Annotated in this window: 50 protein-coding genes and 1 pseudogene (1 of these 51 running past the window's edge); 21 read left to right on the plus strand and 30 right to left on the minus strand. The window is 61.0% G+C overall.

What is annotated here, in order from left to right; genetic code table 11:
- The 9 genes from QY76_RS09160 to QY76_RS09200 all read right to left on the minus strand — a co-directional run.
- Positions 1-90, minus strand: the 5' portion of a protein-coding gene (locus QY76_RS09160; protein ID WP_034162510.1) for an arginine ABC transporter substrate-binding protein. Its footprint begins 645 nt before the window's first position; only the first 90 of its 735 coding nucleotides appear in the window; the start codon lies at positions 88-90; its stop codon lies off the left edge, out of view.
- A gap of 234 nt (positions 91-324) precedes the next feature.
- Complete coding sequence (artM, locus tag QY76_RS09165) at positions 325-993, minus strand: arginine ABC transporter permease ArtM (RefSeq protein ID WP_012849063.1); 669 nt, start codon at positions 991-993, stop codon at positions 325-327.
- A complete protein-coding gene (artQ, locus tag QY76_RS09170) occupies positions 993-1709 on the minus strand; it encodes an arginine ABC transporter permease ArtQ (RefSeq protein ID WP_034162509.1) in 717 nt (238 codons plus the stop codon). The genes artM and artQ overlap by 1 nt, the downstream gene beginning before the upstream one ends.
- A gap of 93 nt (positions 1710-1802) precedes the next feature.
- Complete coding sequence (gene artJ / locus QY76_RS09175; protein ID WP_034162508.1) at positions 1803-2534, minus strand: arginine ABC transporter substrate-binding protein; 732 nt, start codon at positions 2532-2534, stop codon at positions 1803-1805.
- A 38-nt stretch (positions 2535-2572) separates the two neighbouring features.
- A complete protein-coding gene (artP, locus tag QY76_RS09180) occupies positions 2573-3301 on the minus strand; it encodes an arginine ABC transporter ATP-binding protein ArtP (protein WP_095666571.1) in 729 nt (242 codons plus the stop codon).
- A 200-nt stretch (positions 3302-3501) separates the two neighbouring features.
- On the minus strand, positions 3502-4545 hold the full coding sequence (locus tag QY76_RS09185; RefSeq protein WP_034162506.1) for a fimbrial protein: 1044 nt from the start codon (positions 4543-4545) through the stop codon (positions 3502-3504).
- An 18-nt stretch (positions 4546-4563) separates the two neighbouring features.
- Complete coding sequence (locus QY76_RS09190) at positions 4564-7017, minus strand: fimbrial biogenesis outer membrane usher protein (RefSeq protein WP_045424403.1); 2454 nt, start codon at positions 7015-7017, stop codon at positions 4564-4566.
- 20 nt (positions 7018-7037) lie between these two features.
- Positions 7038-7730, minus strand: coding sequence for a molecular chaperone (locus QY76_RS09195; protein WP_045424406.1), 693 nt, complete (start codon positions 7728-7730; stop codon positions 7038-7040).
- A 49-nt stretch (positions 7731-7779) separates the two neighbouring features.
- The gene (locus QY76_RS09200; protein ID WP_045424409.1) at positions 7780-8301 is read right to left on the minus strand and encodes a fimbrial protein; all 522 of its coding nucleotides are present in this window, start codon (positions 8299-8301) and stop codon (positions 7780-7782) included.
- Between the two features lie 579 nt (positions 8302-8880).
- Here QY76_RS09200 and QY76_RS09205 point away from each other — a divergent pair.
- Both QY76_RS09205 and QY76_RS09210 read left to right on the plus strand, forming a co-directional pair.
- Positions 8881-9504 carry a LuxR C-terminal-related transcriptional regulator gene (locus QY76_RS09205; protein ID WP_045424412.1) on the plus strand — a complete coding sequence of 208 codons (624 nt, stop codon included), beginning with the start codon at positions 8881-8883 and terminating at the stop codon, positions 9502-9504.
- Positions 9505-9587: 83 nt separating this feature from the next.
- On the plus strand, positions 9588-10421 hold the full coding sequence (locus QY76_RS09210) for an N-acetylmuramoyl-L-alanine amidase (RefSeq protein WP_045424415.1): 834 nt from the start codon (positions 9588-9590) through the stop codon (positions 10419-10421).
- Between the two features lie 5 nt (positions 10422-10426).
- Here the strand turns inward: QY76_RS09210 and QY76_RS09215 are convergent, their stop codons facing one another.
- From QY76_RS09215 to ltaE, 3 genes are all read right to left on the minus strand, one after another.
- Entirely contained in the window at positions 10427-11437 is a 1011-nt protein-coding gene (locus QY76_RS09215; protein ID WP_034162500.1) for an NAD(P)-dependent oxidoreductase, read from the minus strand.
- A gap of 232 nt (positions 11438-11669) precedes the next feature.
- Positions 11670-13160, minus strand: a complete 1491-nt coding sequence (locus QY76_RS09220) for a DUF2867 domain-containing protein (protein ID WP_045424418.1) — start codon at positions 13158-13160, stop codon at positions 11670-11672.
- Positions 13161-13183: 23 nt separating this feature from the next.
- On the minus strand, positions 13184-14236 hold the full coding sequence (ltaE, locus tag QY76_RS09225) for a low-specificity L-threonine aldolase (RefSeq protein ID WP_034162498.1): 1053 nt from the start codon (positions 14234-14236) through the stop codon (positions 13184-13186).
- 813 nt (positions 14237-15049) lie between these two features.
- Here ltaE and QY76_RS19580 point away from each other — a divergent pair.
- From QY76_RS19580 to QY76_RS19255, 3 genes are all read left to right on the plus strand, one after another.
- Positions 15050-15178, plus strand: coding sequence for a hypothetical protein (locus QY76_RS19580; RefSeq protein ID WP_255640293.1), 129 nt, complete (start codon positions 15050-15052; stop codon positions 15176-15178).
- A 100-nt stretch (positions 15179-15278) separates the two neighbouring features.
- Positions 15279-15725, plus strand: a complete 447-nt coding sequence (locus tag QY76_RS19250; RefSeq protein ID WP_235439368.1) for an alpha/beta hydrolase — start codon at positions 15279-15281, stop codon at positions 15723-15725.
- A 4-nt stretch (positions 15726-15729) separates the two neighbouring features.
- Complete coding sequence (locus QY76_RS19255; RefSeq protein WP_225865089.1) at positions 15730-15909, plus strand: hypothetical protein; 180 nt, start codon at positions 15730-15732, stop codon at positions 15907-15909.
- 478 nt (positions 15910-16387) lie between these two features.
- Here QY76_RS19255 and hcr read toward each other — a convergent pair whose 3' ends face one another.
- The 3 genes from hcr to QY76_RS09245 all read right to left on the minus strand — a co-directional run bounded on the left by hcr (position 16388) and on the right by QY76_RS09245 (position 20276).
- Entirely contained in the window at positions 16388-17389 is a 1002-nt protein-coding gene (gene hcr / locus QY76_RS09235) for an NADH oxidoreductase (RefSeq protein WP_045424421.1), read from the minus strand.
- Positions 17390-17457: 68 nt separating this feature from the next.
- Positions 17458-19113, minus strand: coding sequence for a hydroxylamine reductase (gene hcp / locus QY76_RS09240; RefSeq protein WP_049648789.1), 1656 nt, complete (start codon positions 19111-19113; stop codon positions 17458-17460).
- A 263-nt stretch (positions 19114-19376) separates the two neighbouring features.
- Entirely contained in the window at positions 19377-20276 is a 900-nt protein-coding gene (locus tag QY76_RS09245) for a lysine exporter LysO family protein (protein ID WP_034162495.1), read from the minus strand.
- Positions 20277-20498: 222 nt separating this feature from the next.
- On the opposite strand from QY76_RS09245, the gene QY76_RS09250 reads away from it, so the two are divergent.
- Both QY76_RS09250 and QY76_RS09255 read left to right on the plus strand, forming a co-directional pair.
- The gene (locus tag QY76_RS09250; protein WP_034162494.1) at positions 20499-22169 is read left to right on the plus strand and encodes an ATP-dependent endonuclease; all 1671 of its coding nucleotides are present in this window, start codon (positions 20499-20501) and stop codon (positions 22167-22169) included.
- 19 nt (positions 22170-22188) lie between these two features.
- Complete coding sequence (locus tag QY76_RS09255) at positions 22189-22848, plus strand: A24 family peptidase (protein ID WP_045424427.1); 660 nt, start codon at positions 22189-22191, stop codon at positions 22846-22848.
- A gap of 15 nt (positions 22849-22863) precedes the next feature.
- Here the strand turns inward: QY76_RS09255 and QY76_RS09260 are convergent, their stop codons facing one another.
- A complete protein-coding gene (locus tag QY76_RS09260) occupies positions 22864-23820 on the minus strand; it encodes a VirK/YbjX family protein (protein ID WP_045424430.1) in 957 nt (318 codons plus the stop codon).
- A gap of 173 nt (positions 23821-23993) precedes the next feature.
- On the minus strand, positions 23994-24215 hold the full coding sequence (gene cspD, locus QY76_RS09265) for a cold shock domain-containing protein CspD (RefSeq protein ID WP_034162491.1): 222 nt from the start codon (positions 24213-24215) through the stop codon (positions 23994-23996).
- 445 nt (positions 24216-24660) lie between these two features.
- Between cspD and clpS the strand changes: the two genes are divergently transcribed.
- Entirely contained in the window at positions 24661-24981 is a 321-nt protein-coding gene (gene clpS / locus QY76_RS09270; protein ID WP_045424434.1) for an ATP-dependent Clp protease adapter ClpS, read from the plus strand.
- Between the two features lie 24 nt (positions 24982-25005).
- Positions 25006-27300, plus strand: a complete 2295-nt coding sequence (gene clpA / locus QY76_RS09275) for an ATP-dependent Clp protease ATP-binding subunit ClpA (RefSeq protein WP_034162489.1) — start codon at positions 25006-25008, stop codon at positions 27298-27300.
- Positions 27301-27449: 149 nt separating this feature from the next.
- Here clpA and infA read toward each other — a convergent pair whose 3' ends face one another.
- The 5 genes and pseudogenes from infA to trxB all read right to left on the minus strand — a co-directional run bounded on the left by infA (position 27450) and on the right by trxB (position 33318).
- The gene (infA, locus tag QY76_RS09280; RefSeq protein ID WP_002211347.1) at positions 27450-27668 is read right to left on the minus strand and encodes a translation initiation factor IF-1; all 219 of its coding nucleotides are present in this window, start codon (positions 27666-27668) and stop codon (positions 27450-27452) included.
- A gap of 174 nt (positions 27669-27842) precedes the next feature.
- Positions 27843-28586, minus strand: coding sequence for a leucyl/phenylalanyl-tRNA--protein transferase (gene aat / locus QY76_RS09285; protein ID WP_034162488.1), 744 nt, complete (start codon positions 28584-28586; stop codon positions 27843-27845).
- A gap of 24 nt (positions 28587-28610) precedes the next feature.
- Positions 28611-30337: pseudogene (gene cydC / locus QY76_RS09290) on the minus strand (cysteine/glutathione ABC transporter ATP-binding protein/permease CydC).
- A gap of 2 nt (positions 30338-30339) precedes the next feature.
- Complete coding sequence (gene cydD / locus QY76_RS09295) at positions 30340-32121, minus strand: cysteine/glutathione ABC transporter permease/ATP-binding protein CydD (RefSeq protein ID WP_045424445.1); 1782 nt, start codon at positions 32119-32121, stop codon at positions 30340-30342.
- A 225-nt stretch (positions 32122-32346) separates the two neighbouring features.
- On the minus strand, positions 32347-33318 hold the full coding sequence (gene trxB, locus QY76_RS09300; protein WP_034162485.1) for a thioredoxin-disulfide reductase: 972 nt from the start codon (positions 33316-33318) through the stop codon (positions 32347-32349).
- A 605-nt stretch (positions 33319-33923) separates the two neighbouring features.
- On the opposite strand from trxB, the gene lrp reads away from it, so the two are divergent.
- The 11 genes from lrp to QY76_RS09355 all read left to right on the plus strand — a co-directional run bounded on the left by lrp (position 33924) and on the right by QY76_RS09355 (position 48829).
- The gene (gene lrp, locus QY76_RS09305; protein ID WP_008812989.1) at positions 33924-34418 is read left to right on the plus strand and encodes a leucine-responsive transcriptional regulator Lrp; all 495 of its coding nucleotides are present in this window, start codon (positions 33924-33926) and stop codon (positions 34416-34418) included.
- A 153-nt stretch (positions 34419-34571) separates the two neighbouring features.
- Complete coding sequence (locus QY76_RS09310; protein ID WP_045424462.1) at positions 34572-38399, plus strand: DNA translocase FtsK; 3828 nt, start codon at positions 34572-34574, stop codon at positions 38397-38399.
- 142 nt (positions 38400-38541) lie between these two features.
- The gene (lolA, locus tag QY76_RS09315; protein ID WP_034162483.1) at positions 38542-39156 is read left to right on the plus strand and encodes an outer membrane lipoprotein chaperone LolA; all 615 of its coding nucleotides are present in this window, start codon (positions 38542-38544) and stop codon (positions 39154-39156) included.
- 16 nt (positions 39157-39172) lie between these two features.
- Entirely contained in the window at positions 39173-40516 is a 1344-nt protein-coding gene (locus QY76_RS09320; RefSeq protein ID WP_034162482.1) for a replication-associated recombination protein A, read from the plus strand.
- A 120-nt stretch (positions 40517-40636) separates the two neighbouring features.
- Positions 40637-41929: a serine--tRNA ligase gene (gene serS, locus QY76_RS09325; RefSeq protein ID WP_045424466.1), complete on the plus strand. Its 1293-nt coding sequence runs from the start codon at positions 40637-40639 to the stop codon at positions 41927-41929.
- 460 nt (positions 41930-42389) lie between these two features.
- On the plus strand, positions 42390-44837 hold the full coding sequence (dmsA, locus tag QY76_RS09330; protein WP_034162480.1) for a dimethylsulfoxide reductase subunit A: 2448 nt from the start codon (positions 42390-42392) through the stop codon (positions 44835-44837).
- Positions 44838-44847: 10 nt separating this feature from the next.
- On the plus strand, positions 44848-45465 hold the full coding sequence (locus QY76_RS09335) for a DMSO/selenate family reductase complex B subunit (RefSeq protein WP_012849025.1): 618 nt from the start codon (positions 44848-44850) through the stop codon (positions 45463-45465).
- A gap of 1 nt (position 45466) precedes the next feature.
- Complete coding sequence (locus QY76_RS09340; RefSeq protein WP_034162479.1) at positions 45467-46327, plus strand: DmsC/YnfH family molybdoenzyme membrane anchor subunit; 861 nt, start codon at positions 45467-45469, stop codon at positions 46325-46327.
- A 56-nt stretch (positions 46328-46383) separates the two neighbouring features.
- Positions 46384-46998 (plus strand): Tat proofreading chaperone DmsD, encoded by a 615-nt coding sequence (gene dmsD, locus QY76_RS09345; protein WP_045424470.1) that lies wholly within the window; start codon positions 46384-46386, stop codon positions 46996-46998.
- Positions 46998-47570, plus strand: a complete 573-nt coding sequence (locus QY76_RS09350) for a 4Fe-4S dicluster domain-containing protein (protein WP_034162477.1) — start codon at positions 46998-47000, stop codon at positions 47568-47570. Before dmsD ends, QY76_RS09350 begins: the two co-directional genes overlap by 1 nt.
- A gap of 113 nt (positions 47571-47683) precedes the next feature.
- On the plus strand, positions 47684-48829 hold the full coding sequence (locus QY76_RS09355) for an MFS transporter (RefSeq protein ID WP_049648790.1): 1146 nt from the start codon (positions 47684-47686) through the stop codon (positions 48827-48829).
- Between the two features lie 77 nt (positions 48830-48906).
- On the opposite strand, the gene QY76_RS09360 is transcribed toward QY76_RS09355, so the two are convergent.
- From QY76_RS09360 to QY76_RS09380, 5 genes are all read right to left on the minus strand, one after another.
- Complete coding sequence (locus QY76_RS09360) at positions 48907-49359, minus strand: PTS sugar transporter subunit IIA (protein WP_045424491.1); 453 nt, start codon at positions 49357-49359, stop codon at positions 48907-48909.
- 416 nt (positions 49360-49775) lie between these two features.
- A complete protein-coding gene (locus QY76_RS09365) occupies positions 49776-50045 on the minus strand; it encodes a YdgH/BhsA/McbA-like domain containing protein (RefSeq protein WP_012849020.1) in 270 nt (89 codons plus the stop codon).
- Positions 50046-50103: 58 nt separating this feature from the next.
- Positions 50104-50832 carry a cytochrome c biogenesis CcdA family protein gene (locus tag QY76_RS09370; protein ID WP_034162475.1) on the minus strand — a complete coding sequence of 243 codons (729 nt, stop codon included), beginning with the start codon at positions 50830-50832 and terminating at the stop codon, positions 50104-50106.
- 9 nt (positions 50833-50841) lie between these two features.
- Positions 50842-51219 carry a thioredoxin family protein gene (locus QY76_RS09375; RefSeq protein ID WP_045424494.1) on the minus strand — a complete coding sequence of 126 codons (378 nt, stop codon included), beginning with the start codon at positions 51217-51219 and terminating at the stop codon, positions 50842-50844.
- Positions 51219-51683 carry a DUF417 family protein gene (locus tag QY76_RS09380; protein ID WP_034162473.1) on the minus strand — a complete coding sequence of 155 codons (465 nt, stop codon included), beginning with the start codon at positions 51681-51683 and terminating at the stop codon, positions 51219-51221. The genes QY76_RS09375 and QY76_RS09380 overlap by 1 nt, the downstream gene beginning before the upstream one ends.
- A 108-nt stretch (positions 51684-51791) precedes the next feature.
- Here QY76_RS09380 and QY76_RS09385 point away from each other — a divergent pair, with 108 nt between their 5' ends.
- On the plus strand, positions 51792-52403 hold the full coding sequence (locus QY76_RS09385) for a TetR/AcrR family transcriptional regulator (protein ID WP_034162472.1): 612 nt from the start codon (positions 51792-51794) through the stop codon (positions 52401-52403).
- A gap of 49 nt (positions 52404-52452) precedes the next feature.
- Here QY76_RS09385 and pflA read toward each other — a convergent pair whose 3' ends face one another.
- The 3 genes from pflA to focA all read right to left on the minus strand — a co-directional run bounded on the left by pflA (position 52453) and on the right by focA (position 56660).
- Positions 52453-53193: a pyruvate formate lyase 1-activating protein gene (pflA, locus tag QY76_RS09390; RefSeq protein ID WP_034162471.1), complete on the minus strand. Its 741-nt coding sequence runs from the start codon at positions 53191-53193 to the stop codon at positions 52453-52455.
- 262 nt (positions 53194-53455) lie between these two features.
- Complete coding sequence (pflB, locus tag QY76_RS09395) at positions 53456-55738, minus strand: formate C-acetyltransferase (protein ID WP_034162470.1); 2283 nt, start codon at positions 55736-55738, stop codon at positions 53456-53458.
- A gap of 64 nt (positions 55739-55802) precedes the next feature.
- Positions 55803-56660: a formate transporter FocA gene (focA, locus tag QY76_RS09400; protein ID WP_034162469.1), complete on the minus strand. Its 858-nt coding sequence runs from the start codon at positions 56658-56660 to the stop codon at positions 55803-55805.
- Positions 56661-56703 lie beyond the last annotated feature (43 nt).

The following is a 56703-nucleotide window of genomic DNA, read 5'->3' on the forward strand; positions in this document are numbered from 1 at the left end:
GGTGGCCGATGAGGCGAAGCGGATATTCTCTGCCGCCTGGGCGCTGAAACTGCAGGCGACAACGATGGCGCAGGCCAGTAACTTCTTCATGCTTAACTCCTGTACAAGGCTAATCCCGATGGGGAGAGGGCGTCTGTCGATCCCTCTCTGCCTGGGACGCGTGCCGGGAACGATCGGCGCGGCGGCGCAGGCGAGGGGCTGGAGTTGAATGTGCCATTTAGTGAATTGTTATGCAATAGATATGGATAAATATATTTTTTCCATGTTTCTTATCAGGCGTAAAAAAAGGCCGGTAATAACCGACCTTTCAAAGTGTTGAGTCGTTTAACTGCGCTGCTCAAACGCCAGCGCTCGGCGCTCAATCATGCGCATCATCAGCGTCAATAGACCGTTGACGCACAGGTAGACCAGGCCGGCGGCGCCGAAGACCATCACGTCGTAGGTGCGGCCATACAGCTGCTGGGCATAGCCCATCACCTCCATCAGCGTGATGGTGTAGGCCAGCGACGTGCTCTTAAAGATCAGCACCACCTCGTTGGAGTAAGAGGAGAGCGCGCGCTTAAAGGCGTAGGGCAGCAGAATCCGCAGGGTTTGGGCCTTGGACATGCCCAGCGCCGCGCAGGATTGCCACTGGCCGTTGGGAATGGCGCGCATCGCGCCGTAAAACAGCTGAGTGCTGTAGGCGGCGCTGTTGAGCGCTAGCGCCAGCATGGCGCACAGCCAGGGCTGCGATAGGGCGCTCCACAGCCAGGGCGTGTCGCGGATCCAGGCAAACTGCCCGGGGCCGTAGTAGATCAGGAAAATCTGGACCAGCAGCGGCGTACCGGTAAACAGGGTGATGTAACCCTGTACCAGCGGCGTCAGGATCAGCGGCCGCAGGGTCAGGATCACGGTAAAGCACAGCGCCAGCGCCAGGGCGACCAGCAGGGAGACCACGGTGAGTGACAGGCTGGTATGTAGCCCCTGCAGCAGATCCGGAATATAGCTCAACATCATGCGGCACTCCGTTCAAAGCGGGTAGTACGCAGCTCAATACGCTTGAGAATGTATTGGCTGAACAGGGTGATCACCAGATAGATCGCCGCCGCGATGCAGTACCAGGTGAAGGGCTCCTGGGTTCGGGTGGCGATGCTCTTGGTCTGCAGCATCAGATCGTTGACGCTGATCAGCGAAACCAGCGCGGTATCCTTGAGCAGCACCAGCCACTGGTTACCCAGCCCCGGCAGGGCGTGGCGCCACATCTGCGGCATCACCAGGCGGAAGAAAATATGAGTTTTACTCAGCCCCAGCGCCATTCCAGCCTCGCGCTGTCCCTGCGGTACGGCCTTCAGCGCGCCGCGCAGGGTTTGAGAGCCATAGGCGGCGTAGAGCAGCGCCAGCGCCAGCACGCCGCACAGGAACGGGCTGACTTCGAAGTTCTCGATATTCAGCTGCAGCCGCAGCGTGGTAAAGCCCAGGTTCAGAGCGATGCCGTCGGAGAGCCACAGCAGCATCTGGGACGAGCCGAAGTAGATAAACAGCACCACCAGGATCTCCGGCAGTCCGCGCAGCAGGGTAACCCAGGCGGTGCCCAGCAGCGCCAGCGGACGGCAGCGGACAGACTCCCAGACGGCGAACAGCATGGCGAGCACCAGGCCGAGCAGCAGGGAGCAGAGGGCCAGACCGACAGTGATGCCGGCGGCATGTAATAAGGGGGTCAATTCAATCATGGCCTGATGCCTATCCCATCAGGCGGCTTGCGCCGCCTGGCTGATCCTAACCATAACGCCTACGGAGATAGGCACTACTGGCGTTTTCGGTGGTTACTTCTGAAACCACTTGTCATAGATAGCCTGATATTGGCCATCCTGTTTGAGCTGGTTCAGCGCCGCGTTGAACTGTTCTAGCAGCGGGGCGTTGCCCTTGCGCACGGCGATCCCTAGCCCGGTACCGAAATAGTCTGCATCGGTGACCTTCGTACCGACCGGCGCCAGATTGGGGTTTTGCTTCATCCACTCATTGACCACCGCCGTATCGCCGAACACTGCATCGATCCGGCCATTCTTCAGGTCGAGGATGGCGTTCTGGTAGCTGTCATAGGGCACCGGCGTCAGCTCGGGGTGTTTATCCATCAGGTATTTTTGATGGGTGGTGCCGTTCTGGATCCCGACCCGCTTGCCCTTCAGCGCGGCCACGTTGTCCACCTTGCCTTTTTCGGCGATGAACAGCGCGGAGTTGTCATAGTAGGGCTGGGAGAAGTCGACCTGCTTCTGCCGCTCCGGCGTGATGTCCATCCCGGAGATCACCGCATCGACGCGCTTGAACTTCAGGCTGGGGATCAGGCTGTCGAAGGACTGGTTGCTGAAGGTACAGGTGGCCTTCATCTGCTGACAGATGGCGTTGGCCAGATCGACGTCAAAGCCCTGCATTTTATTCTGCGCATCCATAAATTCGAACGGCGGATACGAGGCTTCGGCGGCAAAACGGATGGTTTGCGCCGCCGTGGCAGAGACGCTGATACCGGCTAACATCGCAGCAATTATGATTTTTTTCATCGCAGACTCCAACGGATTACGCTTGGCCTCGCGGGCCGTTAATGGGACAGATATCCGGCAAACTCACTGGTCTGCGGATCACTAAAGTGGCTGGCATCGCCCTGTTCAATAATGCGACCCTGCTCCATATACACGACGCGGCTGGCGGTTTTGCGCGCGACCTCCACTTCGTGGGTGACGATCACCTGGGTGATCCCGGTCTCCGACAGCTCATGGATGATGCTGACGATCTGGGCGGTGATCTCTGGGTCGAGGGCGGCGGTCGGTTCGTCGAACAGCAGCACCTGCGGCTCCATCATCAGCGCGCGGGCAATGGCGACGCGCTGCTGCTGACCGCCGGAGAGGTGCAGCGGGTAGCGCGCCACGAATTCGCTCAGGCGCAGGCGCTGCAGTAGCTTTTCGGCCCGCGCCAGCGCCGCCGCTTTCGACAGTCCCAGCACCCGGCAGGGCGCCTCGATCAGATTTTGCATCACCGTCAGGTGTGGCCACAGGTTGTACTGCTGAAACACCATGCCGACGTTGCGGCGCAGATCGCGGATAGCCTTCTCACCCGGCGGCTGGCGAAAGTCAAACTGGTGGCCAGCGATACTCAGGGCGCCGGAGCGCGGCATCTCCAGCAGGTTTAACACCCGCAGCAGGGAGCTCTTTCCCGCGCCGCTCGGCCCAAGCAGCACCAGCGTCTCGCCGGCCGGGCATGCCAGGGTTATGTCAAACAGCGCCTGGTGTGCGCCGTAGTAGCAGTTAATGCCGTCGATTTGAATACTCATGCGCTTAATCTGAATAGCCATTGATAAGGCAAAGAGTAACTTCATCAGAATAACTATGCAATATTGGTGGGTTAAAATTTAAGAATATGCACTCTGACCGCTCAGAAAGAGTACGATATCGGGTTATGGCACGCCGGCTGGCACAGGGTAAACGGGTGTGCTAAGGCGGCGCGGGCGGCCAGAGGCCGCCCGACCGTCGCTTAGTCGTAGTCGATGTTGATGGTGACGTTGGCCTCTAACTGCCCGGGCCGCACCGGGCCGCGGTCATGGACGTAGTAACCGGCGTGGATAGGGATACGGAATCCCCGATCGGGCAGCGTTGTCCCGCGGGGGATCAGTCGGATGACGCTGGGCTGTGCCGCCGCGCCGCCCAGTGTGATGGGGCGCTGCTGCTCGTCGTACAGAATAAAGCCGACGCCGCCAGGCCCCGAGTGCGGCAGCACGACGCGGGGATTCTCCGGCAGCAGCGCGTCGCTGCTCAGGGTCACCCGCAGGGTGCGGTTAGTCTGCGCCTCGCTGCCATCCCCGCTCAGCTGGTCGCATTGGGCGACCAGGGTGTGGTCGGCGATCGGGCTGGCGATCGCGCCGCTCTGCGTCAGGTCGCTGATGGAGACGGGCGGCAGCGTGAGCAGGGTGTCGGTAAACTGGCAGGTGGTCGCGCGGTAGTCCAGCGTCAAATTAAGATTCACCAGGTACAGATCGTTTTCCGAGGCGGGCCATTTCCCGGTTAAGAGAAACCTGAGGAGACGCAGGATAAATTCCCCCAGAGAACCGGATGACCCGTTGCTGGCGCTGATCACCATCGCGGACTCCAACAGATACTGCCCTTCTGGGGCGAGCCGCGTGGTCTGGGTGGGGGCGACCGGCCTGGCGGTGACGGTGAGCTGATCGAGAAACTGCGCCGCCGTATAGCTCCCCTCCTGTAGTCTAATGGTCGCCTGGGCGGGCGCCTGGACGGTGATCTCGATAAAGACGTTGTCATAGAACTTGATCACGACGCCCCGCTCGTAGGGCGTGCCGAGATGCACCTCGTTTTGCTCACTGCCATAGGCGGAGCATAGGGTTTGCTTGCTGAACAGCGGCAGCGGTACCGCCACCTGCTGCCCGCCGGGAAACATATTCTGATTACTCATCAGCACCTGCCCCTGCTGGCTCTCTGTACCCGGGCTCTCCAGCTTGCACCAGGAGAGCGCCGGGCCGCTGAGCAGCAGCAGCGCGGTAAAAAAATAACGGCAATATTTCATGATTCAACCTCATCAGACTCAGCGGCACAGGTGGGTTTGACTGCTCAGCGTGGCGGCTGAGAGGGTTATGGTGCAGCGGGTGTTCGCCTGTGGATCCAGCGGCACCGTTACCTGCGCCGGCAGGGTGTCGCTGCGCAGGGAGATCATGCCGCCCTGACCGACCAGACCCACCGTCTCACCGTCGTGGCCGCTGACTGGATAGCCGAAGCCGAGCGGCGTACCGTCGGCGCGGCGCGCTTTAAAGTAGAAGCGTTGGCGCGTGTCGGTCTCAAAGCGCGCCAGCACGACGGCCCCCTCATAGGGCACTCGCTTCTGCATGTTCCCCTTCAGCTCCACCGTATCGTCCTGCGGTGACGGCGTCAGACGCAGGCTGTTTTCGCGGTAGGGGGTCAGGGCGGCGTAGAGCGCCTGGCCTGCGCCGTTGGTGGCGTGGTAGCCATAGCCGTTGACGCTGGCGTCGCGCAGCCCCGGAGCATCGACGATTGCCATGGTGTCCGTCAGGGCGTTGCTGAACAGCACGCCGCCGCGATAGGCCACCACGCCGCCGCTGATGCCGGCGCTGGTCTGACGGTAATCCTGCGACTGGCTGTAGCTGGCGCTCAGGGTCGCCGAGCGGGCCCGATAGCTGAGGTTGGTGCCCAGCGCGGTGAGGCGATCCTGGCGTTGGTTATTGAGGCTAACGCTGTAGCTAAACTGCTGCCACTCGCCGGCGTAACCGCTCAGGGAGGCGTTGTTGGAGTGGTAGCCATCGCGATCGACGGTGGTGGCGTTCGAGAGATACAGGGTGCGCCGCGGCTCGCCAAAGCTCAGCGGTAAGGTGAAGTAGAGATAGACGCGGCGGTCGCTGTTCAGTCCCTGATCGTAGGTCTGGCTGGCGGCCAGGGTATAGCTGAGCTGCTGCCAGCTGTTGCTGTAGCTCATCTGGTAATCCTGGCGACGGGCGCCGCCGCCCCAGTAGTCGCGCCAGGTGCCGGAGAGGAACACCGAGCCCCAGCCCTGCGGCAGCGTCTGGCTCAGGTTGATGGCATAGTTATTCTTACGGCCCGGATCGTAGTGGTAATAGTCCCAGTCGCGGGTCGGGCTACCGCGGTTGTCGTTCAGATAGAGATGATCGCTCAGGGTGCGGTAGTGGCGTGACGAGTAGCGGTAGGCGGCCAGCGAAAACTGGGTCGCCGTGGCGGCCAGGTATTTGTTGTAGGCTAGCTGATAGCTTTGTCCGCGCTGCTCGCCGCGATCCGTCAGGCTGCTGGCGGAGTGGGTGATATCCAGCGAGAAGGCGCCGATGGCCGTGTTAAGACCGTTGCCCAGCAGCAGCGCATAGTAGTCCTGGCTGGCCTGGGCGCCGCCGTAGAGCGTCAGCAGGCTGTTTAGACCGTGCTGGTAGCTGCCCTGAAAGAAGCCGCGCTGATCGTTGATGTCATTGAGATAGGTTTTCCCCACCGCCAGATCGTACTTGCCAACCCCCGGCTGCAGCATGTTAGGCAGGGAGGAGTAGGGAACGATAAAGCGAGTGATGCGTCCGTCTGCCTCCTGCACGCTGACGTTGAGATCGCCGCCGCCGCCGACCAGCTGCAGATCTTCGATAGAGAACGGCCCCGCCGGCACCTCTTTACGAGAGACGATGATATCGTTTTGCTCGACGGTGACCAGCGCGTTGCTCTGGGCTACGCCGCGCACCAGCGGGGTGAAGTTCTGCTTGGCGCTGGGCAGCATGCGCAGATCGCTATACAGACGGACGCCGTGAAAGCGCACGCCGGTAAACAGATCGGAGGCGCTGTACATATCGCCGACGCGCAGCATTCCGTTGATCGGGGCAAAGCTGCGCTGCAGATAGGCGCTGTTGCTGTTCCAGTCGCCGCGTTGGGTATTGCGCTGATTATAGCTGGTGGCGGCGCGTAGCTGCCAACCGAACAGGTTCAACCCGCTGTGAAGGTTGAGATAGGTATTGCTGCTGTGGCCGCTGCCGCGGTAATCGCTGTAGTAATAGCTGGCGTTATAGCTGGTGAAGAAGGCGTTGATGCCGCGATCCCAGCTTTCCGGGGCGATATAGCCTTTTTCCCTGTCGGTCACGAAGGCCTGTGGAACGGTCAGCTGCAGCTGCAGCAGGCCGGTGTTAAAGCGGTAGCTGCCGCCGTGCAGCGCCTGGCGCAGCGGGATACAGCGGGTGTCCCACGGCGGCGCGGGGAGCTTAATGCCCAGCCCGCGCAGCTGTGGCTCGCTCAGGCAGGTGTCGCCGGGTCGTTGGCTGACGGTCAATGTATATACGCCGCGCCCTTCGCCGTTGACCATGATATCCAACGGATATTCGCCGGGGTAGGGCGCATGGGGATCCAGCGTAATCTGGCTCAGCTGGCGGTCTTTCGCCGTGCCTTTAAGAAAGTGGGTATCGAAGGTGTTTGTCGCGCTGGCCATGGCGCAGGCAGCGGGAAACAGTAGGGCCAGGGAGAGGGTAATGGCGTTTAACCTGAGCATCCGTGCCTCACTCGTTGCGATTAGTTAAGGGGAATGGCCTGCTGACGTTTCACGCCATAGTCATTCAGATAGGAGAGGGTCAGCGTGGAGACCCCGCCCGGCAGGCCGGCGACGGCGATATGCCGTTGGGAAAAGGGGGCCAGCATCAGGGTTGCCTTCAGCAGCTGCTCTCGTTCACCGGCGCCGAGCGCGGTAATCGTGATGTGGTTAGGCGAGCGGTTGTTCAGCGTTACCCCCTGCTCATCGCGGCGGGCCGAGAGCTGGCCGACGGTTTTTTCGCCGAGCTCAGCGATCCCCTGGGGACGGTAAAACAGCTTGATGCGGTTTTGCATCGCCAGTTTGAGCAGGTTTCCGCTACGCGCCGGGTTATCCGGCGGAATGTCGATCACGTTGAGGTAAAACAGCGACTCCCGATCCTGTGGCAGGGCGTTAGGCAGAGCCCGAATCCGCAGCTGCTGGCCGTTACCGGCCGTGACGGTGGCGATCGGCGGCGTCAGCAGGAAGGGCGCCTTCACCTCTTCAGGGGGGACGTTGGGATCCCCCTCATCGATCCAGGCCTGGATCAGGGAGGGCTTGTCACCGCGGTTGGCCAGCTGAACGGTGATCTCCTGGCGCTGGGCTGGGTAGATAATTCGGGTGCCGTAAATAACGATGGTGGCGCAGGCTGGCCAGGCGGTTATGGCGCACAGCAGGGCGAGCAGAGCTTTCTTCATGGGGTCACCACAGGGAACAGGGACTCCCGGCGGAGTCCCGCGGGTTAAGTTAATCGTGGGTAACGGTGTAGGTGACGGCGGAGCTCACCGCGCCTTTGTTTACGGTGTCGCCGATTTTGTGGTAGTAGGCGGTGATGGGCAGGACATAGTTGCCGTCCGTGCCGATTAGCGTGTGCTGGGTGTTATAGCTATTGATCAGCTTATCCTTGACCTTCAGCTGAAAACCGACGCCGGTGGCGGCACCGCTAGTCGGGGCGATCACGCCTTTGTCGTTCATATTGCTGTTGGCGAAGCTGAGCGTCAGGGTCTCTCCCTCATAGCCACTGCAGACGATATTAATATCGGCCTGCGCGGAGGCCCCGGTATAAATTTCACCCGGATTGACGTTAATAAACTGATCGGCGCCGACCAGCGGCAGCTGGAGCAGCTGATCTGAGTTTTGAATCGTGCAGGAGGCGCCCACAATTTCGCCCTGAATCCGCAGCTGACCCGCGGGGGCGGGGGCGGCGAGTGCCGCAGATGAAATAAAAAGGCCGCTTAGCATCGCTATGGAAATAATACCGCTCTTCATGACAACTCCTTGTTTTAGGATGGGCATTATTCCGCTGCGTGATGGAGTGCATCACAGAACAGAAAAATCTCATCTTTAAAAAATAAAATCACGATTGACAGGCTGGTGCTTTTTTCTGGCACTTTATTTTTGTCTGGGATCTTTGGTTTGTAACTAATACGAAGTTCGTATTTATCTCGGTAAAAAATAGTATTTTAATTTGCTGGCCTTGCTATCTAATTTAAAGTAAAAATGATAAGCGATGCACTGATTAGTCGCCTATTGGAGGAAATGGCTTTTATTGCACCAACATTCGGATAGGATGTTTTGACAGCTGAATAATTACCGAATATGCTTAGGCAATCTATCCGGCGCGTGCTTTTTCCGTCTGCGGCGATCGTCGCGGTCTACATAGGTCATCTCTTGTAATACCCGTAATAGCCAGCGTTTGATGCCGGTTGTACGGAGAGTTTGTGGACATCAGGCTATCTTTTATTACTTTTTTTTGATTATATCGTGGGTGATATCTCAATTAGTTATTAGTCAGCGCTTAGCCTTATCGTTAAAAATTAGTGTCTGCGTTTCCATGAAGAGGATTTCATGATGGCGATAAGCCATGACGTATTTAAGGAAAAAAACGGGATCTCATTAATTACCCACCCCACGCTACAGTCGATGCTTCTGGTCGATGTGCTTAACAATTATCTTAGCGTGCCAATTTATCTGCTTGATGCACCCAAGAGTTCAAAGTATTTATTGGATGACTGTGCCTTGATTATATTTGATGCAATGTTGCTTGACGCTGAGCCGGCGCAGCGAGCGTGTTGGCTTGAGGCTATATTTAATCAGCGGGTTGGTCGGCGAATTATTTTGATCAACGTGAATACCCATGATGAGGCGCTGGCGTGGCATCAGCATGGGAGTATCATCGCGGCCTTTCCGGCCAAGACACATCAGCAGACGCTGATCCGCCGGCTGAGAGCCCTGCTGGTGACTGCGCAGGAGGAACCGTCGGGCGATACGGCCCCCACGCCGCGCCTGACCCTGCGCGAGCTGGAGGTGCTAAAGGCGATGCAGCAGGGTGCAAGCAATCTGGATATCTCGCGTATTTTGTATATCAGCGAAAATACGGTCAGAACGCATATCTATAATATTTTTAAGAAAATAGCGGTGAAAAATCGGATTCAGGCGGTGAAATGGGCCGATACACACCTGTGCGGATAGCGGAATATGGACAGCGAAGCTGACGTCGTCAACCACAGCGGGTAATATCTGCGCTGGAGAAGATGACGCGGAGAGGCGAAACGATGTGGGGAAAAACGTCCGCCCTATTGGCACTGTTACTGCTGGTCGGCTGTCAGCAGTCATCTACGCTGCGCGATCGCGGCGGTTATTGGGTGGATGATAGCCAGCGCGCGCTGCGCGCCGAGCCCCGGATTCGCTATCTGGTGCTGCACTATACCGCGGAGGATTTTCCGTCGTCCCTGCGGGTGCTGACGGGGAAACGGGTCAGCGCACACTATCTGGTCCCCGCCGTGCCGCCGCAGCGGGACGGTCGGCCGGTGGTGTGGCAGCTGGTGCCCGAGTCGCGTAGCGCCTGGCATGCCGGGATCAGCTACTGGCGTGGCCAGACCCACCTCAACGATAACTCGATCGGTATTGAAATTGAAAACCCTGGCTACCGGCGTACGCCGCACGGTATTGTCTGGTATCCCTTCACTCCGCAGCAGATCACCGCCGTCCGCGCGCTGGCGCAGGATATTGTCCGGCGCTACGCCATCGCGCCGCAGAATGTGGTCGGGCATATGGATATTGCGCCGCAGCGCAAGGTGGATCCCGGTCCGCTGTTTCCCTGGCAGATGCTGGCGCAGCAGGGGATCGGCGCCTGGCCGGAGGCGGTGCGGGTCAGGGCCTATCTGCAGCGCTACCGGCAACGTCCGCCGGACGTCGCCTATCTACAGCGGCGGCTGGCGCAGTGGGGATATCAGATTGAGCCCAGCGGCATTAATGACGCGGCCTCCCGGCGGGTCATCGCGGCGTTTCAGATGCACTTCCGCCCGACGGATTTCCGCGGAGAGCCGGACGCCGAAACCAGCGCTATCGTCGATGCGCTGATCGCGCAGTACGGCGGCGCCGATTAAGGTGCTCAGCGGTGCTGTAGGCGGCCATGGTCGCGCAGCCAGCGGGCGGTGCGCACGATCCCGTCTTCCAGTGTCACGATAGGCTGATAGCCCAGCTCACTCTGTGCCCGGGCGGTGTCCAGCGTCATATCAAAGTTCAGCTTGGCCGCGCCGTAGTGGGTCAGCGCCGGCTCTTTGGCGCTGCGCGTACTCAGCTTTTCCATACCGCGGGCGATGATATCCAGCAGCGGATAGGGGATCGTGCGCAGGCGGCAGGCGATCCCCAGCTCATCGATCAGCTGCTGCAGCATCAGGCGCAGCGTCTGCGGCTGGTGGTTGGTGATGTTATATACCCGTCCCGAGGCGGTGTCAGGGCGCTGACTGGCTAGCCACATGGCGTGCACCGCGTTCTCTTCATAGGTCATATCCAGCAGGGTGGATCCGCCGTGCGGCAGCAGTAGATAGCCATGCTTCTTCATCGTGCCCATCAGGCGGGGCAGCAGCACCTTATCGTGGGGACCAAACAGCCCCTGCGGACGTAGAATGGTAAAGTGGGTCTGCGGATTGGCCAGCGCCAGGGTGCGGATCACCTCTTCGCCCGCGGCCTTGCTGCGTGCATAGTAGTTGGCGTAGCGCGTCGGCGTAAACTCTTCTTGAATGCCGTGGTGATGGCGATAGTCAAAGTAGACGGCGGGGGAGGAGATATGGATAAACTGACCCACGCCGTAGGCGGCGGCCCATTCGCCCAGGCGGCGGGTGGCCCGTACGTTGGCGGTTTCAAACAGCGCTTGCGATCCCCATGGCGAGGTGAATCCGGAGCAGTGCCACAGGGTATCGACGTCGTTCAGCATCGCTTTCGCCTGCGCCGAAACCAGGTTGCCCAGATCGGCGTGGATAAAATCCGCCCCCATTTTTTGCAGCACCTGCCCCATGGCCAGATTATCCCCCGCTGCGCGGACGCTGATCCCCCGCTGACGTAAATATTCAACGGCATTACGCCCGAGACCGCAGGTTGCACCGGTCACCAAAACTTTCATACTTGCCTATCCACCGTGGGCCATCCATCGGGCCGTTCGTTGCGGCCGGTTGTACGTGGCCATCTGACTGCTGCGGGAGCGCCGATCGCTCCGGCTGCGCAATAAGGGTGCCATTTTTCCGTGAATCGGCGCGACATGCAATCGGATTACTTAGCAGAATTGTAATATCGGCGCTGGTTGCTCCTACGGTGAACAGCCCGGCGCCGCCGGATTTCCCCCGGCGCGCAGGGGGTTAGGGCACCGTGGACGGCGCTTTGTCGGATGAGCTCCCGACCTGCGGGGGATGCGCCTCGTCCCAGGCCTCGGCCAGTTCGGCGATGCGCTGTGCCATGCCGCGAAAGATAAACAGGTGAGCCGGCATCATGGTAAACCAATACAGCAGGCCGGAAAAACCGGCGGGATGCCACCAGGCGCGCACGTCCAGCGTACGTAGGCCGTTGTGTTCGCCCAGGGTAAAGCTAAGGCGCCCCAGCCCCGGCGCTTTCATCCCAAACAGCAGGGTCAGCTGATGTTCCGCCTTGAGGGTGATCACCTTCCAACCGTCGATAAGATCGCCTATCTGCAAGGTTTGGCGCGCCGGGCGGCCATAAACGACACGGTTACCGCTGAGATCGTCAAGGCGGGCGCGGATCTGCCACAGCAGGTTGGCAAAGAAGTAGCCGTTGTCGCCGCCGATTTGCTGTATGACCTGCCATAGCGCGCGGCGCGAGGCGGAGGTGTCGATTTGGCACCCCGCCTGCTTCGGGTAGAAGCCGTAGCCCGGTCGCCAGCGGGCGCGGGCCTGCGGATCGTAGCCCCAGTCGGCGGAGTCGACCACCTCGCGTTCACGGGCAAGGGTCTCGCTCAGCGCGTGATCAAAGCCGATCAGCGTCTGTGGGATCAGATGGGCGATGGCCGCATCGTCGGCGGGCAGATCGTGCTTCAGCCCTTCGATCAGCGCGCGGGCGGTGCTGGTAGGAACCGAGGTGATCAGGTGCAGGAAGTAGACCGAGATCAGGCGGGTCGGGATCGGTAGGGGGATCATCCAGCGCCGCTTGCCGCTGACGCGGATAAAGCGTTCAAACATGGTCTGGTAGCTGATGTATTCGGGGCCGGCGACCTCGAACGTCCGATCGTCGCTGTCCGGCAGCTCCGCCAGCGCGCTGAGATAGATCAGCAGATTCTCCAGTGCGATGGGCGAACTTTTGGAGCGCACCCAGAGCGGCGGCGTCAGAATGGCCAGGTTATAGACCATGTCTCGCATCACCTCGAAGGCCGCGGAACCAGAGCCGATGACGATCCCGGCGCGGACCTCGGTAACGGGGACGCCGCTGGTGCGCAGAATCTCCCCGGTTTCGCGTCGGGCGGCAAGGTGACGCGACGAGGGCTGTGCCTCCCGCGGCTGCAGCGCGCCCAGAAAGATCACCTGACGTACCCGGGAAACGCTCAGCGCCCGGCTAACGTTTTGCGCGGCCTGCAGTTCGGCGCGGACGAAGTCGTCACCGTCGCCCATGGCATGCACCAGATAGTAGACCACGTCAATATCGTCCAGCGCCGCCGGCAGCGTCTGCGGCTGGTACAGATCGACATACTGACAGCTGACGCCGGGCCAACCGCGCGCCTGTAGCCAACCAATGCGGCGTGCGGCGGCGCGTACCCGGTGTCCACGGGCGCACAGCTGTGGGATCAGATGCTGCCCGATATAGCCGCTGGCGCCCAAGACCAGAATACGTTGTCCGCCCATGGTGAGATCTCCGCGCTGAGAGGTTAGCCGTAGGTGGCGTGGGCGTGCGGCGCACCGTTCGCCGGAGGGTATGTCTGGCGGAAGGTTTGCCACAGTTCGACCAGCCGCTGTAGGTCGGCGCGGGTGGCGTCCAGGTGGGTCACCAGTCGCGTGGTGACGCCCGCGCTGATCAGGATCCCGCGCTGGCGCATCCAGGGGCCCAGCGCGGCGGCCTCATCGGCCTCCAACTGTAAAAATAGCATATTTGTCTGGGCACCCGGCGCCAGCACCCGGAGTCCCAGGGACGAGAGCGCGTCGGCCAGCCAGGCGGCGTTGGCGTGATCGTCGCGCAGACGCTCGACGTTATGACGCAGGGCATAACGCCCCGCCTCGGCCAGAATACCGGCCTGACGCATGGCGCCACCGGTCATTTTACGCCAGCGGCGCGCGCGCTGAATAAAGTCGGCGTCGGCGCACAGCAGCGAGCCGACCGGCGCCCCCAGCCCCTTGGAGAGGCAGAGGGTGAGGGTATCGCAGTATTGGGTCAGGGTCGTCAGCGGCACCTCAAGGGCCACCGCGGCGTTCATGATACGGGCGCCGTCGATATGCAGGCTCAGCCCCTTTTCGCGGCTAAACGCCCAGGCCTGCGCCAGATAGTCGAGCGGCAGCACCTTGCCGTTATGGGTGTTCTCCAGGCTGAGCAGGCGGCTGCGAGCAAAGTGAATGTCGTCGGGCTTGATCACGTCGGCAACCCGCTCCAGCGGCAGGGTGCCGTCGGGCAGGGCGTCGATGGGCTGGGGCTGAATACTGCCGAGCACCGCCGCACCGCCGGCCTCATACAGGTAGTTATGCGCCTTTTGGCCGACGATATACTCCTCGCCGCGCTGGCAGTGGCTCAGCAGTGCCACCAGGTTGGCCTGGGTTCCGCTGGGGAGAAACAGCGCCGCCGGCTTGCCGCTCAGCTCGGCGGCCTCCTGCTCCAGTCGGTTGACGCTGGGATCGTCGCCATAGACATCATCGCCGACCTCGGCGCGTGACATGGCCAGACGCATGGCCTCGCTCGGGCGGGTAACGGTATCGCTGCGCAGATCTAACATGGGGCACTCCTTGGTCGGCTACATCCATGGGAAAGCCCCAGTTGTACCACGCCGCCGTTGGGCTGCCAAAGAAAAAGCAAAGGGACGACGCGATCGATTGTGCGCGCGTATTCACGGTAGTTGGGCAGAAATATCCCATGGGCGCTCACTTTGCCGGGGGCTCGGCGCGCCGCCTTCTCCGGTTGTCGATAGGCTGGGTATAAAATGAGCACCAGCAGATGTTTCTATCACCACGCTAGCCGCCGGATATCCTGTCAAACAGGCGCGCGAAAAATGTTTACGTAACAGTGACGGCCGGATTTAGCTTGACCATGAACACGGAGAGCGTGTTTGCCGGGAGCGATACCCATCGCGTAACATTTTGCAGGATGCTCTCTGTCACGTGGGGTGCTCTTTGAGCATACCTCTGCAGAATGGGGATGGGGGGAATCATCTCATTAAATCAATCGAATACGGAAATTCTGTTACATTATATCTCATTGAATTTACTGCGTAGAAGGCAGGTCGCACCCATTACGGACGATCGAGGATGTAAAAATATTTTCCAATATTGGCGCTAAGGAAATAAGCACAAATAAGCAAAAATTTTCCTTTTGTGGGAATGACTTTAATATAAATCAGGCACAGTTGTGATAAATGAAATAATGCCAAGCCTCTCTCATCAATAAATGTTCAGGCGTAGCATGTATTCATTAAATTAGTCTTTGATACATTTATATGGTAGGGGGTACTATATGAAATTTACTGTACGTAAATAATAAAAATTCTCACTTGTGAATTTAATGATAAAATTCAATAAATGGAGATGAACATATGAACATTGACCTAAACTTTGAAAATATTAAGGAACGGGTAATCCAATATAACGCACGCGCTTCAGTAGAAGATTTTGATGCCTATATGGTGGAGTATGCCGAACTTGCCAAGCAGGCCAAGTTATAAACGCCAGGTATTTACGATCTACGCTACGGCATGGCTGCTGCTGAGCGGATTGATTTATTTCCGGAAAGCGTTCAAGCTGCACCCTTAGTGATTTTTATTTATGGTGGATACTGGTGTTCACAACGTAAAGAGGATGCCTGTTCGATGGCTGCCTCGTTCACCCGTCATGGTGTGGCCGTATACCCTGGCGCCTGTGGCAACCGTGGCAGAAATTGTACATGAGGTGCGTAGCGCGGTCGCTTGGCTATATTTTCATGGCGAACCATTTGGTATTTATCCTGCACGTATTTTTATCATCGGCAGTTCGGCTGGTGCCCATCTGTGCAGCTCACTGGTTTCTGAAGGCTGGCATAATCGTTATCGGCTTCCGGAGGATGCGATAAAAGGCGTGCTGGCGATGAGCGGTATCTATGACTTTCGCCTGCTGTGCGATATATTTAGCAATGAGTGGCTGTATTTATCACTTGAGCAAGCAAAAAGTGTCAGCCCTATTTTTCTTTGCCTAAGAAAACCTCTGCGCAAAAATTTTTATCAGTGCCGGTGGTAAATAAATGTTAGGGTTTAAACACCAGATCAGAGCTTATTATGAGGCTTGTCGTGAAAATGGTCTGAATGTAACATTATTAGATGATCGTGAGAGTAACCACTTTACCTTAGTCAACGCTCTGGCTAATCCAGGGAGTGAGATGTTTAAACAAGTCATGGCGATGATTGACGCAACATCAAATTAATTTACCCTGAATATATAGTGGTTGCATTATCTGGAGGTTGCTTTCCAGAAGTAATGCTGCGTGAATCTCTATCATTTCTGATAAAACGATAACAGAAGGTATTATTCGAATATCTGTGGCTAGTCGGTAGTGATAATTAACCGAAACTTCCCCTGGATGGTGGGTGTCTGATCCATCAGCCAATCATTGCTCCCTCTCAACGTTTCCCATTTCATACACCGGCGATCCTTATAGGATTTTTGCTGAGCTATTTTGATGATTGCGGGTGTTTGCATTTTCACTGTTTAAATTTTGCTGTTTTTTTCATTTGAGCAACTGGCGCAGTGACAGTTATTTTATGTGTGAGAGACAGGCAAGATTATACATCTGCATAAGCGGACTCCGGCACAGACGCGGGGGGAGGGTGGCGCGGGGGGCCCCTTACGGATCGATGGCATCTCCCGCGCCATGGCATGCACGCTGGCCTGAGTGCGCCCGGTCAGGCCAGCTCGACATCCCCGTTGAGCTGACAGCTGCAGGCCAGCACATAGCCCTGGGCTATCTCCTGCGGGGTGAGGGTCATGGTGCTGCTGACCTGATAGTCACCGTGTAGGATACGGGTTTTACAGCAGCCGCAGACGCCGGCGCGGCAGGCGGCCTGTACCGGCAGCCGGTTTTGCTCCATCGCGCTGAGCAGCGTGCTGCCGACGGCGGCGCGGTAGTCGCCGGGCTGTGAGCTGGAGAGGATGCGCAGCGTGCCGCCGACCGGCGCGCTCGCCGTCTCCGGCTGGAAGCGCTCCAGGTGGATCTGCTGCGCCGGGACGCCTAACTCGCTCACCAGGGTCTGCGCTTGGCGCATATAGGGCGCCGGGCCGCAGATCATCACCGTACGCTCCGCCAGGGCGCGGATTCGGCTCTGTAGCAGCTCGCGGCTGAGGCGTCCCGGCAGGATCGCGCCCGTTGCCTCCGCTTCGGCCAGCAGGATCAGCTGCAGCTGCGGGTGGGCTTCGGCCAGCTGGCGCCATTCGTCGGCGAAGATCAGGTCGCGCGGCGTGCGAACCGCGTAGATCACCGCGACATCCGTACTCGGGCTATGCGCCAGCAGCCAGCGGGCCATAGCGATGATCGGGGTGACGCCGCAGCCGGCCGCCAGCATCAGATAGCGGGTGGCGTCCGCCTGCGGACAGGTGAAGCTGCCCTGCGCCGGTGAAAGCCACAGTTCGTGGCCCGGGTGGACTTGGCGGGTCAGCCAGCCGGAGCCGACGCCGTTGTCCAGGCGGCGTACCGTCAGGGTAATAAAGGGGCTGAGTCCTGGGGTCGAGGAGAGCGTGTAGGCACGCAGAGTCTCTTCGCTGCCGTCGATGCTGACCAGCGCATACTGACCGGGACGGTAGGGATAAAAGTCGGGACAGATCAGGTTTAGCGTCCAGACATCGGGGGTTTCCTGGCGCAGGGAGTGGACCTGCATCCGGTGGGGGCAAAGGGGGGTTGGCATGGTCATGGTGATGGCGTCTCGCAGTCAGGATTTCGCCCCGCGCCAGGCGGCGTGGGGCGCTTAAGGTTGCCGGGTTAGGCGTGGCCGAGTATACCGTTCAGATCGGCGTCGACCGTGCTGATGGCGCGCATGCCGAAGCGCTGGTTGAGGATCGCCAGAAGATTATCCGTCAGGAAGCCCGGCGCGGTCGGCCCGGTGTAGATGTTTTTGACGCCCAGCGCCAGCAGGGTCAGCAGGATGACGATGGCCTTCTGCTCAAACCAGGAGAGGATCAGACTGAGCGGCAGATCGTTGACGCCGCAGCCGAGCTTCTCTGCCAGATTGACCGCCAGCATGATGGCGCCGTAGGCGTCGTTGCACTGGCCGACGTCCAGCAGGCGCGGCAGCCCCTCCAGCGTGCCGAAGTCCAGCTTGTTAAAACGGTACTTACCGCAGGCCAGGGTCATGATCAGGCAATCCTGTGGGATGGCGCGGGCAAAGTCGGTGTAGTAGCTGCGCTCATCGCGGCTGCCGTCGCAGCCGCCGAGCAGGAATACGTGGCGTAGCTTCTTCTGGGCGACCAGGTCGATCACGCTGTCCGCCGCGTTGAGCAGGGTGGCGCGACCAAAGCCGACGGTGATCAGGTGTTCGATCTCGCTGTAGGGGAAGCCATCGCAGACCTGCGCCTGGGCGATCACCTGACTGAAATCATCGCCTTCCAGATGGCGTACGCCCGGCCAGCCGACGATGCTGCGGGTCCAGATGCGATCGCTGTAGTTGCCGACGTTGGGATCGATGATGCAGTTGGAGGTCATCAGGATCGGGCCGGGGAAACGGGCAAACTCCTGCTGCTGATTCTGCCAGCCGCTGCCGTAGTTGCCGACCAGGTGGCGGTATTTACGCAGCTCGGGATAGCCGTGGGCCGGCAGCATCTCACCGTGGGTGTAGATGTTGATGCCGAGGCCATCGGTCTGCTCCAGCAGCATCTGTAGATCCTTCAGATCGTGACCGGAGATCAGGATACATTTGCCGGCGACCGGCCGCACGTTGACGGAGGTCGGGGTGGGATCGCCGTAGGCCTCGGTCTCCCCCTTATCCAGCTGCGCCATGATGGCGAAGTTCATCTTGCCGATGCCCATGGCATTGTCCAGCAGGGTATCCATATCGCGCGGCTGAGTGCCGAGCCAGACCATATAGTGGTGATACTGGGCGTAGATCGCCTCGCTATGCTGGCCCAGCACATGGGCATGCTCCATATAGGCCGCTGCGCCTTTCAGGCCGTACAGGTTGAGCATGCGCAGGCCGTGGATATCGTCGCCGATCTCGGCCCGATCGCTGTCCAGAGCGAACTCTGCCGCCTGACGGCGCAGGGTCTCCACATCCTCTCCCTGCAGGCTTAGCTCGGCCAGTGGATGGTCGCACTGCGTGCCCGGCGCCTTGGCCAGGCAGGCGGCGCGCAGGCTGTCGCGCATCGCCAGCGCCTCGCGGGCGTAGCCGATGATGCGCGCAGAGTCGAAGTTGACGTTGGTCAGGGTGGCGAAGAAGGCGCGCGGCGCAAAGCTGTCGATGGTGCGATCGCGGATATCCAGCTCGCGGGCCAGCAGCGCCCAGGCGGAGAGGCTTTGCAGTGCGGCGACCAGCAGGTCTTGCAGGTCGGAGGTTTCGGCACTCTTGCCGCACATCCCCTGAGCGTAGGAACAGCCATTGCCGGCCGGGGTACGGATGGTTTGCTCGCATTGAACGCAGTACATGGAAAACCCTCTTTTAAAGTTGTATTTATTATGCTTGTTTGAAGCGTAAGCCCGGTATCGCGTTCAAAAAAGGAATTTCTAATACAACTTTTACTTTGTTTGATATAACGCAATTTTTGTTGCGAATGGGATTTATTCTTTAATCTCTGGGCGAAGGGCGAAGGGCGAAGGGCGAAGGGCGAAGGGCGAAGGGCGAAGGGCGAAGGGCGAAGGGCGAAGGGCGAAGGGCGAAGGGCGGCACGGGAGCGCCGCCCGGCGGGGGGTTAGGAGGAGAACAGGGCCATCAGCACCGGCGCCAGCAGGCTGAGCAGGAAGCCGTGTACGATCGCCGCCGGCACCAGCTCAATGCCGCCGCTGCGCTGCAGTACCGGCAGGGTAAAGTCCATGGAGGTTGCGCCGCACAGTCCCAGCGCGCTGCTGCGGTGGCGCTGGATCAGCGTCGGGATCATCATGATGGCGAACAGCTCGCGGGCCAGATCATTAAAGAAGGCGGTGCTGCCGATCACCGGGCCAAAGGCCTCGGTCAGCATGATGCCGGATAGGGAGTACCAGCCATAGGCCGAGGCGATAGCCAGGCCGGTCTTCAGGGGCAGGCCCAGCAGCCAGGCGGCCAGGGCGCCCCCGACCAGGGCGCTGACGCAGACGACGCAGCCTATCATCATGCCGCGGCGATTCAGCAGGATCTGTGCCGGCGACATTCCGCTGTTGCGCAGCTGAAGGCCGACCAGAAACAGCAGCAGGATCAAGGCGTATTCGCTGGCGTGGGTGGCGTGGCTCAGCCACGGCCATTGGGTGAGGCCCAGCAGGAAGCCGCCCACCACGACGCCGCACAGCTTCAGGGACTCCAGCGCCATATGGAGGCGCGATGGCAGCGCCTCCTGGCGGTGGGTGACGTGCCAGGGGGCGCGCTTTTCCAACAGCCATAGCGCCAGCAGGTTGGCCGCGATAATCAGCACGAAAAAGACCGTGGCGTATTTGCCGATCAGCCACAGGTTCGCGCCAAGATTATCGAGAAACGCCAGGCTGATCCCCATAAAAAACAGGATGACGTATACCATCCAGCTCAGCATACGGTTAATTAAACGGATCAGCGTCTTATGACGCAGGTGCAGCAGGTAGCCAAGCAGGAGTGGCACCAGAATGATCAAGAGTCCAGAGTACATAAGAGCCTAACGTGTTAAATTTAAAGCTAATACCGTACTCAAAAGGGGGATTTGAGTAAAGGCACAGCGTCCGCAGGAGGGACAAAAAGGGATCTTTGCCTCTTTTTGCCCCTGGCTTTTTAGAAAAGCAGCACAAAATGGCGAGCGCGGCGGGGGCATTCCTTGACCCGATAAGGCTTTGCCCGCATCCTCATAGCAGTGAGGCGACGAGAGAGGGATGGCATGTACCTGGAACGCATTGAGGTCGTAGGATTTCGCGGGATCAATCGCATCTCGCTGTCGCTGGATGACAATACCGTTTTGATCGGTGAAAACGCCTGGGGTAAGTCGAGCCTGCTGGACGCCTTGACCCTGTGCCTGTCGCCGGAGCGCGAGCTGTACCGCTTTGAGCCTCATGATTTCTACTTTCCCCCCGGCGATGAAACGGCCAGAGAGCACCACCTGCAGATTGTGTTTACCTTTTGCGAAACCGAGCGGGGCCACGCCCGGGCCCGCCGCTATCACCGGCTGTCGCCCCTGTGGCAGGAGAGCGACGATCGCCTGCAGCGCATCTATTTTCGCCAGGAGGGCGAGCTGAGCGACGACGATACGGTCTGCACCTGGCGCTCTTTTCTCAATGAACAGGGGGAGGCGCTGGCCCTGCACCACGTCGATCTGCTGGCGCGCGAGCTGATCCGTCTGCACCCGGTGCTGCGTCTGCGGGATGCCCGCTTTATTCGCCGTCTGCACCCCAGCGTGCTGGCCGCCCGTCATCTGCCCGATCAGGCACAGGTGGCGCAGCAGCTGGATGAGCTCACCCGTGAGCTGGTGTGTAACCCGCAGAAGCTGAGTAACGGCGAGCTGCGCGCCGGCTTGAGCGCCATGCAGCAGCTGCTGGAGCACTACTTTGCCACCAACGGTGACGAGACGGCGGTCGGCGCCCGGCGCCGCCACCGCAATGAGATTATTCACGGTCGCCAGGCATGGCGTTCGCTGGAAAACATCAATCAGATGATCGCCGCCTCGGGCAGCCGCAATATGCGCCTGATCCTGCTGGGGCTGTTTTCAACGCTGCTGCAGGCCAAGGGGGCGGTGATCCTCGATCGCCACGCGCGTCCGCTGCTGGTGATTGAAGATCCGGAGACCCGTCTGCATCCGATCATGCTGTCGGTCGCCTGGGGGCTGTTAAACCAGCTGCCGCTGCAAAAGGTGACGACCACCAACTCCGGCGATCTGCTGGCGCTGATGCCGGTAGAACGGGTGTGCCGCCTAGTCCGCCAGTCGGGGCGGGTGGCGGCGTACCGTATCGGACCTCGCGGTATGACGCCGGAGGACAGCCGGCGCATCGCCTTTCACATTCGCTTTAACCGCGCCTCGTCGTTGTTCGCCCGCTGTTGGCTGCTGGTCGAGGGGGAGACGGAGGTGTGGCTGCTGAGCGAGCTGGCGCGTCAGTGCGGTTACCACTTCGATACCGAAGGCATCAAGGTGATCGAGTTTGCCCAGTGCGGCCTGCGCCCGCTGATTAAGTTCGCCCGCCGAATGGGGATCGCCTGGCATGTCCTGGTCGATGGCGATGAGGCCGGGCGTAAATATGCCGCGACGGTGCGTGGGCTGCTGGAGGGGATGCAGGAGAGCGAGCGCGATCGCCTAACGGTGCTGCCGGCGCCGGATATGGAGCACTTTATGTACCATGAGGGCTTTGCTGATGTGTATCACCACGTGGCCGGGATCCCGGCGTCGGCGCCGATGTCGGCGCGTAAGGTGATCACCAAGGCTATCCACCGCGCCTCCAAGCCCGATCTGGCGATCATAGTTGCGGCGCGGGCGGAGGAGGTCGGCGTGAGTCAGGTGCCACTCCTGCTAAAGAATATGTTTTCGCGGGTGCTGTGGCTGGCGCGCGGCAAGGCCGACTAGCGTCCGCCGGGCGGTGGACATGGATCTGTGGCTGACGCTGGCCGCCTTGTGCGGCCTGGCGCTCGGCACCCCTCTGCAGCGCGCGATGCTACGGGTCATGCGTCCGCTCTGTTTCCCGCTGCTCTGGCACGATCGTCATTTCTCTCCGTTTCCCTGCCGAGCGGCGCTGAGCGCCGCGCTGGCGGCGATCGCGCTGTCGCTGGCCTGGCGCCTGCCGCCCGGCGTCGCCTGGCTCTGCGGGATGGGCTTCTGTACGCTGAGTCTCGCCCTGGCGTTGATCGACCGGGCCAGCCTGCTGCTGCCCGACGCGCTGACTCAGCCGCTGCTGTGGCTGGGGCTGATATGGAACGCGCTGTCTCAGCCGGCGTATCTGCCGCAGGCGGTGTTCGGCGCCGTGGCAGGATATCTGACGCTGTGGCTGATCGCCTGGGGATTCTGGCGCTGGCGCGGGGTGCAGGGGCTCGGCGGCGGGGATGTTAAACTACTGGCCGCGCTCGGCGCCTGGTGCGGCTGGCCCGATCTGCCTGCGTTGCTGCTGCTGGCCTCCCTGCTGACGCTCGTCGGCATTGTCCTGCGGCGCCGCTGGCGGGGGGAGAGTCTGGCGGCGCCGGCGCCGTTTGGGCCCGCGCTGCTGGTGGCTGGACTGTGGCAGGTGCTGCCGGGTCTGGCCGGCCTCTAGCGCGGCGGGGCGACGCTAGGCCGTCGCGCCAAGGCTGGCGCATACCGCCTGCTGCATCTCATCTAGCAGCTGATAGCGGCGCCGATACTCGGCGCGCTTTTTGCTCGGAATACTTTCCAGCGGTTTGCGCTGAGGGGGCTGGGGCAGGCGGAAGTGGCCGTCGTCGGTGGGCGCGCCGTTCAACGAAAGCCAGAAACCGTCATAGTCGGCCAGCATCTGCGCCTGTTTTTTGCGGCGGTAGCGCCAGTGGCTGTAGATATGGCTGCCGTTGCCGACGGCCAGGATCTGCGTGCAGCGGCCAATGCGCGCCAGTTCGCACAGGGTGTCGGCCAGCAGGCGTTTGGGAAACAGACCGTGGCAGGCTTTGGTGGCCGTCTGGGTATGGCTGTGCGGCAGCGATGGCGACGACCCCTGCAGCCCGCCGATGAAGAGGGTCCGCGCACCATGGTAGTCGATAAAACTAAACGTACACACAGCTAGTAGTATATTCTGCTGGTCGCATAGCGCGATAGACAGATCCCCCTCTTTACTCAGCTTCTCCAGCATGGTCAGTCGCAGAGAGTATGTCTGGTCGTTTTTCCCGCAGAGGGTCGCCAGGGTTAGCGCCTGCCCAGCGTACAGCGCCGGGTAGCGGGAGATCGGCAGCAGCTGGTTCAGCAGGCGATAGTGATCCGTCAGCGCTTCAATGATCTGCGGACGGGAGAGGCGCACGCTCAGGTAGGGATGGTGCAGGCGGCACGGCAGGCGAGGCTGACAGCGCAGAATGGCATCGCGCTGCGGCAGTCCGGCCAGCATCTGCAGCAGACGGTAGGTATCGCCGGGCGCCAGCAGCGCGCGCAGGGCAAATTTGGCGCGAAACGCGGCCTTATTCCAGAGACGGGTCGGCCGATAACGACCCGTCGCCAGGCTGGTAAACAGCGGTAAAGCGGGGCGTGAGACGGGCCGGGCGTGGCCGATTTCGATTGACGACATGGTGCCACCTGTCATTGCGGGTTAACGATGACAGAATTTTCCGGGAGGCTGCCTAAACAGCAGCACAATATGCTACCTCATTGTGTATGGAATCGGCGGATGGTTGAGGGGAGGTTGACGTGGAGCGGGACGGACCGAAGAGACCGGCCGGGGGATCCGGCCGGTGAGGCCGCTTAGGACGCCGGCTCGCTGAGAATGGGGATTATGGTGTTTGCGTGATTACCCTTGGGGCCGATATGAAGGTCAAACTGAACCTGTTGACCCGCCTTCAGCGTGCGATATCCCTCCATCTGAATGGCGGTGTAATGGGCGAATATATCGTCGCCGCCGCTGGCCGGACAGATAAAGCCAAAGCCTTTGGCGTTATTAAACCACTTTACGGTACCCGTCTCCATGCTTATACATCCCTCGTTACGGTGGCAGATCGCGGCGGAAGGCCGGCGATCACGGTTAATGAGATAAGACTGATTCAGGATAGGTTCCTAAGCCGTGGCGGACATCGCTGCACCACGGCTTAGGAATGCACCCTACGGGCAGCGGTAGCCTCGCGCTGCAGGCATACCACCGGGCGGGACGGCCTGGTCAAATTACCACCGATTCCCCGCTTGTCTACACTCTATTGATGCCTCCGTTGCCGTCAAGGGCTGGTTATTTTTAGCCCCCTAACTTTTTACCAAAGTTTGAGGCAGTTAACGCAATTGTGCGGCAGTGCGCTTTTTTTGTCCGATCGACGGGCGGAAATGCAGGGTTGGCTGGTAATCTTGATGGTAGTTATGATATGGCTCAGTGATAGATGATCGACCGGCCCCGCCGGGAGAAGAGAACAGGTAACAGATTGAAATGGCGAACTTGAACGATTGGCTGAATCTTGAGCCGCTGGTAGAGGATCGGACTCGCAGGGCGGTGCAGCCGCCGTCACTGTATAGTGTCATACTGAATAACGATGACTATACGCCGATGGAGTTTGTCATCGAGGTGCTGCAGAAGTTCTTCGCCTATGATATTGAACGTGCAACGCAGCTGATGCTGACTGTGCATTATAAAGGCAAGGCGGTGTGCGGCGTGTTCACGGCAGAGGTTGCGGAGACCAAGGTGGCATTGATCAACCGCTACGCGCGCGACAATGAACATCCGCTGCTGTGCACGCTGGAAAAAGCCTGATCGGGTAACTGAAGGGAGGTGCCCATGCTCAACCAAGAACTGGAACTCAGTCTCAACATGGCGTTCGCCAGGGCGCGCGAGCATCGACACGAGTTTATGACCGTCGAGCACCTGCTGCTGGCGCTGTTGACTAACCCCGCGGCGCGGGAGGCGCTGGAGGCCTGTGCGGTGGATCTGGCGGCCCTGCGCCAGGAGCTGGAGACCTTTATAGAGCAGACCACACCGCTGCTTCCCCAGGGGGATAGCGAACGTGATACTCAGCCGACCCTGAGTTTTCAGCGGGTGCTGCAGCGGGCGGTGTTTCACGTGCAGTCCTCCGGGCGCAGCGAGGTCAGCGGTGCCAATGTGCTGGTGGCCATCTTCAGCGAGCAGGAGTCCCAGGCGGCCTATCTGCTGCGCAAGCATGACGTGAGCCGTCTGGACATCGTCAATTTTATCTCTCACGGCACTCATAAGAACGAGTCCGGTCCGGCGGCGGGCGGCGGGTCGAACGATGCGCCCGGCGGGGATGACGCCGCGGCGGCGCCCGGCGGCGAAGAGCGGATGGAGAATTTCACCACCAACCTGAACCAGCTGGCGCGGGTCGGCGGCATCGATCCGCTGATCGGCCGCGAGCGTGAGCTGGAGCGCGCCATACAGGTGCTGTGCCGCCGGCGCAAGAACAACCCGCTGCTGGTGGGGGAGTCCGGGGTGGGGAAAACCGCCATTGCGGAGGGGCTGGCCTGGCGCATCGTGCAGGGCGAGGTGCCGGAGGTGATGGCTAACTGCACCCTCTATTCGCTGGACATCGGTTCTCTGCTGGCGGGGACCAAGTACCGCGGCGACTTTGAGAAGCGCTTTAAGGCGCTGCTGAAGCAGCTGGAGCAGGACAGCGACAGCATCCTGTTTATCGATGAGATCCACACCATCATCGGCGCCGGGGCGGCATCCGGCGGTCAGGTGGATGCCGCCAACCTGATCAAGCCGCTGCTGTCAGGGGGGCGCATCCGGGTGATCGGCTCGACCACCTATCAGGAGTTCAGCAACATCTTTGAAAAGGATCGCGCCCTGGCGCGCCGGTTCCAGAAGATCGACATCAACGAACCGAGCGCCGACGATACGGTGCAGATCCTCAACGGGCTGAAGGCGAAGTATGAGGCGCACCACGATGTGCGCTACACCGCCAAGGCCCTGCGCGCGGCGGTCGATCTGTCGGTGAAGTACATCAACGATCGCCATCTGCCGGATAAGGCCATCGATGTGATCGACGAGGCCGGTGCCCGCAGCCGTCTGATGCCGGCGAGCCGGCGTAAGAAGACCATCAATGTGGCGGATATCGAGGCGGTGGTGGCCCGTATCGCGCGTATTCCGGAGAAAACCGTCTCCGCCAGCGACCGCGACGTACTGAAGAGCCTGGGCGATCGGTTGCGGATGCTGGTGTTCGGTCAGGATAAGGCCATCAGCGCGCTCACCGAGGCCATTAAGATGAGCCGTGCGGGGCTGAATCAGGATCACCGTCCGGTGGGATCGTTCCTGTTCGCCGGGCCGACCGGCGTCGGCAAGACCGAAGTAACGGTACAGCTGGCTCGGGCGCTGGATATTCCGCTGCTGCGCTTTGATATGTCCGAGTATATGGAGCGGCACACGGTGAGCCGCCTGATCGGCGCCCCGCCGGGGTACGTCGGCTTTGATCAGGGCGGACTGCTGACGGACGCGGTGATCAAGAGCCCTCACGCGGTGCTGCTGCTCGATGAGATCGAGAAGGCGCACCCGGACGTGTTCAACCTGCTGCTGCAGGTGATGGATAACGGCACCCTGACCGATAATAATGGGCGTAAGGCCGATTTTCGCAACGTGATCCTGGTGATGACCACCAACGCCGGGGTACAGGAGACGCAGCGTAAGTCCATCGGCTTTAACCTGCAGGACAACAGCAGCGACGCGATGGAGGAGATCCGGCGGATCTTTACGCCGGAGTTTCGCAACCGGCTGGATAACATCATCTGGTTTAACCATCTGTCGACGGAGATCATCCATCAGGTGGTCGATAAGTTTATCGTCGAACTGCAGGCGCAGCTGGATGGTAAGGGCGTCTCGCTGGAGGTCAGCGACGCCGCGCGTAACTGGCTGGCGGAGCGCGGCTACGATCGTGCGATGGGGGCCAGGCCGATGGCGCGGGTGATCCAGGATAACCTGAAAAAGCCGTTGGCCAATGAGCTGCTGTTCGGTGAGCTGGTCAGCGGAGGCTCGGTCAGCGTTGACGTGGCTGAGGGCAACGCGAGCCTCAGCTATCGTTTTCGTAGCGCACAGCAGCGCAAGGCCGAGGATGCGATGCACTGAGGTCGAGGAGACAGACAAAGAAAGAGCGCCGTAAGGCGCTCTTTTTTTACCGCCGGGAAAATGAACCGGCAGAATTACCCGTCTTGCCGCTGTCGGTATCGATCGCACTACCGGGCCTGACGCTGCCTGCGGCGCGGGAGGGAAGCCTATCAGCGGCTACGGAAGACAATGCGGCCTTTGCTCAGGTCGTACGGGGTCAGCTCTACAGTGACTTTGTCGCCCGTCAGGATGCGGATGTAGTTTTTACGCATTTTACCGGAGATGTGAGCGGTAACGACGTGTCCGTTTTCCAGTTCTACGCGGAACATCGTGTTGGGCAACGTATCCAGAACGGTACCCTGCATTTCAATATTGTCTTCTTTGGCCATCGAATCCTCTAGGTATGAATACCACAGTTTTTAACCGGCAAGATAATGCCGAAAAACCTCGGTTATGTAAAGGTAAGTTATCTTTCTGCAGTGCCCCACACGGGGTTTGGCGTCAGCCGATGACGGCGCTGAGCCGCCGCTTGACGCGGCGCGCGGTGGGGGACACTGCCCCATTTAGCCCCCGCAGACGCTATTCTCCGTTTTTGCCGCCGCCGCCGGAAGGGGTAGAGCGAGGCGCTGCGGCTGCCAACAGCGGGGGTCGAGCGTCTGGGCGCGGCAGTCGAGCAGATGCTGCAGATAGCGGCGGCGCGGAATATCGTGGGCGCCCAGCGACGCGGTGTGGGCGTTGAGCACCTGGCAGTCGATGAGTTGACCGCCCATGCGCTGAAAGTGGCTACAGAAGCTCCACAGCGCCATTTTAGAGGCATTGCTGACCCGGCTGAACATCGACTCTCCGCAGAACAGACTGCCCTGGGCGACGCCGTACAGCCCGCCCACCAGGCTTTCCTCTTGCCAAACCTCCACCGAATGGGCGTAGCCCAGTTGGTGCAGCTGGCAGTAGGCCTGCTGTATCGAGGGCCCGATCCAGGTGCCCTCGGCGCGCTGCTCCGCGCACCCGGCGATCACCGCGGCGAAGTCCTGGTTTAGGGTGATCCGTAGAGTGGTTCGGCGCAGCGCCTTGCGCAGGCTGTGGCTGACGTGCAGCGCCTGCGGCGTCAGCACCGCCCGGGGGTCCGGCGACCACCACAGGATCAGCTCTCCCGGAGAGAACCAGGGAAAAATACCGCGCCGGTAGGCCTGTAGCAGGCGTGCCGGCTGCAGATCGCCGCCGATGGCCAGCAGTCCGTTGGGTTCGTGCAGCGCCTGTTCCGGCGAGGGGAATCCCAGCGAGTGTCTGTCCAGTTGCATGATGCGCATATCCCGTTTCCTCGCGCGGTGACGTTAAAGGCGCTGACATAGTTGATAGTAGCGCCCGTGGGCCTGCAGCAGCTGCTCATGGCGCCCCTGCTCGACGATCCGTCCATCATCCATGACACAGATGCGATCCATCTGTGCTAGCCCCTGCAGACGGTGGGTGATCAGCACCAGGGTCTTTTGACAGCAGTGCTGACGCAGCAGCGCTAGAATCTGGCGCTCGGTTTCCGCATCCAGCCCTTCGGTGGGTTCATCCAGCAGCAGCAGCGGCGCGCGGTGCAGCAGCGCACGAGCGATGCCCAGGCGTCGCTGCTCGCCGCCGGAGAGCGGCCGACCGCCGTCGCCCAGCCAGGCGTCCAGCGCGCGATCCGCCAGCAGGGTGTCCAGACCGACCGCCCGCAGCGCGTCGCACAGTTGTGCGTCGCTGGCCTGCGGATCGGCGAGCAGCAGGTTATCGCGCAGCGTGGCGCTGAAAATGTGAACCCGCTGGCTGACGACGGCGCAGGCGCTGCGCAGGGCCCCCTCATCCAGCGCCTTAAGCGGCTGGCCGTTGAAGTGGATCTCGCCGCTGTCGCAGTCCCAGGCGCGGGTCAGCAGCTGCAGCAGGGTGGACTTACCGCAGCCGGTGCGTCCCAGCAGCGCGACGTGCTCCCCGGCGCGCAGCGCCAGAGTGACGCCGTTGAGCACCGAGCGCGCCTGTCCCGGGTAGGTAAAGTGAAGGTCGTCCAGCGTCAGGGCGAGGGGAGCCTCGTCGTCCAGCGTCTTACCCGACTCGGGAAAGCGCACCTGCGGCGTTTGGTCGATCAACTGCCCGACCCGCTCGGCGGAGGCGATCACCTGCCCCAGATGCTGGAAGGCGCCGGCGACCGGTGCCAGCGCCTCAAAGGCGGCTAGCGCGGCAAACACGAACAGGGCGATCAGCGCGCCCGGACGCGGATCGCCGGCGATGCCGGCCGCCGCCAGCCACAGGATCAGAGTAAAGGTCAGGCCGGAGGCCAGGATCATGATCCCCTGCGACAGCGCGCCGAGCGCCGCCTGGCGCTGCTGCTGACGCTGCCACTGCCGCTCTTTGTGATCCAGGCGCTGGCGAAAGGTCTCCAGGGCGCCGTATACCGCCAGCTCGGCGTTGGCGCGGATCCAGCCGACCAGCTGGGTGCGGTAGTCTGCGCGCAGGGCGGTCAGCGTGGCGCCGACCGGTTTCCCTGCCAGGTAAAACAGCGTCGGTAGCCCCAGCAGCAGCGCCAGCATGATCCCCCTAGAGTCAGCGCCAGCCGGAGATCCAGCCAGCCGAGGCCGCAAACCACGACCGCGATGATCACCACCGCGCTGAGCAGCGGCGAGATCACTCGCAGATAGAGGTGATCCAGCGTATCGACGTCGGCCACCAGGCGGTTGAGCAGTTCGGCCTGGCGGAAGCGGGCCAGGCCGCCGGGCGACAACGGTATCAGGCGGCTGAAGGTAAACACCCGAAGATGGGAGAGCACCCGGAACGTGGCGTCGTGGCTGACCAGCCGTTCGGCGTAGCGGCCGGCGGTACGGATGATGGCGGCGCCGCGGACGCCGGCGGCAGGCAGCATGTAGTTAAAGGTGATCAGACCGGCGAGCCCGGCCAGCGCCGAGGCGGAGAGAAACCAGCCTGACAGGGTCAACAGGCCGATGCTGGCCAGCAGGGTGACGATGGCCAGCAGCATGCCCAGGGACATGCGGATCCAGTGGCGGCGATACAGGGCCAAAAACGGCAGCAGGACGCGCATGGTTAAATCTCCTGATGGCGGGTGGCGAGAAGGGTGGCAAACGGGCTGCCGCGCTGCTGGGAGAGCGCGTTGAAGTCGCCCTGCTGCACCAGCTGCCCCTGCTCCATAACCCAGATGCGATCAAACTGCGCCAGCTCATCAAGCTGATGGGTCACCATCAGGGTGGTCTGGTGGTGGGCGGCGGCCTGCAGCGCGCGCATCACCAGGCGCTCGCTATTGGCGTCCAGGCTGGCGGTCGGCTCATCCAGCAGCAGCAGCCGGCAGGGACGGATCAGCGCCCGGGCGACGGCAACGCGCTGGGCCTGGCCGACGGAGAGGCGGGCGGCATCCTCGCCGATCGGGGTGTCTAGCCCCTGCGGCAGCAGGGGAAGAAACTCGTCAACGTAGGCCCGCTCGACGGCGTTTTGCAGCTGCTCATCGTCGGCCTGAGGGGCGCCCAGCAGGATATTAGCCCGCAGCGTCGGCAGCGGCAGCGTCGGGTTCTGGCCAACCCAGGCCAGCTGGCGGCGCCAGCTGGCGAGCGGCAGGTCGCTCAGCGGCTGTCCATCGATCAGCAGCTCACCGCGGTAGGGCAGAAAGCCGAGCAGCAGGTTGATCAGCGAGCTTTTGCCCGCGCCGCTATAGCCGACCAGCGCGATGCGTTCACCGGCGCTGATACGAAAGTTAAGGGGGCCGGCCAGGACTTTTCCCTGCGGCGAGAGGATTTCCAGGTTGTGCGCCTCCAGCGTCAAGGGACGGTCGCTGACCGTCGTCGCTTCGCCGTCCGCTGCCGTCGTGCGCTGCACCTGATCGTCGGCGTCGAGGAAGCTTACCAGCGCCTCGGCGGCGCCGATGGCCTGCGCTTTGGCGTGATAAAACGCCCCCAGATCGCGCAGGGGCTGGAAGAACTCCGGCGCCAGTATCAATACAAGAAAGCCGGCGAACAGGGTTACGCCGCGGTCGTAGTGGCCAAAGTTCAGCTCACCGAGGTAGGAGAAACCGAAGTAGACCGCCACCACGGCGATGGAGACGGATGCAAAGAATTCCAGCACCGCAGAGGAGAGAAAGGCCAGGCGCAGCACCTCCATGGTGCGTTTGCGAAAATCTTCGGAGGCCTGGGCGATATGCTGGGTCTCGGCGCGGGCGCGGTGAAACAGGCGCAGGGTCTCCATGCCGCGTAGACGATCCAGAAAGTTGGCGCTCAGGCGGCTCAGCGCCAGAAAGTTGCGTCGGTTGGCATCGGCGGCGCCCATCCCGACCAGCGCCATGAACAGCGGGATCAGCGGCGCGGTGGCGAACAGGATCAGCCCGGCGGCCCAGTTGATGGGGAAGACGGCGGCGAGGATCAGCAGCGGGATCGTGACGGCCAGCGCCATCTGCGGCAGATAGCGGGCATAGAAATCCTGCATCTCTTCGATCTGTTCCAGGATCAGGGTCGCCCAGTGGCCGGCGGGCTGTCCCTGGATCCAGGCTGGGCCCAGTTGCGTCAGGTGGTTGAGCACCAGCGCGCGGATCTCGCGGCGAACCACCTGCCCGCAGCGGAAGCCGACGCGCTCGCGCAGCCAGCCTAGCAGCGCGCGCAGCGCGATGGCGGCGATCAGCAAAGCGAAGTCCTGCACGAGGTCGCCGCGCGGCGTATGGTCAATGATCAGCCGCTGCAGCAGGGTTGCCAGTAGCCAGGATTGGGCGATGATCAGAAGCCCTGAGAGCAGGCCGAGCAGCATGGAGAGCCGGAGCCAGCGCTGGGCCGGGCGACTGCACTGTTTCAGCCACTGCGTGAGTTCGCGTTGTCGTTGTTTATTCATTAAGCGATGGTGTCTAGTCTGATGCAGGTGAAGTAGAGATCAGGCCCGGAGCACAGGCGTACGGCAGGCTGAACGGTAGCGTCGGACTACTCATCACGGGCCGACGTCGCACCCGATATTACAACGCCACTCAAGGAGTTGAAACCAAGCTGCCGTAAATTCTGCTGCCAAAGGAGAAGCGTGCGTAAAATGCGGGCCGCCGGCGGCGGCCCCGATAGGTAAGGATTAGGCGTGGCGCGCGGCATCGGCCAGGCTATCGAGATAGCGCTCGGCGTCCAGCGCCGCCATGCAGCCGGTGCCGGCAGAGGTGATCGCCTGACGATAGATATGGTCCATGACGTCGCCGGCGGCGAATACGCCCGGGACGCTGGTCTGGGTCGCGTTGCCGTTCAGACCGGACTGTACCTGAATGTAGCCGTTGCTCAGCGCCAGCTGGCCATCGAAGATGGCGGTGTTTGGGCTGTGGCCGATCGCGACAAACAGGCCGCTGACGGCCAGCTCTTCGCAGGCTCCGTTCTGGGTATCTTTCAGGCGCAGGGCATTAACGCCCATATCATCGCCGAGCACCTCGTCCAGAGTACGGTTGGTGTGCAGGACGATATTGCCGCTGCGCACCTTGTCCATCAGGCGGTCGATAAGGATCTTCTCGGCGCGGAAACTGTCGCGGCGATGGATCAGATGCACCTTAGCGGCGATGTTGGCCAGATACAGCGCCTCTTCTACGGCGGTATTGCCGCCGCCGACCACGGCAATCTCCTGCTGGCGGTAGAAAAAGCCATCGCAGGTGGCGCAGGCGGAGACGCCGCGGCCTTTAAAGGCCTCTTCCGACGGCAGACCCAGGTAGCGGGCAGAGGCGCCGGTGGCGACGATCAGCGCGTCGCAGCTGTACTCCTGGCTGTCGCCAAATAGGCGAAACGGACGCTGGCTGAGATCCACGCGCTGGATATGGTCAAGGATGATCTCGGTATTGAATTTGGCCGCATGCTGATTCATACGCTCCATCAGCAGGGGACCGGTCAGGCCTTCCGGATCGCCCGGCCAGTTTTCCAACTCGCTGGTGGTGGTGAGCTGACCGCCTTTTTCCATGCCGGTGATCAGCACCGGGTTGAGGTTGGCACGTGCCGCATAGACGGCCGCGGTGTATCCCGCCGGGCCTGAGCCCAGAATGAGAAGCTTGCAATGTTTTACGGAGCTCATGAAATCCTCTTTTCCAATGTGGTACGTCTTGGACTCGATTTTAAAAAAACTTGCGGTGTAAAAAAAGCGTGCAGCGAAGATGTTATCAATCTGTGCAATAGGTAATGACTATCAATAAGGTTAGTCAATCTTAGTAAGATGCGCTGATAATGCGACAATATCCAGTCATTATCACTAGGTCATGGCGGTGGGTGGCGCGGAAAAATAGCGAAATGCGCCGGGATACGGTGGTGCTTTTGACCTAGGGAAACGTTGCCTTAAGGTATCATTTGGCAGGTTCTTCTAGTTTTATTTCTTTTGCTTTGACAATCGGCTGTTCATTTGCGAAAACATGGAGGAGAGGAGGGGAAACCTTGCCGGGATTGGCGGGTTTGCTCTTATCTGATGAAAATGCGACCCGGTGCGTGAGTGGCATGCTGGTCGGGGCCGCACGGACGGTCGTTCTGCGCTCATCGCTGCGGCGGCGGCGCGCGAGCAGATACGTAAAACGGGGGAGAGCCCCGGCAGAAAATAGGCACCCCGGTCCCATCCGGCGGTCGCAGGAGATGGCAATGTGACCTTGTCGCAGGGATGGCAACAGGGAAGAATATAAGAGAGATAACAAGATGGCAGACAATAAGAAACGCCCTGGTAAGGATCTGGATCGTATTGACCGTAATATCCTGAATGAGTTGCAGAAAGATGGCCGTATCTCCAACGTCGAGCTTTCCAAGCGCGTGGGGCTGTCGCCGACGCCGTGCCTGGAGCGCGTGCGCCGACTGGAGCGGCAGGGCTTTATTCAGGGCTATACCGCGTTGCTGAATCCGCACTATCTGGATGCATCCCTGCTGGTGTTCGTCGAGATCACGCTGAACCGCGGGGCGCCGGATGTGTTTGAACAGTTCAACACCGCGGTGCAGAAGCTGGAGGAGATCCAGGAGTGTCACCTGGTTTCCGGTGACTTCGACTATCTGTTGAAGACCCGCGTACCGGACATGTCCGCCTACCGTAAGCTGCTGGGGGAGACCCTGCTGCGTCTGCCGGGCGTGAACGACACCCGCACCTATGTGGTGATGGAAGAGGTGAAGCAGAGCAACCGCCTGGTGATCAAGACGCGCTGACGCGCGGACAGGTGCAAAGCCGCAATAATTTGGGTACACTCCTGTGTATGTATACAGTTTCAGCGCCGGGCGACGCCTCGGCGCTGTTCTTATGGCGGGCATGCAGCATAGGCTGCACGCAATGGCAGAAAACAGGACCCTGGAGAGCCTTTCTTGAGCCAGGAATATACAGAAGAAAAAGAAGTTACCCTGAAGCACATAAGCGGCGGACGGCGAGTGTATGAGGTGCTGCTGATTTTGGTGGCGCTGTTTGCCGTGTATATGATGGCATCGCTGATGACGTTCGATCCCTCCGATCCCAGCTGGTCACAGACCGCCTGGCATGAGCCGATCCACAATATCGGCGGCGGTGCCGGCGCCTGGATGGCCGATACGCTGTTCTTCGTCTTTGGCGTACTGGCCTATGCCATCCCTCCGATCATGGTGATCCTATGCTGGGCCGCCTATCGTAAGCGTGACGACAGCGACCACGTGGACTACTTTGCCATCGCCCTGCGCCTGATCGGCATGCTGGCGCTGGTGATCGCCTCCTGTGGTCTGGCGGCGCTGAACGTCGATGACCTGTACTACTTCGCCTCCGGCGGCGTGATCGGCAGCCTGATAAGCAGCGTGGCGCTGCCGCTGCTGGGCAGCATTGGGGCGACCCTGGCGATGCTGGGGGCCTGGGCCGTGGGTCTGTCGCTGTTCACCGGCTGGTCATGGCTGACCATCGCGGAGAAGCTCGGTGCGCTGCTGCTCGGCGGTCTGACCCTGATGAGCAACCGTTCGCGCCGCGATGCGCGGGCGGACGACGATGACGACGAGGCATACGACGCGGATGAGCGCCGTGCCGCCGCCGCCGATACGGCGGTGGAGGATGCGTACCGCGTCGCCGATCCGCTGCTGGCCGAGGAGGCGGACGATCCGCTGCTGTCCGGCCTGCGGGCGTCAGATGACGCATCCGCGCCCGACGCGGCACCGGAAATGAAGGGCCTGCGTCCGCTGGCGCAGGTGGATGATGCGCCGCCGCAGGCGCAGGATGATCCTGATACGGCCACGGCCACGGCCACGGCCACGGCCCCGACGACGGTCACCGCTGCCGCTGCGGTGCTCAGCGCCCCGGGTATCGCCGCGTCGCCGGCCGCGCCGAATGCGCCGAGCGACCTGCAGTTTACCGCGCCGTTACATGACGACATCGCTCCGCACGCCGCGGCCGCGGTGACGACGCAATCCGCGCCCGATGCTCCGCGGTTACCCGTCGCATCGCCGGCAGTCGGCTCTGTCCCGGCGTCGTCGGGCACCGATGCGACGCCGTTCACCTTCAGCGCCACCGAGCCGGAAAGCAGTGAGCCGGTCGTCCCGATGTACTCGTTTACCCTGCCGGAGGATCGTCCCCATACGCCGTCTCCGGCCGCGTCCGGGCGTCTCCACTCCTCGCGTGACGCCGAGCCGCCGCTCGGTCAATGGTCTACGCCGGACGATGATGAGGCGAACGCCGCGCACGGCACCGCCGATCTCCCCTACCTCAACCCGGGGCTATCGCCGGATCTGCCGGTGTTTGGCGCCGCCAGCCGTCACGATGCGTCGGCCACCCTGGCTGCGGCGGCCTTTACCCCGGCCATCGGTGCGCTGGACGGCGGAGTCCAGGTGAAACAGGGCATTGGTCCTGAGCTGCCGCGCCCGAATCCGGTGCGTATTCCGACCCGCCGCGAGCTGGCGTCGCTGGGGATCAAGCTGCCGTCACAGCGGATGGCGGAGGATCGCGCCCGTCGTGAGGCCCAGGAGCGCCGCGCGCAAGAGGCGCAGGCGGAGCTTGCGCAGACGCCGCCGCTGCAGGTGACGCCGCTGGGGCAGGAGAGCAGCGCCGCGGCCGGTCAGTCCATCTTTGCCCAGGCCTCGGCGCTGGCCGCCGGGACCGGCGGCGTGGCGTCAGCTGCGCCTGACGCGGCAGCGTTGCCGTCGTTCTCCGCCTACTCCGAGCCGCAGGATCATCCGGTCGCCGCGGCGGCAGAGGAGGAGGCCGAGCATGCGGCGCTGCGGGAGCAGGCCGCGCTGCACGAGGCCTTTGTCAGCCAGCAGCGGGCCCGCTATGGTGAGGATTACCTGCACGAAGATGACGATGAGCGTGCGCTGGAGCAGAGCCGCCTGCAGCGCGAGTTTCTGGCCGCGCAGCAGCAGCGCTATGGCGATGCCGATCCGAGCCCGCATCGTGGCCCGACGGCAGCGCCGGAGATCCCGGCGGCCCGAACGGCCTCCGAGCCGCCGCAGGGTGGGCTGATGTCGTTCTCCGCCCGCGAGGCGCTGGCGCAGGCCGAACAGCCGGCGCCCGCCTTCGACTTTGCCGATTTTAGCGCCGCGGACGACGGTCCGCAGGAGCCGCTGTTTACGCCGCCGCCGGAGATCGCGCCGTCCGCTGCTGCGTCCCCGCAGCCTCCCGCTACGCAGACGCAGGCGTCGGTGTCCGGGCTGGTTCACCCCTTCCTGGTGCGCGACGAGCGGCCGATGCATAAACCGACGACGCCGCTGCCGACCCTGGATCTGCTGACGTCGCCGCCGGCTAACGCCGAGCCGGTCGATATGTTTGCCCTGGAGCAGCAGGGGCAGCTGGTGGAGGCCCGCCTGGCGGACTATCGGGTAAAGGCCGCGGTGGTCGGCATTTCGCCGGGGCCGGTGATCACCCGCTTCGAGCTGGATCTGGCGCCGGGAGTCAAAGCGGCGCGTATCTCCAATCTGTCGCGCGATCTGGCGCGCTCCCTGTCGGCCGTGGCGGTTCGCGTGGTGGAGGTTATCCCGGGCAAACCCTACGTGGGACTGGAGTTGCCCAACAAGCATCGCCAGACCGTCTACCTGCGCGAGGTGCTCGACTGCCCGCAGTTCCGTGAGAGTCCCTCGCCGCTGACGGTGGTGCTGGGCAAGGATATCGCCGGCCAGCCGGTGATCGCCGATCTGGCCCGTATGCCTCACCTGCTGGTGGCCGGTACCACCGGCTCCGGTAAGTCGGTGGGAGTGAACGCGATGATCCTGAGCATGCTGTTCAAATCTACGCCGGACGAAGTGCGCTTTATCATGATCGACCCGAAGATGCTGGAGCTGTCGGTCTACGAAGGCATTCCGCACCTGCTGACCGAGGTGGTCACGGATATGAAGGACGCGGCCAACGCGCTGCGCTGGTGCGTCGGGGAGATGGAGCGCCGCTACCGCCTGATGTCCGCGCTCGGGGTTCGCAACCTGGCCGGGTATAACGATAAGGTGCGCCAGGCCGAGGCGATGGGCCGTCCGATCCCCGATCCGCTGTGGCGGCCGGGTGACAGTATGGATGCGCTGCCGCCGGCGCTGGAAAAGCTGCCCTATATCGTGGTGATGGTGGACGAGTTCGCCGACCTGATGATGGCGGTGGGCAAGAAGGTCGAAGAGCTGATCGCCCGCCTGGCGCAGAAGGCGCGTGCGGCGGGGATTCACCTGGTGCTGGCGACCCAGCGTCCGTCGGTCGACGTGATCACGGGCTTGATCAAGGCCAACATTCCGACCCGTATCGCCTTTACCGTCTCCAGCAAGATCGACTCGCGCACTATCCTGGATCAGGCCGGCGCCGAATCCCTGCTGGGAATGGGCGACATGCTGTATATTCCGCCCAATACCTCGACGCCGGTGCGCGTGCACGGCGCCTTTGTACGCGACGAAGAGGTTCACGCGGTGGTGCAGGACTGGAAGGCGCGCGGGCGTCCACAGTATATTGACAGCATTACCGCCTGCGATGACAGCGAAGGTGGCGGCGGGGGGCTGGACAGCGACGATGAGCTGGATCCGCTGTTCGATCAGGCCGTCGCGTTCGTGATCGACAAGCGTCGGGCGTCGATTTCCGGGGTGCAGCGGCAGTTCCGCATCGGCTATAACCGGGCGGCGCGCATCGTGGAGCAGATGGAGGCGCAGGGGATCGTCAGCCCGCAGGGGCACAACGGTAACCGTGAGGTGTTGGCGCCGCCGTCCGGCGACTATGACTGACTGACGGGCGGTGCGGCGCAGCGCGACGTTTTTCTCGCGTGGCGCCCCTCGGCCTGGCGTATAATCAACGGGTATTGTGACACCTGATCGCGGCATCGCGGCGGTCTGGCCCAATTTATTCTTGCTTAAGGTAATCATACCGATGAAAAAGCTGTTAGTTGCGTGCTGCGTCGTCAGCGGCATGATGTCGGCCTCCGTTCTGGCGTCGCCGAGCAGCGATCTGCAGGGCCGTTTGAACAAGGTAAACAGTTTCCATGCCAGCTTTACCCAGGCGGTCAGCGCGGCGGACGGCACGCCTGTGCAGCAGGGCGAGGGGGAGCTGTGGGTAAAACGCCCCAATCTGTTTAACTGGCATATGATTTCGCCGGATGAGAGCGTGCTGGTGTCCGATGGCAAGACCCTGTGGTTTTATAACCCCTTCGTCGAGCAGGTGACCGCCACCTGGCTTAACCGCGCCACCGGCAATACGCCGTTTATGCTGATCACCCGCAACGACGCCAGCGACTGGGCGCAGTATAACGTGACCCAGCAGGGGAATACCTTCGATCTGGTGCCGAAGAGCGCCAAGAATAACCTGAAGAAGTTCACCATCAGCGTGATGCCTGACGGCACGATCAACGGCTTTAGCGCCGTCGAGCAGGACGGTCAGCGCAGCGTCTACACGCTGAAGCGTCAGCAGAATGGCGCGGTGGATGCGGCCAAGTTCCGCTTTACGCCGCCGGCGGGTGTGACGCTGGACGATCAGCGCCAAAAATAAGGGGCGGAACCGCGACGTGAGCAACCTTTCCCTCGACTTCTCTCAGAATGCGTTTCAGCCGTTGGCCGCTCGGATGCGGCCGGCGACGCTGGAGCAGTACATTGGACAGCGTCACCTGCTGGCGGCGGGCAAACCGCTGCCGCGCGCCATTTTGGCGGGGCACCTGCACTCGATGATCCTGTGGGGACCGCCGGGGACCGGCAAGACGACGCTGGCGGAACTGATCGCCCGCTACGGCCACGCCGAGGTGGAGCGGATTTCGGCGGTGACCTCAGGGATCAAGGAGATCCGTGAGGCCATTGAGCGTGCACGCCACAATCGCGACGCGGGGCGGCGTACGATCCTGTTCGTCGATGAGGTGCACCGCTTTAACAAGAGTCAGCAGGACGCCTTTTTGCCCCATATCGAGGATGGCACCATCACCTTTATCGGGGCCACTACGGAAAACCCCTCGTTTGAGCTGAACTCGGCGCTGCTGTCGCGGGCGCGAGTATACCTGCTCAAGGCGCTGGACGCGCAGGATATCGCCCAGGTGGTGGTGCAGGCGATGACGGATCGCGAACGCGGCTATGGCGCTCAGGATCTGACGCTGCCGACGGAGACCCGCGATGCCCTGGCTGAGCTGGTCAATGGCGATGCGCGCCGGGCGCTGAATACGCTGGAGATGATGGCGGATATGGCCGAGGCGGACGCCCAGGGGCAGCGGGTGCTCACCCTGGATCTGCTGCGATCGGTGTCTGGCGAGCGCAGCGCTCGCTTCGATAACCACGGCGATCGCTATTACGATCTGATCTCCGCGCTGCATAAGTCCGTACGCGGCTCGGCGCCGGATGCCGCGCTGTACTGGTATGCGCGCATTATTACGGCGGGCGGCGATCCGCTGTACGTGGCGCGCCGTCTGCTGGCCATTGCGTCGGAGGATGTGGGCAATGCCGATCCCCGTGCGATGCAGGTGGCGATCGCCGCCTGGGACTGCTTTACCCGCGTCGGCCCCGCCGAGGGAGAGCGCGCCATTGCCCAGGCGATCGTCTACCTGGCCTGTGCGCCGAAGAGCAACGCCGTCTATACCGCCTTTAAGGCAGCGATGCGCGATGCCAAAGAGCGTCCGGACTACGACGTGCCGCCCCACCTGCGCAATGCGCCGACGTCGCTGATGAAGTCGATGGGGCTGGGGCAGGAGTATCGCTATGCCCACGATGAGCCGAATGCCTATGCCGCCGGCGAGGTCTATTTCCCGCCGGAAATGGCGCAGACGCGCTATTATCAGCCGACCGCGCGCGGTCTTGAGGGCAAGATCGGCGATAAGCTAGCCTGGCTCGCTGAGCAGGATCAAAATAGCCCGACAAAACGCTACCGCTAACCCATTCATTGCGGTAAGGTTATGAAGAAATCCGCTTTGCATTGAGCGCACTGCCGCGGATGCGGCTATCGCCCCGATGTATTGTTTATTAAAAACCCCTCAATAATTCACAGGATTAGCATGCTAGATCCCAATTTGCTGCGTAATGAGCTAGACGCAGTCGCCGAAAAGCTGGCTCGCCGAGGCTATAAACTGGATGTTGACACGCTGCGTCAACAGGAAGAACGCCGTAAAGTGCTGCAGGTCGAAACGGAATCCCTGCAGGCTGAGCGTAACTCGCGATCCAAATCCATCGGTGCGGCGAAAGCGCGCGGTGAGGATATCGAACCGCTGCGCCGTGAAGTCAACGAATTGGGTGAAAAGCTGGATGCCGCTAAGGCCGAGCTGGATCAACTGCAGCAGGAAATCCGCGATCTGGCGCTCTCGATCCCCAACCTGCCGGATGATTCCGTGCCGGTCGGTCGTGATGAGAACGATAACCAGGAGATCTGCCGCTGGGGTGAGCCGCGCCGCTACGATTTTGACGTCCGCGATCACGTCACCCTGGGTGAAATGGCCGATGGCCTGGATTTCGCCGCCGCCGTGAAGCTGACCGGTGCCCGCTTTGTGGTGATGAAAGGTCAGATCGCCCGCATGCACCGTGCCCTGGCCCAGTTTATGCTGGATCTGCACACGGAGCAGCATGGCTACCTGGAAACCTATGTGCCGTATCTGGTCAACCACGATACCCTGTACGGCACTGGCCAGCTGCCGAAGTTCGGCACGGATCTGTTCCACACCCGTCCGCTGGAAGAGGAGGCCGACAGCAGCACCTATGCGCTGATCCCGACTGCCGAAGTCCCGGTGACCAATCTGGTGCGCGGCGAGATCCTGGAAGAGAGCGCGCTGCCGCTGAAGATGACCGCCCATACCCCGTGCTTCCGCTCTGAGGCCGGCTCCTATGGTCGCGATACCCGCGGTCTGATCCGTATGCACCAGTTCGATAAGGTTGAGCTGGTACAGATCGTCCGTCCGGAGGACTCGATGGCGGCGCTGGAAGAGCTGACCGCGCACGCGGAGAAAGTGCTGCAGCTGCTGAATCTGCCGTACCGCAAAGTGCTGCTGTGCACCGGCGACATGGGCTTTGGCTCCAGCAAGACCTACGATCTGGAGGTCTGGGTTCCGGCGCAGAACACCTACCGTGAAATCTCCTCCTGCTCCAACATGTGGGATTTCCAGGCGCGCCGGATGCAGGCCCGCTACCGCAGCAAGGACGACAAGAAGCCGCGTCTGGTGCACACCCTGAACGGCTCCGGTCTGGCGGTGGGGCGTACCCTGGTCGCCGTAATGGAAAACTATCAGCAGGCCGATGGCCGCATTCAGGTGCCGGAAGCGCTGCTTCCGTATATGAACGGTCTGGAATATATCGGTTAATACGCTATTTTCTACCGTTAAAACCCCGCATTGCGGGGTTTTTTATTGCCGTCGATCTATCGTCTATTCCCACCCTGACGCCGTGCCTGCCATCGTAAAAATAAATGATTGTGGTTATCAGCCGTAATGTCTTAATTCTGTCTGAAAGACTTTAAACATATTTTTTGTCGTTATGTGAAATACAACGTCTTATTTGTTGATGTGACGCAAATAGGGCGAGAACGAAAACCGTATTCTCTTTTAAGAGAGCGTGATCCAGGCCGTGGCGTTGCATAGCCAGGTGATTATTTTAATGATTATTATATCCTTAGCGTCAGCTTGAGCGTCCCGCAGCGTTATTGTCGAGCCGCTGGGCGCCTGTCACCTCTTTTCTGTTTTCTTTGAGTGTGCCGCTTTTCCAATAGGGAAAGTGGTCTTTGCTGTATTAACCAGTAGAAAGCAAAATAAAAGTGAGCATGCTATGAAAAAAAACAGTCGGACGGCGTTACTGGATGCGTCGCTGAGTCGGCGAACCGTAGTGAAGGGCGGGGCGATCGGCGGACTGGCGGCGGCCAGCGGCGCGCTGTCATTGCCCTTTGTCCGCCAGGCTCAGGCCGCGCCCGCGCAGAATAAGCCGGCGGCGCAGGATGAGCAGGTGATCTGGAGCGCCTGTACCGTTAACTGCGGCAGTCGCTGCCCGCTGCGGATGCACGTGGTCGATGGTGAAATCGCCTATGTCGAAACCGATAATACCGGCGACGATCGCTACGAGGGGCTGCATCAGGTGCGCGCCTGCCTGCGCGGCCGTTCGATGCGTCGCCGGGTCTACAACGCCGATCGCTTGAAATATCCAATGAAGCGGGTCGGCAAGCGCGGCGAAGGCAAATTTAAGCGCATCACCTGGGAAGAGGCGTTCGACACGATCGCCGTCAGCATGAAGGGGATCATCAAAGAGTACGGTAACGAAGCGATCTACTTGAACTATGGCACCGGGACGCTGGGCGGCACCCTGACCCGCTCATGGCCGCCGGGGGCGACGCTGATCGCCCGGCTGATGAACTGCTGCGGCGGCTACCTCAACCACTATGGCGACTACAGCACCGCGCAAATCGCCGCCGGATTGAACTACACCTACGGCGGCTGGGCCGACGGCAACAGCCCGTCGGACATTGAAAACAGCCAGCTGGTGGTGATGTTCGGCAATAACCCGGGCGAAACCCGGATGAGCGGCGGCGGTGTGACCTACTATGTGGAGCAGGCGCGCGCCAAGTCCAATGCGAAAATGATCATTATCGACCCGCGCTACACCGACACCGGCGCCGGGCGTGAGGATGAGTGGATCCCGATCCGTCCCGGCACCGATGCGGCGCTGGCGGCGGCTCTGGCCCATGTGCTGATCACCGAGGCGATGGTCGATCAGCCGTTCCTGGATCGCTACTGCGTCGGCTATGACGAGCGCACCCTGCCCGTGGGCGCGCCGGCCAACGGTCACTATAAGGCCTATATCCTGGGCCAGGGACCGGATAAAACCGCCAAGACGCCGGCCTGGGCGGCGGCGATTACCGGGATCCCGCAGGATAAGATAATCAAGCTGGCGCGGGAGATCGGCGGCGCCAAGCCGGCCTATATCTGCCAGGGCTGGGGACCGCAGCGTCACGCCAACGGTGAGCTGACGTCGCGCGCCATCGCCATGCTGCCGATCCTGACCGGTAACGTGGGGATCAACGGGGGCAACAGTGGCGCACGTGAAGGCTCTTATAGCCTGCCGTTCGTCCGCATGCCGACCCTGGAGAACCCGGTTAAAACCAGCATCTCGATGTTCCTGTGGACCGATGCTATCGTGCGGGGCCCGGAGATGACGGCCACGCGCGACGGGGTGCGCGGCAAGGATAAGCTGGATGTTCCGATCAAGATGATCTGGAACTATGCCGGCAACTGCTTAATTAACCAGCATTCAGAGGTCAACCGTACCCACGAAATCCTACAGGATGACAGTAAGTGCGAGATGATTGTGGTGATCGATAACCATATGACCGCCTCGGCCAAGTATGCCGATATCCTGCTGCCGGACTGCACCGCCTCCGAGCAGATGGACTTCTGCCTGGATGCCTCCTGCGGCAACATGAGCTATGTGATCTTTGCCGATCAGGCCATTGCGCCGCGCTTCGAGTGCCGCACCATCTATGAGATGACCAGTGAGATCGCCAAGCGTATGGGCGTTGGTCAGCAGTTTACCGAAGGCCGTACGCAGGAGGGGTGGCTGCGCCATCTCTATGCCCAGTCACAACAGGCGATCCCGGGGCTGCCGTCGTTTGAGGCGTTCCGCAGCCAAGGGATCTACAAGCAGCGTGATCCGCAGGGACACCACGTGGCCTACCGCGACTTCCGCGCCGATCCAAAGGCGCATCCTCTGACTACGCCGTCGGGTAAGATCGAGATCTACTCCAGCGCATTGGCCGACATCGCCGCCACCTGGCAGCTGGGGCCGGACGACGTCATCGATCCGCTGCCGATCTACAGCCCCGGGTTTGAAAGCTATAAGGATCCGCTGATCGCCAAGTTTCCACTGCAGTTGAGCGGTTTTCACTATAAGGCGCGTACCCACTCGACCTATGGCAACGTGGATGTGCTGAAGGCGGCCTGTCCCCAGGAGATGTGGATCAATCCGCTGGACGCCGCTCCGCGCGGTATCGCCCAGGGCGATCTGGTACGGATCTACAACGATCGCGGCGAGGTGCGCATCAGCGCCAAGGTGACGCCGCGCGTGCTGCCTGGCGTCGTGGCGCTGAGTGAGGGGGCCTGGTATAGCCCGGACGGCGAGCGGGTCGACTACGGCGGATGTATTAACGTCCTGACGACTCAGCGTCCGTCGCCGCTGGCCAAAGGTAATCCGTCACACACCAATCTGGTACAGGTTGCCAAGGCCTAAGGAGTAGCTGATGACAACGCAATACGGTTTTTATATTGACTCCAGCCGCTGCACCGGGTGCAAGACCTGCGAGCTGGCCTGCAAGGATTACAAGGATCTGACGCCGGACGTCAGCTTCCGCCGCATCTATGAATACGCCGGTGGCGAATGGCAGCGCGAGGGCGACGGCTGGCATCACGATGTATTTGCCTACTATCTCTCGATCTCCTGCAACCACTGCGACGACCCCGCCTGCGTGAAGGTGTGCCCGAGCGGTGCGATGCACAAGCGGGAGGATGGCTTTGTGGTGGTGGACGAATCGGTGTGTATCGGATGCCGCTATTGCCACATGGCCTGTCCCTACGGCGCGCCGCAGTACAATGCGCAGAAGGGGCATATGACCAAGTGCGACGGCTGCTATGAGCGGGTGGCGCAGGGGCAGAAGCCGATCTGCGTCGAGTCTTGTCCGCTGCGTGCGCTCGATATGGGGCCGATTGAGGAGCTACGCGCCCGCTACGGTGATCTGGCCGCGGTAGCGCCGCTGCCGGCGGCGCACTATACCCGGCCGAACCTGGTGCTGAAGCCGAATGCCAACAGCCGTCCGGTCGGTGATACCTGCGGCTACCTGGCGAATCCAAAGGAGGTCTGAGATGGGAATGGGATGGCATGAATGGCCGTTGATGATCTTCACGGTGCTGGGACAGAGCGTGGCCGGAGCCTTTATCGTGATGGCGGCGGTGCTGCTGCGCGGGCGTCTACAGGCCGATCGCGCCTTGCGGATCCAGGGGAGAATGTTCTTCCTGTGGCTGCTGCTGGGGATCGCCTTTGTGGCGTCGGTGCTGCATCTGGGCTCGCCGCTGCGGGCCCTGAACTCGCTGAACCGGATCGGGGCCTCTGGGCTGAGCAACGAGATCCTGTGCGGTTCGCTGTTCTTTGCCGCCGGGGGACTGTACTGGCTGTTGGCGGTGCTGGGCAAGATGCCCGTCGCCCTGGGGCGCCTGTGGCTGATGTTGACGATGGCGCTGGCGCTGCTGTTTGTCTGGGCGATGAGCCAGGTGTATCAGATCAACACGGTGCCGACCTGGTATAGCGGATACACCACACTGAGCTTCTTCGTCACCATGCTGATCGGCGGGCCGCTGCTGGGCTATCTGCTGCTGCGCTCGGTGGAGATGGACAGTGCCTCGCTGCGCCTGCTGCCGCTGATTAGCTGCTTCGCCGCGCTGGTCGGCGTGGTGGCCGCCGGAATGCAAGGGAGTGGCCTGGCCACCATCCACAGCGCGGTACAGCAGGCCTATGCCCTGGTTCCGGACTTTGCCGGTCTGCTGGCGCTGCGCAGCGTGCTGCTGGTGCTGGGACTTGGCTGCTGGCTGTGTCCGCTGCTGCGCGGCAAGGCGCCGTCGCTGACGACGCTGACGCTCGCCCTGATCCTGGTGCTGGCGGGTGAGCTGGTGGGACGCGGGGTGTTCTATGGCCTGCATATGACCGTCGGCGTGGCGGTTGCCGGCTGATGACAGAGAGGGGCGGCGCCAAGGCGCCGCCCAATCGCGTAAGGAATGCGTTGGTTATGTTACAACCTGAACAACTGCAGGATATGGCGCTGACGGCGCGGGCGCTGGGGGCCTTGCTATACTGGCCGCCGGACAGTGAGCAGGCGGCGCCGCTGGTGACGCAGCTGCGTCAGCCGCAGGAGACGCTGCGCTGGCCCTATGGCTCGTCGGCGCAGCGTGAACACTGCGCTGCGCTGCTGTGTGCGCCAGCGCAGGAGTCGCTGGCCTCGGCTCATCAGCGGCTGTTTATCGGCCCCCATGCGCTGGCGGCGCCGCCTTGGGGATCGGTCTATCTGGATCGGGAGAGCGTACTGTTCGGTGAGTCCACCCTGGCGCTGCGCCGCTGGATGGATGCGCAGGGGATTAGCTGGCAGTCAGACGCCCGCGAGCCGGAGGATCATATCGGTATTTTGCTGCTGATGGCCGCCTGGCTGGCCGAGGGGCAGCCGCAGCTGCTGCCGGCGCTGCTGCAGCTGCATCTGTTGCCGTGGGGCGAACGCTATCTGACGCTGCTGCAGCAGGGCGCGGATCATCCGTTTTATCAGGGGCTGGCGTCGCTGGCGGCGCTGACGCTGCAGGCGTGGCCGCGCCAGCTCGCCATCGCCGACAGCGACGTACGGCTCTATCGCTGATGAGCGATCGCCGCGACGAACGCTACTATCGCGCCTGGATGACGCACCGTCACGTCAGCCGGCGTGGTCTGCTGCGCGGCCTGCTGGGGGGAGGGCGCCAAGCGCAGCGGCAGGCGGCGCTGATCGCCGAATGTCGGGCCGCGGGGAGACCACCCTATGCGCTGGCGGAGGCGGCCTTCTTGGCCTGCTGCGATGGCTGCGGGGAGTGTGTCGCCGCCTGTCCCTATGGGCTCATCGCCCTGCACGAGGGGCACGCCTGGCTGGATATCGCCTTTTGCGCCTGCGACACGCAGCGCTGCCGGGCCTGCGTCGACGCCTGTCCTGCGGGAGCGCTGCAGCCGTGGCTCCCCGCGGATACCGCCTGGCGCCCGCAGGTTGGCCCACACTGCCTGGGCCGTTACTCTGGGTGTCGCCTGTGTCAGCGGGCCTGTCCCCGGCAAGCGCTGCGCTTCGACGACGCGGGACTGCCGCAGCTTGAGGAGCGCGTCTGCGACGGCTGCGGCCAGTGCAAAATCGCCTGTCACGACGGCCATCTGCAGCTGGTTGCCGCCGTCGCACACGGGAGAGGGTAACGCGCCGTCCCGGCTTCGATCCGGCCCGTCGCTGAGCACTTAACGAGCCATTGACATTTTTGTCACCGGTGGCATGATGCGCACACTTTTTCTGTCTGTGCGGTCACTCTTCCATGTTCTCGCTCTCTCGCCCGGTGCTGCTGCTGCTCTGCGGGCTATTACTGCTGACGGTCGCCATGGCCTTACTCAATACGCTGGTGCCGCTGTGGCTGGATCAGCAGCACCTGGCGACGTGGCAGGTCGGGCTGGTGGGATCGGCCTATTTTCTTGGCAATCTGGTCGGGACGCTGGTCACCGGGCGGGTGATCCTGCGGCGCGGCTTCAATCAGAGCTACTACTACGCCTGCCTGCTGTTTGCCGCCTCGACGGCGGCGCTGGGGATCGCCAGTGAGTTCTGGGGCTGGCTCCTGTGGCGTTTTCTGGCCGGGATCGGCTGCGCCATGATCTGGGTGATCGTCGAGAGCGCCCTGCTGCGCAGCGGCAGTAATGCCAACCGGGGCCAGCTGCTGGCGGCCTATATGACCATCTACTATCTGGGCACCGTGCTGGGCCAGCTCACGCTGGGGGTGATCTCGACGGCGCTGCTGAGGGTGATCCCCTGGACGACGGCGCTGATGGTGGTGGCGATGCTGCCGCTGTGTTTCGCCCGCATCGAACGCCCTCAGCCGCGGCGTGCGGCGCTGGCGATCTGGCCGCTGCTGCGCCGTCGCAGTGCCCGGCTGGGGGTGAACGGCTGCGTGATTTCCGGGGCGATACTGGGCACCCTGTATGGGCTGCTGCCGCTGTACCTGAGTCATCAGGGGATCAGAGATGCCCGCGTCGGTTACTGGATGGCGCTGCTGGTCAGCGCAGGGATCCTCGGCCAGTGGCCGGTGGGGCGCCTGGCCGATCGCTATGGCCGCCTGCGGGTGCTGCGGGTACAGGTCACGCTGCTGATCCTCGGCAGTCTGGTGATGCTGTCGACGCCGCAGGGGGCGCTGGCGGCGTTGGTGATACTGGGCGGCGCTGGATTTACGCTTTACCCCGTCGCCATGTCGTGGGCGTGTGAGCGGGCCGATCGCCATGAGCTGGTGGCGATGAATCAGGCGCTGCTGATGAGCTATACCCTGGGCAGCCTGGCCGGACCCACGCTGGTGGCGCTGTTGATGCAGCATTTCTCCGATCGCTGGATGTTTGTGACGATCGCCGCGATAGCGCTGTGCTATGGACTGATGCTGTGGCGCCGCCCCGAGGGACACTCCGCGCTGCCGGCGGCCTAAAGCAAGACACCCCGCGCAGGGCGCAGGGTGTCGCTATGGTGCCGTAGATGCCCGCCCGGTGGGGCGGGGCTCTGCCGTCAGTGCAGCAGCGCGGCCTGAATTCGGGCCCCCAGCATGTTCTGGCTGGTTGCCTGGGTGAACAGCTCAAAGCCGTTGTTGATCTCCAGCCAGTTTTCGATCCGGTTGTGCAGATCATACAGCGCCTGCTGGGTCCCGGCGGAAAGGGTGATAATCAGGTTGACCTCAGCGCCATCCGGCATGACGACCGGTTTATCACACTTGAGTACGGATGCCTCTCCCTGTTCACTGAGTACCCCATGCTGCGGTTGGGCGAATACCAGCATCACACCTTCGCGTACCATGAAATCCTGCTTGCCCCGTTTCAGTGCGTCGATGATGTGCAGCGGATAATGGGCGCTAACCTTCTTATCGCTGATCAGCGGTTGACAGGCAAGATGGATGGCATGGCGCCAGCTCAGCGGCTGGTGGCAATACTGCCAGCGTTGGTCGAGAGTTGCATCAATAGACATAAAATCCTCCGGTAACCTTGTACCTGAAATAATTATCTGTGCTGTCCCTAGTGATAATTTCATTGAGCCGTCTACGGTCGCAGTGACGATAGGACGCGGGTACAAGTTCAGCATTAAAATAACGATACATCACACGTAACAGATTGATTAATAACATCTAATCTCTTGCGGTGTAAAAACAGTGTATCGACTCAGGTCACAGAAGTCACTGACTAGAAGAATTTCTAATAATCGCGATCGTCTCATTACATTACTTAAATCATCGCCGCGATATTAGCGTAATAATTCAGCAAAAAGGCATTATGTGCGATGAATATACTGAAAATAACGGGAATGGCATGATGAATGGTATGCCGGGAGGAGACGGGGTTCGCGACGAAGAGCGGCCTCCGGGAGGGAGGCCTGGCGCAGAGAACCTATTTATAGATTTCAGCGGTTGCGGTGATGCTGCTACCCATGCCGGTAGAGCCTATCGAGGTGATATGGAAGTAGTCGCCCCCCTGCTGCGCGGTTTTCTGCGCCAGGGCATCGACGGTCTGATCCAGCGTGCCGTTGGGGATCTGGATCCGTACGGCGCCGATACGCTGCTGATCCATGGCCTGGCGGGCATCGATTTGGCTGGCGGCGAAGGCGGAAGTGGCGCTGAGCAGCAGGGCCAGGGTGGTTGCGATGGTATAGGTTTTCATAGGATTTCCTTCTTGTTTTTGCAGGTCAATAGCATTGTCTTAATCAGTCAATACGTGATTACAGCGCGGTGGTCAGGTTAATGAGCCACTCAGGAGACAGCGCGATGAGCCACTTCTCCAGGGTTTTATCCAGGCCACTCAGCACCAGCAGTCCGACGGCGAGCAGGCTCCAGCCCATGATCTTGCGGCCGGACTCCCCCAGCTGCACCAGCTTGGCGCGGCGCTGCAGGAAAAACTGGCGCGATAGCATGCCGATCGCCATCAGCGGCACCAGCGCGCCGAGGCTAAACACCAGCATGACGACGCTGACGCTGAGCAGGCTTTCGCCGCGGCTGGCCAGGGCGATGGCGGCGCCCAGGGTTGGACCGATACAGGGGGTCCAGACCAGCCCCAGCAGCAGGCCGACGATCAGCTGGCCGGCGGCGGAGCGTGGCTGAAAGGCGCTGAGCCAGGTCTGCCCGTGTCCGGTCAGCGCGCTGGTTTTCAGGCTCATCCAGGCTTGTATCCGGCTGTTCAATAGCCACAGAGCGACCAGCAGCATCAGCAGGGCGGCGCCGTAGCGCAGCGTACTGCCGTCAAATCCTAGGCTGAAGCCCAGCGAGGCGACGAGCACGCCGGTCAGGGTAAACGCCACGGCCATACCGGCGGCCAGGAATAACAGCCCCCAACGGCTGCGATCCATCGCCGATGAGGCCACGATAGGCAGGATCGGCAGGACGCAGGGGGAGAGGGTCGTCAGCATGCCGGCCAGCAGGCTGAATCCCAGTGTCAGCAGGCTTATCTCCATGGGATGTCCTCAGCGGCTCAGAAAGTCTGAGAGCGCGCTTGGCGATGTTTCGCCGATGCTGCGGCGGACCTCCTGACCGTGACGATAGAGGATCAGGGTGCTTTGCTGGCTGACGCGAAACTGCTGCAGTGCCGCCTTTTGGGTATCGAAGTTGACCTTAAAGACGCGCAGATCGCGCTGCTCCGGCTGGGCAAACAGCGGCGTGAGTTCACGCTCCTGCCGTTTGCAAACCGGGCACCAGTCGGCGTAGACATCAATCAGCACCGGCGCGCCGCTGGCCTGTGCCTGGGTAAAGGCGGCGTCGCTATAGGGCTCTACGCTGGCGGCCTGAACGGCCGCCGACAGCAGCAGGGCGGGAATAAACAGTAGGGTGCTCAGGGCTTTCATTATGCCACCTCCGCGGTAGTCGGGGCCTGCATCGCCGCACGGCTGCGCTCGGCAATACTCAGGCTGATGCCCAAGAAGGCCAGATCCTTAAACAGGAAAAACTCGGTTACCGGCACCCCGTCGACCACTTTGAAGGCGCCCGGGGTGGTAAACATGAAGCTCAGGGTCACCAGGAAAATCACGCTGGAGGCCAGCCCGGCATAGAAGCCGATGTGCGGTCGCGTGATGCCGATCAGCAGCGCCACGCCCACCACGACCTCAGCCGTGCCGATCAGGTTGGAGACCATCTGGACGCTGAATACGCCGTACAGCCACCCCATCAGAAAATGGTGCTCGACCAGCGGCTTAATCGCTGCAGCCTCCGTCGGCGTAAATTTGAAGATGCCGAGCCAAATCAGGATCAGCGCCGTTGCCCACAGGCCGATCAGATAGCCGCGTCGTCCGTTGTATTTGCATGAATTCATAATTTCACCTTTTTGTAATGTTCGATACAATATACTATTATGGTATTGGCAAGTTGAGTCAAGTGTTTTTGTATCTATCGATACAAAAATCGATACGCAGGGTAAAAAATGAAAGAGCACAACAATAAAAAGGCAGGGCGGCCACAGAAGTTTGAGCGGGAACAGGTATTGGATAAGCTGCTGCACCTGTTCTGGATGCAGGGCTATGAGGGAACCTCTATCGCCGAGATCGTGAAGTGCGCAGGGATTAACCCACCGACGCTGTATGCGTCATTCGGCAGTAAGGATCAGGTGTTTGCGCTGGTGATGGAGCGCTATGTCTCGCAGTACCTGAGCCAGGTGATCGCCAGCATCGAGACGCCGGGGCTGTCGGTTCCGGCCCGGCTGGAGCTGTTTTTGACCCGCTTTGTCGAGGTGATCACCCAGCCTGGCTATCCGCGCGGCTGCATGCTGCTGTTTGAGCTGTTCACTTACCACAAGAAGCCACCGACGGTCTTTGCCGGGCTGAGCAGCGCCGGGTTTACCTTTTTCAACGCGTTCTGCACGCTGGTGGCGCAGGGGATAGAGCGCGGTGAGATCCGCGGGGCGGGCACCCCCCAGGAGACGGCGACGCTGATCCTGGCCTTCGAGAAGGGGCTGGCGATGCAGGCGAAGGCGGGGAGCGATCGCGATATGCTGCTGCATATTAGCCGCCAGTTTGTGCAGATGCTGACGCGCTAAGCGGGCTACTGAGCCTCCGAGGCGGCGGCGCCTCGGAGGTGGGCGAGGCTTAATAGATAACCTTGTGACCATACTCGGTCAGAATGCCCTTAACCTTCTCCATGATCTCGTGGGAGGGGGGCTTCACGTCGCCCAACTGATAGGTTTCCCCCATCGCTTCCCACTTGTGCTTGCCGAGTTCATGGTAGGGCAGCAGTTCTATCTTCTCGATATTCTTCATATCCTTGGTGAATTCACCCAGCAGGCGCGCCGATGCCTCATCGTCTGACCAGCCCGGGACCACCACGTAGCGGATCCAGGTTTTCTGGTTGCGTTTGGCCAGATAGCGGCAAAACTCCAGGGTGCGATGGTTGGAGACGCCGACCAGATTCTTATGGATATCGTCGTTCATCTGCTTGAGGTCAAGCATCACCAGATCGGTGACGTCCAGCAGTTCATCGACCACCGGATCATAGCGGCGTACGAAGCCGTTGGTGTCCAGGCAGGTGTGAATCCCCTCCGCCTTGCAGGCACGGAACCAGTCGCGTACAAACTCGGCCTGCAGCATGGCTTCGCCGCCGGAGGCCGTCACGCCGCCGCCGGAGGCATTCATAAAGTGACGGTAGGTGACGGTGTCTTTCATCAGCTCTTCGACGGTCACCTCTTTGCCGCCGTGGGTATCCCAGGTGTCGCGGTTGTGGCAATACAGGCAGCGCATCAGGCAGCCCTGGAAGAAGGTGATAAAGCGGATGCCTGGGCCGTCAACGGTACCGCAGGATTCGAACGAGTGGATGCGACCTGTTACTGACATTGCGGGGTTATCTCCAAAATTGACTGATCAATAGCAGTCATAAAACCACATGGGGCAGGGCGATATACGGGTAGCACCCTGTCACGCGGGTAGTAACTGTTTTGCCCGGTATCCCTTGGTACCAGCGTGCCAGAGAGCGCCCCGGCAAAACAGTCAATCCTATTGTTTTTTTGGATGGTTTAGTCTGTGCCTGACTCCTGATGATAAAAAGGCCCCACCGGGGTGGAGCCTTTATTTTATGCCATTTTACGCGGTCAGGGAATTAGATGGACTGCGTGAAGGTACGGGTAATAACGTCCTGCTGCTGCTCTTTGGTCAGCGAGTTGAAGCGGACGGCATAGCCGGATACACGGATGGTCAACTGCGGATATTTCTCCGGGTTTTCCATCGCATCCAGCAGCATTTCACGGTTCATGACGTTGACGTTCAGGTGCTGACCGCCTTCGATGGAGGCTTCGTGGTGGAAGTAACCATCCATCAGGCCTGCCAGGTTGGCTTTACGCACTTCGTCATCTTTACCCAGCGCGTTCGGCACGATAGAGAAGGTATAAGATATACCATCCTTCGCGTAGGCAAACGGCAGTTTGGCGACGGAGGTCAGAGAGGCAACGGCGCCTTTCTGATCGCGGCCGTGCATCGGGTTGGCACCCGGGCCAAACGGTGCGCCGGCGCGACGGCCGTCCGGGGTGTTACCGGTCTTCTTACCATAAACCACGTTAGAGGTGATGGTCAGTACAGACTGGGTCGGGGTAGCGCCACGGTAGGTATTCAGTTTCTGAATTTTCTTCATGAAACGTTCAACCAGGTCGCAGGCCATGTCGTCAACGCGCGGATCGTTGTTACCGAACTGCGGGTATTCGCCTTCGATGTCAAAGTCGATGGCCAGGCCGTTTTCGTCACGGATAGGCTTAACTTTGGCATACTTGATGGCGGACAGGGAGTCGGCGGCAACGGACAGACCGGCGATACCACAGGCCATGGTACGGAACACGTCACGATCGTGCAGCGCCATCAGAGAGGCTTCGTAGCTGTACTTGTCGTGCATGTAGTGGATGATGTTCAGGGCGGTGACATACTGCTTGGCCAGCCAGTCCATGAAGTGATCCATGCGCTCCATCACTTCGTCGAAGTTCAGAACGTCGCCTTTGATCGGCTCAGATTTCGGGCCGACCTGCATCTTCAGCTTCTCATCCACGCCGCCGTTGATCGCGTACAGCATGGTTTTCGCCAGGTTAGCGCGGGCGCCGAAGAACTGCATCTGCTTGCCGATAACCATCGGGCTTACGCAGCAGGCGATAGCGTAGTCGTCGTTGTTGAAGTCCGGACGCATCAGGTCATCGTTCTCATACTGTACGGATGAGGTATCGATGGAGACCTTGGCTGCGTATTTTTTGAACGCCAGCGGCAGTTTTTCAGACCACAGGATGGTCATGTTCGGTTCCGGAGACGGCCCCATGGTGTACAGGGTGTTCAGGAAACGGAAGCTGGTGCGGGTAACCAGGGTACGACCGTCCAGGCCCATACCGGCCAGGGATTCGGTTGCCCAGATCGGGTCGCCGGAGAACAGCTCATCGTACTCCGGAGTACGCAGGAAGCGTACCATACGCAGTTTCATGACCAGATGGTCGATCATTTCCTGCGCTTCTTCTTCGGTCAGTTTGCCGGCTTTCAGGTCGCGCTCGATGTAGATATCCAGGAAGCTGGATACGCGGCCGAAGGACATGGCGGCACCGTTCTGGGATTTAACCGCGGCCAGGTAGCCGAAGTAGGTCCACTGTACGGCTTCGCGGGCGTTGGTAGCCGGACCGGAGATATCGCAGCCGTATTTAGCGGCCATCTCTTTGATCTGACCCAGCGCACGGTGCTGTTCGGAGATCTCTTCACGCAGACGGATGGTCGCTTCCAGATCGATACCGTTTTCCAGTTTTTCCTGCAGAGAGGTGAACTGGGCAAACTTGTCTTTCATCAGGTAGTCGATACCGTATACGGCGATACGACGGTAGTCACCGATGATACGGCCACGGCCGTAGGCATCCGGCAGACCAGTCAGCACGCCGGATTTACGGCAGCGCAGGATGTCCGGGGTGTAAACGTCGAATACGCCCTGGTTGTGGGTCTTACGGTATTCGGTGAAGATCTTCTTGATCATCGGGTCCAGTTCGCGGTTGTACGCTTTGCAGGAACCTTCGACCATCTTGATGCCGCCAAACGGGATGATGGCGCGCTTCAGCGGAGCATCGGTCTGCAGACCGACGATCTGCTCGAGATCTTTAGTGATGTAACCGGCATCGTGCGCGGTAATAGTAGAGGCGATGTTGGTATCAAAATCGACCGGCGCGTGGGTGCGGTTTTCGATTTTGATGCCTTCCATGACTTTGTCCCACAGGGCAGCGGTCGCAGGGGTGGCACCGGCCAGGAAGGACTCGTCACCTTCATACGGGGTGTAGTTTTTCTGGATGAAGTCACGGATGTTGACTTCGTTCTGCCAGTCGCCGCCGGTGAAACCTTCCCATGCAGCTGCTTGTTTTTCATTAAGTTCGGTCATTTAACACCTACCTTCTAGTGTGGATTTCTTTGTAAACCCGTCCCTGCGCGGGATAAACATTACGTTAATGCTTATCGCCGCCGCGCAGATAAATTACCCAGTATGTCAGACCTACCAGCAGGCCGCCGCCGATGATATTCCCGAGCGTGACCGGGATCAGGTTGGCCGTAATAAAGTGACTTACTGTCAGGTTTGAGAACTGTTCCGGTGCAGCGCCTACTGCCTGCCAGAATTCCGGCGTTGCAAAATTTTTGATTACGATACCAAAGGGGATCATAAACATGTTTGCGATGCTGTGCTCAAAGCCACTGGCAACAAACATGGCCACCGGTAGGACCATGGCAAACATTTTGTCCATCAGGCTGCGTCCGGAGTAACTCATCCACACGGCCAGACAGACCATTAGATTAGCCAGAATGCCCAGACAGACGGCTTCCACAAAGGTGTGGTGCATCTTGTGATCGGCCGTTTTGAGCACGTTAAGTCCCCAACCGCCGTTCGCCGCCATATATTCACCGGAAAACCACATCAGCGCCACGAAGAACAGCGCGCCGATCAGGTTGCCGACGTAGACATTCAGCCAGTTTAAACCCAGTTGTTTCCAGGTGACGCGGCCGCTGGCTTTGGCGACCACGATCAACACGGTAGAGGTAAACAGATCGGCGCCGCAGACGACGACCAGCATCAAACCGAGCGAGAAGCAGATACCGCCTACCAGCTTGGCCAGGCCAAACGGAACGGTGGCAGTCCCTGTCGTAACGGTGATGTAAAAGGTGAAGGCAATAGAAATGAAGACACCAGCGGTGATCGCTAAATAAAAGGTTTTTAGCGGGTGCTTAGTGGCTTTGTAAACACCGGCATCTTCGGCCACTTTGGCCATTGCTGCGGGTAAAAGTAGGTCAAAGGGGTTGTCAGCTTTCACACTAACTCTCTCTTAAGATTAATCAGCGCCGAGATACTAGCAA

The sequence above is a fragment of the Edwardsiella sp. EA181011 genome, assembly GCF_000800725.1.
Taxonomy (GTDB): domain Bacteria; phylum Pseudomonadota; class Gammaproteobacteria; order Enterobacterales; family Enterobacteriaceae; genus Edwardsiella; species Edwardsiella anguillarum.

What these genes read in the sequence shown, in the direction of transcription:
- QY76_RS09355 (WP_049648790.1), top strand. Translation starts at nt 47,684, where the DNA reads ATGTTCTCGCTCTCTCGCCCGGTGCTGCTGCTGCTCTGCGGGCTATTA.
- QY76_RS19580 (WP_255640293.1), top strand. Translation starts at nt 15,050, where the DNA reads ATGAACATTGACCTAAACTTTGAAAATATTAAGGAACGGGTAATCCAA.
- pflA (WP_034162471.1), bottom strand. Translation starts at nt 53,193, where the DNA reads ATGTCAGTAACAGGTCGCATCCACTCGTTCGAATCCTGCGGTACCGTT.
- QY76_RS09245 (WP_034162495.1), bottom strand. Translation starts at nt 20,276, where the DNA reads ATGTACTCTGGACTCTTGATCATTCTGGTGCCACTCCTGCTTGGCTAC.
- serS (WP_045424466.1), top strand. Translation starts at nt 40,637, where the DNA reads ATGCTAGATCCCAATTTGCTGCGTAATGAGCTAGACGCAGTCGCCGAA.
- dmsD (WP_045424470.1), top strand. Translation starts at nt 46,384, where the DNA reads ATGTTACAACCTGAACAACTGCAGGATATGGCGCTGACGGCGCGGGCG.
- QY76_RS09350 (WP_034162477.1), top strand. Translation starts at nt 46,998, where the DNA reads ATGAGCGATCGCCGCGACGAACGCTACTATCGCGCCTGGATGACGCAC.
- QY76_RS09215 (WP_034162500.1), bottom strand. Translation starts at nt 11,437, where the DNA reads ATGAAAGTTTTGGTGACCGGTGCAACCTGCGGTCTCGGGCGTAATGCC.
- QY76_RS09205 (WP_045424412.1), top strand. Translation starts at nt 8,881, where the DNA reads ATGATGGCGATAAGCCATGACGTATTTAAGGAAAAAAACGGGATCTCA.
- QY76_RS09375 (WP_045424494.1), bottom strand. Translation starts at nt 51,219, where the DNA reads ATGAAAGCCCTGAGCACCCTACTGTTTATTCCCGCCCTGCTGCTGTCG.
- QY76_RS09255 (WP_045424427.1), top strand. Translation starts at nt 22,189, where the DNA reads ATGGATCTGTGGCTGACGCTGGCCGCCTTGTGCGGCCTGGCGCTCGGC.
- cydD (WP_045424445.1), bottom strand. Translation starts at nt 32,121, where the DNA reads ATGAATAAACAACGACAACGCGAACTCACGCAGTGGCTGAAACAGTGC.
- hcp (WP_049648789.1), bottom strand. Translation starts at nt 19,113, where the DNA reads ATGTACTGCGTTCAATGCGAGCAAACCATCCGTACCCCGGCCGGCAAT.
- QY76_RS09360 (WP_045424491.1), bottom strand. Translation starts at nt 49,359, where the DNA reads ATGTCTATTGATGCAACTCTCGACCAACGCTGGCAGTATTGCCACCAG.
- QY76_RS09385 (WP_034162472.1), top strand. Translation starts at nt 51,792, where the DNA reads ATGAAAGAGCACAACAATAAAAAGGCAGGGCGGCCACAGAAGTTTGAG.
- QY76_RS09260 (WP_045424430.1), bottom strand. Translation starts at nt 23,820, where the DNA reads ATGTCGTCAATCGAAATCGGCCACGCCCGGCCCGTCTCACGCCCCGCT.
- QY76_RS09365 (WP_012849020.1), bottom strand. Translation starts at nt 50,045, where the DNA reads ATGAAAACCTATACCATCGCAACCACCCTGGCCCTGCTGCTCAGCGCC.
- artJ (WP_034162508.1), bottom strand. Translation starts at nt 2,534, where the DNA reads ATGAAAAAAATCATAATTGCTGCGATGTTAGCCGGTATCAGCGTCTCT.
- QY76_RS09220 (WP_045424418.1), bottom strand. Translation starts at nt 13,160, where the DNA reads ATGGGCGGACAACGTATTCTGGTCTTGGGCGCCAGCGGCTATATCGGG.
- hcr (WP_045424421.1), bottom strand. Translation starts at nt 17,389, where the DNA reads ATGACCATGCCAACCCCCCTTTGCCCCCACCGGATGCAGGTCCACTCC.
- lolA (WP_034162483.1), top strand. Translation starts at nt 38,542, where the DNA reads ATGAAAAAGCTGTTAGTTGCGTGCTGCGTCGTCAGCGGCATGATGTCG.
- QY76_RS09200 (WP_045424409.1), bottom strand. Translation starts at nt 8,301, where the DNA reads ATGAAGAGCGGTATTATTTCCATAGCGATGCTAAGCGGCCTTTTTATT.
- QY76_RS09335 (WP_012849025.1), top strand. Translation starts at nt 44,848, where the DNA reads ATGACAACGCAATACGGTTTTTATATTGACTCCAGCCGCTGCACCGGG.
- artQ (WP_034162509.1), bottom strand. Translation starts at nt 1,709, where the DNA reads ATGATTGAATTGACCCCCTTATTACATGCCGCCGGCATCACTGTCGGT.
- lrp (WP_008812989.1), top strand. Translation starts at nt 33,924, where the DNA reads ATGGCAGACAATAAGAAACGCCCTGGTAAGGATCTGGATCGTATTGAC.
- cspD (WP_034162491.1), bottom strand. Translation starts at nt 24,215, where the DNA reads ATGGAGACGGGTACCGTAAAGTGGTTTAATAACGCCAAAGGCTTTGGC.
- QY76_RS09370 (WP_034162475.1), bottom strand. Translation starts at nt 50,832, where the DNA reads ATGGAGATAAGCCTGCTGACACTGGGATTCAGCCTGCTGGCCGGCATG.
- QY76_RS19250 (WP_235439368.1), top strand. Translation starts at nt 15,279, where the DNA reads ATGGTGGATACTGGTGTTCACAACGTAAAGAGGATGCCTGTTCGATGG.
- trxB (WP_034162485.1), bottom strand. Translation starts at nt 33,318, where the DNA reads ATGAGCTCCGTAAAACATTGCAAGCTTCTCATTCTGGGCTCAGGCCCG.
- QY76_RS09340 (WP_034162479.1), top strand. Translation starts at nt 45,467, where the DNA reads ATGGGAATGGGATGGCATGAATGGCCGTTGATGATCTTCACGGTGCTG.
- artM (WP_012849063.1), bottom strand. Translation starts at nt 993, where the DNA reads ATGTTGAGCTATATTCCGGATCTGCTGCAGGGGCTACATACCAGCCTG.
- artP (WP_095666571.1), bottom strand. Translation starts at nt 3,301, where the DNA reads ATGAGTATTCAAATCGACGGCATTAACTGCTACTACGGCGCACACCAG.
- QY76_RS09380 (WP_034162473.1), bottom strand. Translation starts at nt 51,683, where the DNA reads ATGAATTCATGCAAATACAACGGACGACGCGGCTATCTGATCGGCCTG.
- ltaE (WP_034162498.1), bottom strand. Translation starts at nt 14,236, where the DNA reads ATGTTAGATCTGCGCAGCGATACCGTTACCCGCCCGAGCGAGGCCATG.
- pflB (WP_034162470.1), bottom strand. Translation starts at nt 55,738, where the DNA reads ATGACCGAACTTAATGAAAAACAAGCAGCTGCATGGGAAGGTTTCACC.
- clpA (WP_034162489.1), top strand. Translation starts at nt 25,006, where the DNA reads ATGCTCAACCAAGAACTGGAACTCAGTCTCAACATGGCGTTCGCCAGG.
- QY76_RS09210 (WP_045424415.1), top strand. Translation starts at nt 9,588, where the DNA reads ATGTGGGGAAAAACGTCCGCCCTATTGGCACTGTTACTGCTGGTCGGC.
- QY76_RS09195 (WP_045424406.1), bottom strand. Translation starts at nt 7,730, where the DNA reads ATGAAGAAAGCTCTGCTCGCCCTGCTGTGCGCCATAACCGCCTGGCCA.
- clpS (WP_045424434.1), top strand. Translation starts at nt 24,661, where the DNA reads ATGGCGAACTTGAACGATTGGCTGAATCTTGAGCCGCTGGTAGAGGAT.
- aat (WP_034162488.1), bottom strand. Translation starts at nt 28,586, where the DNA reads ATGCGCATCATGCAACTGGACAGACACTCGCTGGGATTCCCCTCGCCG.
- QY76_RS09190 (WP_045424403.1), bottom strand. Translation starts at nt 7,017, where the DNA reads ATGCTCAGGTTAAACGCCATTACCCTCTCCCTGGCCCTACTGTTTCCC.
- infA (WP_002211347.1), bottom strand. Translation starts at nt 27,668, where the DNA reads ATGGCCAAAGAAGACAATATTGAAATGCAGGGTACCGTTCTGGATACG.
- QY76_RS09185 (WP_034162506.1), bottom strand. Translation starts at nt 4,545, where the DNA reads ATGAAATATTGCCGTTATTTTTTTACCGCGCTGCTGCTGCTCAGCGGC.
- dmsA (WP_034162480.1), top strand. Translation starts at nt 42,390, where the DNA reads ATGAAAAAAAACAGTCGGACGGCGTTACTGGATGCGTCGCTGAGTCGG.
- QY76_RS09250 (WP_034162494.1), top strand. Translation starts at nt 20,499, where the DNA reads ATGTACCTGGAACGCATTGAGGTCGTAGGATTTCGCGGGATCAATCGC.
- QY76_RS19255 (WP_225865089.1), top strand. Translation starts at nt 15,730, where the DNA reads ATGTTAGGGTTTAAACACCAGATCAGAGCTTATTATGAGGCTTGTCGT.